We start from the raw sequence: 57,671 nt of genomic DNA on the forward strand, positions 1-57,671 counted from the left end.
AAATTCCCTGGAGGATTTTTACACCACCAGCAGTTGCTCTGGAAGGATAGTACTTCTGAGCGTTCCAGAAATTGGGAATAAAAAAGACGCAAAATTTCTCGGAAAATGGCACAGGGAAGTAAGATATGATGAGATAAAAAACGCAATTGGAGAGTATAGAGATGGATACTTATTTTTGCTTATGCAATCCCCAATAATCCATCTGGTTGCAAAAGATATGCAGAATGCAAAATATATTCTGAATGCAGCCCTTCAATGCGGTTTCAAGTACTCATCTATAAAGGGTATTGAGCAGGATATGATTTTACTGGAAATCCTGAGCACGGAGAATATGAGTGTGCCTGTGGGAGAGGGTGGAGAAATAAGGGTTGACGAGAAGGAACTCGAATTTTTCCTACAAATTGCAAATCAGCTGCTTAAAAGAGCAAAGGGAAAACTTGTTTGTTTTGAGAAAAAAATCAGCTACCTTCTTCTCTCATCTTCTTGATTTTCCAGTACCTTGTAACATACCCCGCAAGCATGTTTCTCAATCTCTTTGTCTGCACATCAGTGAGTTTGGAAACCATTATCTTGTTATTCTCAAAATCTCCATTGAACTTATCCGGATAATTATCCACCAACGCCCTAGCGACTCTCTTTATGTTTGAAGGCCTTATTGATCCCATAATAGCCGCAAATGGCATCTGGGATATATACTTTTCCATTAAATCAGCATCCTGCGACAAAATCTGCCATACCTCTGGCAATCAAGAATATTGCAAGATAGTCAGGCACGCATTTCTCCTCATTAAAAATGAATTTTCTTCGGTTCAAACTCAAATCAATTTTGATCCTCGGATTCACCTTTGAGTTCTCATTTTTGAAAGTTTCGGGTATGGCATCTATCAGTGGATCGAATTTTTTGAACTCTTTTATGCTAAGGGGCTTTACAATGAATCCCGTCTTTCCATGCAAGGATCCTGTCAATCTTATAAGTCTGTGGATATCCGTGGTGACGGGCTCATCAATCTCGCTCCTGATCCTTAACTTCTCTTTTATGTATTGAATGAACGCATCGCGAATTCCATCATCATTAAAAATCTGGAGTTTTTGTGACTCATCACTTCTTGCTAGATATTCAATTTTTGTAGTGTATTCCTTGCTCTCTTCCAAAAGCTCACGTACGATCTTCTTTGACAACTTTTTGTTTTTTATTATTTTATCTATTTCATTGACCAATTCTTCCTTTCCGGCGTTCTGGTATATCTCAAAGAGACGCCTGGATTCTTCGGTTATTCCTCTGTGTATCTTTGAGTACCAGCCCCCGTACTCGTAGGGATAGAGATAATAAAGTTCACGCATTTTCTTCCTCCCTATTTTTATTCTATCCTTCAGTATGAAACGGTTTATATCCACAGCCTCGCCAGTAATGTAATTCACAATTTCCCTGCGTTCATCGCTACTTAGCCGAAAAACCTTCTCGGTACGCACATAGACATGGTAACCCCTACCTCCAGAAAAACTCAAGAAAAGGTCCTGCTCGTTAAATCCCATGTCCCCCAGTAGAAAGCCGAATATCAATTTTTCAGTCTCCTTTTTAACTATGGCAAGCATCTCCTCGTAACTCTTTCCCTCCGTTTCGGGTATGTGATCCGCATCCAGATCAAAGATGAGATCCGCACCCAACCAGCCCTTCTCCTCCATATCCTGTTCTGAGGGATTTATGTAATATGCTGTGGAATAGTAGGCATGCTTTGGAACGTAATCCACCAAGAACCTTTTCAACTGCTTTTTGTTCTCAAATCTCTTATGCCTGAGAACGAATTTTTTATCAAAAAACATAAATCCATATTCCCTTCGGGTAAATCTCGGGGGAAGAATAACGTCGCTTTTCAGATAATACTCTCGAAATTTTGACTTTAGAAATGCCGTGTTAGCATCCACGATTTATTGCATGTTCTACAATATTAAATTCTTTTCATTGTAAAATTAATTTTAGAAAACTTAAAAAATTTTGAATCAATATCCCCTGCCATGGAAAGAAGGGTGAAGGGTGGGATTGTTACGGTTATTGGAGTTATAATAGTGCTCATAATTTTATTGCATCCCTATTTGCCCCACTCTTCCAGGGAAAATTTGGATAACCATGCAAAGATCATAATATCGGAGAATTTTGGGGAGAAGTGTGTGAAAACCATGGAAGTTAAACCTGGAGAGAGCGTTATAAAAACTCTTGAGGACAATTTCAACATCACAACGGCCTACGGTGGAAAATTCGTCACATCCATAGATGGAATAAAGCAAAATGCCACCCATTTCTGGTTTTACTATGTAAATGGAATCTTGGCAAATGTGGGCGCTGCAGATTATATAATCCATGCTGGAGACGTAATTCGCTGGGATTTTCATGTTTGGAAAAGAAATGAAGTAATATACGCGGAAATTGAGGATTTCCCAGAGCCCCTTCTTCATGGATACGGCGGACATGTGTACAATACAACCATTGTGTATTCAGCAGATTACGAAAAATACGCCATGGAGTTGAAGAATTATCTTACACAAATGGGTGTTAATGTAAGTGTGGGAAATAACGTAAATAAATATGAAAATGTGATAATTCTCGGGTACCCCAAGCAGGCAAACTGGATAAATGAAAAATACAGAAAATTTGGATGGATATATCATGTACAAGATTCTTTCATAATCGGTCCGAATGGGAGGTACTTGGGTGCATTTGCTCAGATTACCCAATCACCCTTCAATCCCAGAGGGCTAGGTGCTTCCGAGAATGTGATTATCTGGATTTATGCCACAGATGGACCCTATATGCAAAGGGCAATAAATGACCTTGAAAATGGGAAAATAGACAGTTTCTGGTACTTTACAGGTGAGGAGGATTGATCTGGCCCCTTTTTATTGTGATAATTCTTCCTTACCTCGCATCAAGGGTGCAGATATCTCACATTAAAATAAATGAATTTGTGTTTTTTGTGTACCTATCTACGATGCTCTACATAACTCTCGTTCTAACATCACCCTATTTTCTCACGGCCATACTTTTATCAATGCTCATCTTGAAAATTTTCATCAGGTCTGACATGTGGGGAACCTTGATGAAATATACGGTCTATGTGGCAATTTTTGTGTTTCTATTCAATATACTTCTCAACACAAACGGCTCAAATATTCTTTTTTCCTATGGATTTTTAACCATCACGGAGGAATCTGTTGCATTCTCAATTTCCATGCTTCTGAGACTTGAGATCATAATGGGAGCCTTTGCCCTGTTCAATAGCAATGTTGAGATGGAAGATTTGATAACAATCCTTGAAAAACTAAAACTTCCAAGCAAGGGTATACTTACCACCGCCATAGCCATGCGCTTCTTTCCAATAATGCTCAGAGAGGCAAATGAGATTTCTGAAATTTTCAAGATGAGGGGCGTTCCTGCACCGTCGGGCGGAATAAGGGACAGGGTGTTCTCAAGGTATCCAATAATGGGATCCATGTTGAACCTATCTCTGGAACGTGCCATAAACATAGGGGAGGCACTTGAGACAAGAGGATACCCTTCAAAGCACAGAAGGGTATGGAGAAAAATAAGGTTGAATACGTGGCAGAAACTGTCAACCGCAGTTTTACTTATCCTTGCCCTCCTATCAACCATTCACGTGCTTCTCTATGGTAATTTCACTTTCTATCCCACCCTCTCTTCCCTAAATGATGAGGAGATTGTTGTGAGTGGCCTGATGCTGATACTGCCACTTTCAGTCTTAATTGGGAGGGTGAGCGAAGATGATTGAATTTGAAGATTTCTCTTTCAGATACCCCTTATCCCACGATTGGGCTCTCAAGAATATAAACTTTAAAATCCATCGGGGCGAATTTGTCTTGGTGGTGGGACCCTCAGGCGGTGGAAAGACAACATTATTGAGGGCAATAAATGGCTTAATACCGCATTTTTACAGCGGTACGTTGCGCGGTACAGTGAGAGTTTGTGATAGAATAACCAAAGAAAGTAGTGTGAGTCAACTTGCGGAGCATGTCTCCACAGTATTCCAGAACATTGAAAATCAAATCATAATGAGTACCGTGGACAGAGAGATTGCGTTTCCCCTTGAAAATAGAGGATTTGAAGAGAGTCAAATCTCCAGAAGGGTGGAGGAGGCTCTGGAGGTAATCGGAATTGCCCATTTAAAGGGGAGAAAGATCTCCCACCTATCCGGTGGAGAGAAACAGAAAGTTGCCATAGCCGCAAGCATTGCCACCCGACCAGACTTCATTCTCCTAGACGAGCCCACAAGTCAGTTATCTCCAAACTCTGCCGAGGATATTTTAAGTTTACTGGAACGTCTAAATGATGAGTTTGGAATGGGAATAATTCTGGTTGAACACAGGCTTGAAAGGCTCATGCACAGGGTTGATAGGTTGATAGTGATTCACAATGGAAAGGTCCTTGATGATGGTGAGCCCCGAATTGTTGCTTCTCGAATTGATCTTGATGCCCTAGGGGTTGGCTACCCACAGGTTGCAAGGGTTGCCAGATATTTGGGAAAGCGGTTTTTACCGCTAACCGTTAAGGAGGGAAGAAAGACCCTTGAGGAGGATGTTAAGAGATTCAAGTTGAAGTCCAGAAATCCAAGTTTTGAGGATCCCATTTTAAAAATTTCAGATTTGTATTTCTCCTATGACAAGGGGTATGTTCTACGGGGAATAAATTTGAAATTGCGCAGGGGAGAGATTCTGGGCATAATCGGAAGGAATGGCTCTGGAAAAACCACACTTGCAAAGCTCATAACAGGCATACTGCAGCCTGAAAAGGGCATGATAATTATACCCAATGTAAAAGGTAAAAATGGAAAAGGGGTTGCTATGGTGTTTCAAAATCCAGACATGCATCTTTTTGGTGAGACAATATACGAGGACATCTCGCTGGGTGTAAAAGATGGAAAAAAAGTTGAAAATATTATGAAAACTTTGGGCATATGGGAACTCAAGAATAGAAATTCCCGCGATCTCTCCGGCGGAGAGCGAATGCTTGCAGCCATAGCCTCCGTTGCCGTACTTGAGCCTGAAATCCTAATACTTGATGAGCCTACAAGGGGATTGAGCTATTCCCTCAAATTAAAAATCTCAAAATTTTTAAGGTCCTATGCAAGATCAAAGGGGGCCATAATAATAAGCCATGATATGGAGATGATAGCAAGAACTGCAGATACTGTGGCCTTCATGGCCGATGGAAGGATAATAGCCCATGGGGATAAGAGGGATATTATGCCAAATTCCATTAATTATACAACCCAACTAAACAAAATAATGGTTTCTGTCAAGGGTGCAAACCCAGATATACTTGTGGAGGAGGATGTGGAGGGTTTGATATGAATTGGAGGCTGTGGACTTTTACAATGGTGGTTTTCATCTTCATACTCATAATCTTTTCCATAATTCATCCAATTTTTTCAGGCATTGTTTCAATACTCATAATAACCCTGAGTTTACTCTCCATTCTATTTCTTTACGAGAGGGATTCTCTCCGAGGCAAGGAAATAGCGGTTATTGCCATGATGGGGGTCTTCTCAGCAGCAGCCCGTGTGCCATTTGCTGCACTTCCAAACATACAGCCATGCACATTCATAATACTTGTCTCGGGATATGTATTCGGACCATTTGCAGGTTTTCTGATTGGGGCCGAAACCGCTGTGCTGTCAAACTTCTTTCTTGGACAGGGTCCGTGGACTCCATGGCAGATGCTTGCCTGGGGAATAATAGGAGTTATTGGATATTTATTTCGTTTTGCTTTCAAAGGGAGAAAATACGAGTTTGAAATGTTTCTTCTTGTGGGCTTTCTGAGCGGCTATATTTATGGTATGATAATGGATCTGTGGTACTGGCTTTCATTTGTGTATCCTCACACCTGGCAGAGCTTTTTGATGGTTGAGGCCACATCCATATGGTTTGACACGCTACATGCTGTGGGTAACGCCATATTCATAGACCTATTTGCTCTCAGATTCATAGGAACCCTTGAGCGCTATCGTATCAGATTTGGGCTATTCAGTAAAACTCCAGACTCTCCTGTTTCATAAACTCACGCATAAGGGATGTGGCATAAGACCCTCTGTAAAGGGTGAACCTGAATCTGCATTCATCCCGTTTGTAGTCAATTATTGGAGATAGTATATTCCTTCTTCTCCCTCTTGAACTCAACTCGTACAGTTCCTTTATTCTGAACATATCAGGAGATATGCCCTCATCCTCTATTATTTTTCTTTCTATCTCACCCTGTATTCCACCTGAAAAATCAGTATTGTAGCCAAAAAGAATTGTGGACACATAGGCTTTTCTCTCCAAAACCAGTTTCTTGATTTTGGGAAAATTGAAATTATTGACTTTTACAAAATCTTGAATGGGAACTCCATAAGAATCAATTTTCATAACTACATCTCCCACTTTCAAATCCGTGCCTATCATCAATCTTTCACTCAAAATCTTGTTAAAAAGATAACTCTGATATCCATGAACAAAAAGAAGCAGTAAATTCTTTGGTAGTTCCCTGAGTGCTCCCACATAGTCCCCAGGATTCTTTATCAAATAATTCAAGATTGCTCTTTCGTAACTGGCATTCTTGTCGAGCTCCTTGATTGCAGCAAGAGGATCCATATTCTCAAAGAATATCTTTCTGCCATCATCGTGCTCAAATGTTGAAGGAAATCCCACATAGTATCTGACGGCATCTCTGTAATTCCCCTGTATTATGAACTTCCCAACAAGGTGCGTTATGGGTCTTGATGCACCGAATCTCTGAACACCGAAGAAATTTGGAAAAAAGCCATTAAGTTCATCCTCTATTTTCTCCACCCTATCATCGCAGATGGTATCTTGAAGGAGTATGTCAAATCTGTTACCATAAAGATCTCCTATTTCCAGGCATTGATCACTTCTGAATATTTCCAATATTTCCACATCTTTGAGATGAATACTAAGATCTCCCTGATAATTCAATATGCAAAAGTATTGCACGGTTATGCCCCTTTTGTCCTTGTTACCTGCAAATTTTATCCTGCGCCTGCTCATGCCCAGGCTCTTGCTCAAGATCTTCACAAATCTGTTTGTCTCCCAGTTTCTCAATCTCACTTTCAAAAACAGATTTTTTCCGCAATCCTTTCTTTCAACAGGTAGGGGAATCTCCTCAACGTAAAAATCCTCAACCCCTTTCCTTAGTTTTCCGCCGATACCGGGAGAATGGGATAAAAAAGAAAAAATACCGATATCTTGTTCGGTGTACATTATATCCAGATCTCGTCCACAAGGCGATACTCTAAAATTTCTTCATCGCTGAAGAATATTGGTATTTCCCTTGCTGCTGACTCTTCAGAATCAGAGCCATGAACCAGATTGTTCTGAATGCTCATTGCAAAGTCCCCTCGTATTGTGCCTGGCTCTGCCTCCACGCCATTGGTCTTACCCATCATCCTGCGCACAACTTCAATTGCGCGCTCTCCCTCAAGCACCATGGCTATGATGGGTGCGGATGTTATGTAATCTATCAAACTCTCGTAAAAAGGCTTGCCTCTGTGTACCTCATAATGTTTCTCCGCCCTATCTCTGGTAAGCCATAGCATCTTCATTGCCACTATCTTGAGTCCCTTTCTCTCAAACCTGGATATGATCTCGCCCACAAGACGGCGATTCACAGCATCCGGTTTAAGCAGTACCAGCGTTTTCTGCCTCATTCTTTCTCCTCTCCAGCAAATGCAATCTCACCTTTTTCTCCTTTCTGTACGCTTCAGTCCACCTGATTCTGCGAGGCACTCTACCAAGATATATCATATTCTTCTGGCACTTACTGCTGCAGAAATACAGCACAGTTCCATTTTTCATGACGTACATCTTCCCTGTGCCGGGCTCAATTTCCCGTCCGCAAAATGCACAAACATGCTTTGTTGGCATATGAATCACCTTGCCTCCAGTTTGCGTGCCTCGCGGGCTGTTTCTCTAAGCATAAGTATGTCTCCAACTCGCACAGGACCCATAACGTTGCGGGTTAGAATCCTGCCCTTATCCCTTCCCTCAAGAACGCGAACCTTAACCTGAGTAACCTCGCCGGTCATACCTGTACGACCCATAATTTCAACGACTTCCGCGGGTGTCGCTTCATCTGCCATCTAAACCACCTTATTTTTTAATGGTGCTGATCTGATCGATTATTTCCTTAAAGGAATTGGCAGCCTTGCCAAAGTCAATTATGCTCACAGATGCAGCACTCTTTATGCCGACTCTCTTTCCCAGTTCTTCCTTGGTAGAGACGTATGCATAGGGTATTCCCTTCTCCTCGCAAAGCAGTGGAAGATGAGCCACTATCTCCGGAGGATTCACATCCTCCGCAATTACCACGAATTTTGCATCTCCACGCTCAACGGTCTTTGTAACCTCATTTGTTCCCTTGCGTACCTTTCCCGTCTCACGGGATATTTCAACGGCACTGAGTATTTTGTCCTGCAGTTCCTTAGGGGTCTCAAACCTCACATATATTGCAGCCATTTTCTTTACCTCCTTCATTTAGTCAATCATAGGCAAAGCACGAAAAGGATAATGGTATAAATAATTTGTGAAAAAATCAGTAAACCACGGAGATGAGGTCGTTTATTCCCCCGATTTCCTCCGTGAAGTACTTTGCCTCCTTCTTTGGCAGATAGGGTGTGTGCACTCCTGTGAGTATCGTGGTTATCTTCAATTTCTTGCTGTACCTGTCGTCTATCCTCGCTCCTATTTTGACCTCAGCGTCCTCCCTTATTCCTGAAGTTATCCCCTCCGTTATGTGGTAAACCGTCTGAAGGGACATCTCAGAGCCGCCTGTTATGTGTATTAGTGCTCCGTTTGCCCCCCGGTAATCTATATCCATAAGAGGATTGTTCAGAGTATCAACCACAGCATCCTGGGGAGTGTAGTAATTTCCCTCTCCGTAGAGTATCGTGGACGTACCGCCATTCCTCATTATTGATTCAAGATCGGAGAAATCTATGTTCATGAGAGACGGAATGGTTATCGCCTCTGAAAGGTTCTTTATCACATCACCGATTAGGTAGTCCATTATTGCGAAGGCCTTTGATATGGGCAAATTCTTTGCGAGTTTTATGAGATTGTTGTTGTCCAGCACTATAACGGTGTGCGACTTGTCTCTGAAACTCAGAAGGGACTCTTCTGCAAGGGCCCATCTTCTCTTTCCTTCCGCCTTGAATGGCATGGTGACCATGGATATCACAAGGGCACCGGCATCCCTGGCAATCTCGGAGATTACCGGACCTGCTCCTCCACCTGTGCCCCCTCCCAGTCCTGCAAGAACAAAAACGATATCGGCACCATCAAGAATCTTGTAAATATCGTTGTAGGCCATCTGGGCTGCCTGCTCACCAATCTGCATATTCCCCCCAGTTCCATGCCCGCGGGTTATTTTCTTTCCTATGAGGACCTTCTTTGAGGCATCCACAATTGAAAAATGAGCCTTGTCAGTATTCACCGCAATTAACTCCGCCTTTATCTGCTGGGAACTTAACCTTGTGATGCTGTTGCATCCACCGCCACCTACACCTACCACCTTTATGTTCACACCCGATTCATTTCTCTCTACAGGATCAAGAGAGAGAGCATCTCTAACCAAATATTCAAGACCCATTACCATCACCTTTCATATATTTGTCTGACAAATTATCTATATACGTCCGACATATTTAAGCCTTTTGGTAACATATGAGGCGATTGAAAATTAGCGCCATGGTTGTACGATCTACAAGGCAAAAGTTTATTTCCTCAGATTGCATTATAGTATTGGGCAGGAAATGTTATTGGGTTCTTGCCCGCGAGGTGATAGATATGGAACCAGAAAGCATAAAGGTTGAAGAGGTTATGACAAGGGATGTTATCTCAGTGAAAATAGGAGACACCATTGCCAAGGCCATAAGCAAGATGCAGGAGCATGGATTTCATGAACTTCCGGTGATAAACGATCGGGGCGAGCTCGTGGGATTCCTGAATTACCGCGTACTTATCAGGAGGAAGAGCCTATCCATATATTCAAGGGTGGAAAACGTTATGGTAAAGCCACCCACAGTGGATCCTGATGCGAGCATTGTGGACGTTGTTAAGTTGATGGTGGATGCCGGGTACAGGTCAATACCTGTGGTTAGGAAGAACAAACTTGTGGGTATAATTTCCAGAACCGATATACTCAGGCTTGTGCCCGAGATGAAGGAAGTAGCAGATTTACCTGTGGAGGACGTTATGACCTCTGAGCCTGATGTGGTGGAAGAGAACTCACCCATTGAGTATGCCATTGACATAATGAGAAAACTGGGTGAGATGAGCGTGCCCGTTGTTGATGAGAACAGAAAACTTGTGGGCATCGTGCATATGCGTGACGCTTCTCGTGCCATATGGAGGGACAAGGAGCGCGCCAGCATGGGTGAGGTTTCCGGAGAGAAGAAAAAGGTTCAGGTGCTGGCCAAGGAGATAATGAGCCCTCCCGTTTACGTTGAGGAGAGTGCCTGCCTGTGCGATGCCGTGGAAAACATGCTGAAATTTCACTCATCCATATGCGTTGTTGTGGACAAGAAGATGGCTCCAATTGGAGTTATTTCTCAGAGAGACGTGATTGAGGCTGTAATGCGTAAGGGAAAGCCTGAGGGAGTGTTTGTTCAGATAACTGGGCTGGATATTGAGGATACAGAGCCCTATCTGGCCATATACGATATGGTTGAGGATTTCTTGAAAAAGATAAACAGGTTCAAGGAGTTCAAGCCCCAGATGCTGACTTTCCACGTTGAGGAGCATCACATAAGCGGTAAGGAGATCAAGTACAGCGTTCGCGCAAGGCTCACCACAGACAGAAAACTGTTCTTTGCCAAGGATTATGACTGGAACCTGTACAGAGCATTTAGAGACGTGCTTGAGACCCTTGAAAGGAATGTGAAGAAGGAGCGTGACAAGTTACTGGAGTACCGCAGAGAGGTGCTGTGAGGCGATTTTATGGAGGATGTCATGAGAAGGGTACTGGATGGAATAGATGCGAGGTTCTCCGAGATAAGGTACATGAGAATTAGGAGCAATCGAATTGTGGTTAAAAATGGAGTTGTGAATTCCATATCTTCCAGCGAGGAGGGTGGATTTGCGGTTCGTGTTGTGAACTCTGGAATAGGGTTTGCAGCCACCAACGATATCGATAAACTCCAGTATGCAGCGGAAATTGCTGAAAGATTATCAAGAAAGAGAAGGAATGTGGTTGGGTTCTCTGAGGAAAAAAGTTATGAGGACTCATGGAGCGTTGAGGAAAGGAAGAAGATAGAGGATTTTGGCACGGAAGAAAAAATAGATTACCTTCTTGACGTGGATAAGGTCCTAAAGGCTGAGATGAAAATTCAGATGCTTCATGACAAGGTGATTGAAAAGATTTACATGAGTAGTGAGGGTTCCTTTATAAAGGCCCGCATTCCCAGGGTGGAGTACTTCTACATGATGGGTGTCATGGAATCAGGTAACTTTGAGCAGGCATACAGGCAGTACGGGATGAGTGGTGGATATGAGATCTTCGATAGGTGGAATATGCTTGATATACTTCCAGAGGAAGAGAGATCTCTGAGGGAAATCGCAAATGCAAAGAAATCGCCCGAGGGGACCTTTGATTTGATTGTCGGGCCCGAGGTGGCCGGTATAATAGCCCACGAATCCTGCGGGCATCCCAGCGAGGCGGATCGCATACTGGGCAGGGAGGCTGCTCAGGCTGGAGAGAGTTTCATAAAACCTGAAAAGGTTGGAAAAAGGATTGGCAGCGAGGTTGTAAATGTTGTAGATGATCCCACAGTGCCCAACAGTTTCGGGTATTACAAATACGATGATGAGGGTGTGCCTGCCAGAAGGAGATACCTTTACAAGAATGGAAAAATAAACGAGTTTCTGCACAACAGGGAGAGTGCTGGAAAACTTGGAGTGCATAGCAACGGAGCTGCACGGTCATCCTGGTGGGATCGGGAGCCAATAGTCAGGATGAGCACCACATTCTTCGAGCCTGGAGATTACAGAAAGGAGGAAATTTTTGAAGATGTGAAAGAGGGAATTTACATGAAGAGCTTCACTGAGTGGAACATAGATGATGTGCGTTACAATCAAAAGTATGTTGGTCGCGAGGCATATCTGATAAAGAATGGCGAGATCGTGGCACCCCTGCGCAGACCAGTTCTTGAGATCACGACTCCCGGTTTCTACAGCAGGGTTGACGCTGTCGCAAATGATCTTGAATTCTACGCGGGTACATGTGGAAAGGGTGATCCAATGCAAGGCGTTGATGTGTGGATGGGTGGCCCGCATCTCCGTCTCAGAAATGTGAGGTTGAGGTGATTTTATGGACCTTGAAAAATTGCTCAATAGGGCCTTGAACCAAGGTGTGGATGAGGCTGCACTTCTCCTAATTGAGAGGGAGAAAAGGCAGGTGAGATTCTCCAACAACGATATTGACGTATCAAAGATTTGGATAGAAAAGAGTCTGGAAGTTTTTCTTTCAAAGGGAAAGAGGATATTTATGACCACCATAAAGGATATGAAGCACGCGGAGGAGATGATTGAAAGATATGCGAAATTGCTTCCATCACTTCCCGAAAACAGGGATTTTTACGGCATAAATCCTGAAAAGCAGAGTTATGAGTCCAGCAAGATGGAGGAGGATATCCTGCACGTGGATCTGGAGAATCTGGCAATTGAGGTGATAGATGGCGCTGTGGAGAAGGGTGCAACCCGCGCTTCAGGCGTGATCTATCGGGATCATGTTAAAAGAGAGATCCTCACAACATACAACCATGCTGAGGAGGAAATAGCAAACATTGACGTTGTGGTTAGGGCTTTTAACGAGTATCGCAACGCTGGGCAGGAGGCTGTGACCACGGCAAGTGTCAAGGACCTTGAGAATTCAAGAGAGATCGGTGAGCGTGCAGGCTCCATTGCCTCCATGGGAGGTCAGCCAAAGGATGGCAGAGAGGGAAAATTCAAGGTTCTATTTCATCCACTCGCCTTTGGCTCGCTGGTATCTTACAGTATGCACATGGCTTCCGCATTCAGCGTGGATGCAGGGATGAGTTTCTTTGCAGGTAAGCTGGGTAAGAAGGTATTCTCTGAGAAACTCACGCTCTATGACGATCCCACGTTCTTTTCTACAGGACACAGGACATTTGATATGGAGGCCACTTCAACCCAGAGAACTCCTGTGATTGAGAATGGTGTGGTGAAAAATTATCTGCACAGTTACTCCACAGCTCAGAAATTTAAAACAAAGAGCACGGGAAATGCCGGGATAATAAATCCACAGGCATGGCAACCTGTTATGGAGAATGGCGTAAAGAGTTACAACGATCTTCTTGGAGAGATTGAAGAGGGACTTTACATTGTTAACCTGTGGTACACTCGATTTCAGGATTATAGAAATGGAGATTTCTCCACAATACCCAGGGATGGGATATTCTACGTTAAGGACGGGGAGATCGTGGAGTCCTGGAAGGGGATAAGGGTCACGGAGAACATGCCGCATCTTCTATCCTCAATCCTTGATGTGAGCAAAGAGAGGGAGAAGGTGAAGTGGTGGGATGAGGTTCTGCCCTCCTATCTACCCTACGTACTTGTGGACGGTGTGAACATTACCCGTTCCACCCTTTGATTTTTTTATATCAGCAGTACTGCTATTATTCCCGAAAGAAAAATTCCATCAAATGTGCCTGCACCGCCTATGCTGGCCACTGGCGCTCCAAGCTTTTCAATATCTTTCAGATGCAGCAGGTCCGCTCCTATCAGGGTCCCCATTGTTCCCGCGATATACGCAACAGGCACTGGATTTTCTGGAGAGATGAATATCGCGGTTATGGCTGCCACTATGGGTGGAAGAAACGCGGGCAACGCTATGCCCATGCCCTTGACAGGTCTGGCAAATAAATATGAAACAACGCTAACAATGGCTATTCCGATGAGACTTTTCAGCATTAATATGTAGAATGAATGAATGGCCATCGACCATAGGATTAGAATTGATAGGAAAACTGGGATTATCGCACCTCCGAGGTTTACAGCCAGAAGGGTTGTATTGTGGGGTGTATGCGGGATCCTATAGGATATACCCCAGAAATTCACTGAGCCCTTTTCCCTCATCGGTATCCGGCTCTCTATCCTTGATATGGGTATGTTAACGAAACTGCCAAGCAATGCGAGCCAGAAAAGTGTTATTGAGACCCTGGGAGGTATCCCTAGTTTAACAAAGGCTATGGGTATGCCGAATGCGAAGAAAATTGAGAACATAAAGAAGAACAAAATGTAGATGAAGAGAATAAGGTAGTGGAACGGGTAATAGAGGTAATGCTTCATTCTATCAGTTCCTCCACATTCACAAGATATTCCTCTCCATTTACCCAGATCTTGTACTTCCTTCCATCCCTGGGCGGCTCAATGGGCTCATTCAACAATCCCTTTCTTCGCATCAGGAACTTCCTTGCAACATCTGGGAAGAGGGCGTAGGAGAGCACATCCTCCTCGTTATCTGCAAGGTCTCCAATCTCTTTCTTAAGCTTTTCAAATTCGGGCTCCAGGAGATCGGCTGGCCTGGTGGTTATGGGCTTCTCATCTCCGAGAACCTTTTTCTTTATATCTGCACTGATCTCTCCCGGTGGCTTGCCATATAGGCCCTTTATGTAGTTCCTCATCTCCTTGGTGACCATCTTCCACCTCTCTCCAGATATGACGTTCATAACGGCCTGTGTACCTACAATCTGACTCAAGGGTGTAACAAGTGGGGGATAGCCGACCTCAGCACGAACCCTTGGGACTTCTGCAAGAACCTCTTCAATCTTATCCTCGGCCTTCATCTCCCTCAGTTGGTTGTAGAGATTCGAGAGCATTCCGCCTGGAACTTGGTAAATAAGTACCCTTGTGTCGGCCATTCTCATCTCCATCCTTGTGTACTTCCTCAATTTTTTCTCCACGCCTCTGAAATATTCTGCTATCTTCTCCAGTTTTTTCAGATCCATACCTGTATCGTATTCTGTGCCCTGGAGAGCGGCCACCATGCTCTCTGTGGCGGGCTGAGCCGTGCCGAAGCCGAATGGGGACATGGCTGTATCAATCACATCCACTCCAGCTTCAACAGCCTTCATATAAGTTACGGGAGCCCAACCGGCAGTGCTGTGGGTGTGCAAATCTATGGGCACGCTTATCTCCCTCTTGAGCATCTTTACCAGTTTGTAGGCCACGGTTGGACTCATGAGTCCGGCCATGTCCTTTATGCATATGGAATCCACGCCCAGCTCCTCCAGTTTCTTTGCCATATCCACATAACTTTCAAGGGTATGTATGGGACTTATCGTGTAGACCACCGAGCCCTGCGCGTGGGCACCCGCTCTTTTAACGGCTCTTATGGCAGTCTCCATATTCCTTATATCATTGAGGGCATCGAATATGCGAAATATATCAATTCCAGCCTTGTGGGCCTTGAAAACGAATTTTTCCACGATGTCATCCGGATAGTGCCTATAGCCAACAAGATTCTGACCTCTTAGGAGCATCTGCAATGGAGTATTTTTAATGTATTTTTTCAGAATTTTTGGCCTGTCCCATGGGTTCTCGTTGAGGAAGCGCATAGCGGAGTCAAATGTTGCACCTCCCCAGACTTCGAGGGAGAAAAAACCCATCTCGTCCATGGCCTCTGCAATGGGCACCATATCCTCCGTGCGCATCCTCGTGGCAAAAAGGCTCTGATGCCCGTCGCGAAGCGTGGTATCTGTTATCTTCACCATACTTTGTGGAATGCTTTACCGTTAAAAATATTTTGGTATAAACTTTTTGACAAAAAATAATTAAATAATTATTTAATCATATTTTCTAATTTCTTTTTTGCTTCTTCGTATTGCTGTAGGGTGATTTCCCCGACTAGGTATCTATCTTCTAATCTCTCTAATCTCTCTTTTATTCTTTCTTGTTTTTTATATTTTTCACCTATAGCTCTAATTTTAACCTCTATGTATTTAGGATCCGACACACCTTCAAACTTTATTTCATATCCTAAAGAACCAGCTGTATTTACAAGAACATCGCCATAATTAAGTAGTCTACCCCACACTCCTTGAGATATGGAAATATCTGTAATTTTATCAAATGTTGTTTCTGAAATTTTGCGGGATATCCATCCATGCCTACTATACACTCTCTTGTTTGTAATTGCATATTCAGTACTAATCCACTTAATTACTATTCTCAAAATTAAAAGTAGGCCTAGAAAGAAAAGAATCACTCCAAAGTAAGGAATTATAATTCCAAATATTATTCCAGATATAAAAAGAAGCAAAGTAATTATTATCCCACCTATGAAACTCTTAAAACTTCTTCTACCATACCATTCGACGATCTCACCGTCAACTAAACTAAGCCCAGTAGGGGTCGGATTGGAAGCATGATATCCTTCGTTAGGGATATAGTCCTCTTTTTGCTCTAGTGGTGGAGTAACAGATTCTTTATTTTTATCCCCAGATATACTGGTTCCCTCATTCAATTCTCCATTATCAATATTCTCAAATGAAAGTTTATTTCCACAATAAGGACACACCTTCCAACTGGGATCTATTTCCTTACCACAATAAGGGCAATACTTTGGGGCGTTATTATCTTCCATATTTAAGGGTATTTTAATTCGAGTATTTATTTTTTTTTATGAAGCATTTAAATATCCCAGAAAAACTTTATGTATTTATTCTCCTTTCACTCCTTGCATGGCCGGGATAGGGTAGGGGCTATCCTGTGGGACTGTGGATCCCACGACCCGGGTTCAAATCCCGGTCCCGGCCCTGTATGGATTTACGGACATTTGTGAAGTATCCTTTTCTTCCAGGGGCGATTGATCTTGTCAAAAATATAAAATTAGATGAACTTCTTTCATCGCCAGTTTACGAGGATGCGAGAGGGTTTGGAATATCCCGAGTTAGAAGCTGCTTTACGGGGGAAAGGGTGCCCTTTACAAGTGATGAGAACAGAATAATCGGGTTCTACGTTTCAAAACTCTTCCTTATGGCCCTAAACGATCCAATAATCACAAGGAGATTCGCAAATATGATGCGCGATGAAATTGAAAGATACCTGCTTGGAGACACTGACGAGAACGTTTACTCTGTTGCCAGCGCCCTGAAAGTATCCCACAGGGATGTGGATGAGCGGGCAAGAGAGTTGTATGAAAAGTATCCAAAACCCGGAACAGCAGGTGTGAAATTTAAAGTTTTCACGCAGATACACTTTCTTGATTTCATAAAATATGCGTCAAAATTGAGCGGGGAGACCTTTAAACTTGTGTATCAACCCCTAAAGGATGGATGGATACCTGTGGCAAGGGAAGAATTTGTAAAGATCATAAGAGAGGCTTTTGTTGAGGAATTTGTGGAAGAGATCGATGCTCAGGCTGAACAGGCAAAAACACTTAGAAAGTACTTTGAGAAGGAAATAATCGGGATGCGAAACTTGAAAGACAAGTACATCTCAAGATATACATCTAAGGAATTTGGAGATGTGACAGAAGATGCATTTCCTCCCTGCCTGAAATCCATAATTGTAAAATTGAAAAATGGAATAAATTTGCCCCATCAGGCAAGGTTCTTCCTCGTTACATTTCTCCACAAGATCGGAATGAAGAACGACGAAATAATGAAGATATTTGCCACCGCCCCCGATTTTAATGAAAGTATGACAAGGTACCAAGTGGAACACATAACCGGCGGTATATCCAAGAAGGAGTATGAGGTGCCTAAATGCTCGACTCTCCAGGCCTATGGGCTTTGCATAAAGGATGTTGCCAACGACAATCTTTGTAACAAGGAGTGGATGACCCATCCGCTGCTCTACTACAAGATCAAGAAGGAATGGCTTTCCAAGCGTGAAAAACGCGTTGAATCGCAGTGATGTGCCCGAGCACCGCAAAGAGAATGAGAATCCATGAGGATATGGAAAAATAATATCCCCACCAGAAGAATTGAATTATGGGCAAAATCATAAGTATGACCAGGCGATCGGCTCTGCCAAGAATGCCACCGTATATGCGCTTTAGTCCAACTGCCTGTGCCTGAGTACCCACGTAACTTGTCATGAAAACTCCGCTTAGAGCAAATAAACCTATTAGTGGGTTGGAATATGGACTCAGTGCCACACCGATTATTATCATCATATCTGCATACCTATCAACAAGGTGATCCAGAAAATCCCCCCTCTTTGAGGATATGCCCCTCCTACGGGCCACCTTACCATCAATGGCATCGAGAAGAGACGCTAAAATTATGAATAGAAATGAAAGAAGAAGATAATATGAGGAGATCCACGTGAGATAATATGATACTCCAGCCAAAAACGAGATGAGCACGGAGATCAACGTAATGGTGTTTGGATGCATCTTCATAAATGGTTTTGAGATCTTCGTAAGTAATCCATCAACTCTCGCTCTGTACCTGTTCAGTACCATTTAAGTATCTCCCCCATATAGTTTATTCGAGGTCTGAATTTTTCATCTTTCCTTTCAATTATGTTTCTCACATCCTCTGCTACATCCTTGGGCTCTCTGCCCGTTGTATCGACTTCAAATACTTTATCCTTTCCATAATAGTTTATGGCCTCCGAGGTTATGAGCCCCATGGCCTCTGCCTCCAAATTTTCTCTAATTTTTCTCTCAATATAGCCCCTTTTCTCCAACCTTTTTCTGAGTTCATCAGGATGACAACGAAGCACAATAACCAGATCCACAGGCATATCATGGGAATAATGCCCTTCCAGTATGACCTTTTCCTTATCCTTTAATTCTTTCACCTTGTCTTTTAGCATATCAATATCCACCACATAGGATTTGCGCTCTTCATCGTAATACATTCTGGCATCTTCAAAATCTTTGAGATAAATCACCCTGTATTCCCTTTCCAGAACCTTCGCCACAGAGGTTTTTCCAGTACCGGGTGTTCCTGTGAGTGCAATCAACATAAAAAAGGAAAGAAACAAAAGATTATAAAAATAGCGAAGAAATTAGTGATGCTCTTCCTCGACCTCATCTATCTTTTCCTGAGGATATAGGGTATGTGGCTCTTCTTCATTTTGGGGTGACTCGTTCTCCCGTGTTACATATTCAACCTTGGGTTTTCTTGCTGCAGCTGCGAATGCCACTATAAGGGCTATTATTGCAATGACAATGCCCGCATATCCTATCTGATCACTTGTATTTATGGCTTGAGATTGCTCATCATTTTTCGCCTTTATATTCGATATCTGCGTATTCAGATTATCTGCCTTGCCCTTCAGATCGTTTATCTGGTTCTGTAGATTCTGGATGTTAGAGTTTATCTTCTCCATAAGGGTGGTGTTCATATTCTCAATGGCCATGTTCAGAGCACTTATATTTTCCTGAAGAGCATTCTCAAGGTCATTGAGCTTTGCGTCAAGAGCGCTTATTTCATTCTCGATCTGGGACACATTACCCTTCAATGTGGATATTTCACTCTGCATTGTGCTTATCTGAGACTTTATGTTTCCTATCTCTGCATTTATATTGTTTATGGCCTTCCACAGTTCTGGTAACTGTGGCAAATACAGCACTGTAACAATCTCGGTGGCAGAATTACCCGCGCTATCCGTTGCTGTTACCTTGAATACATTCTCACCATCCTCAAGTGTAGCCTTGTATGTGAAAGTGCCATCAGAATTGACAGTTACCTGTTCTCCGTTTATTGTCACAGAGGCTCCCGGATCCGTAGTACCATTGATCCAGAACACGGAATTGTAGGTAAGAGGCACATTTGTCGGAGAGGTTATTTTCAGCTCTGGAGGAGTGGTATCTACTTCAAAGTTCCAGGACATGGAGGCAGTATTACCACCATTGTCTGTTAACTCCACACTCACTGTGTGCTTTCCATCGGAGAGTAGGAATGGAACATGAGCCACAATGGTGCCGTTGTTTCCATACGTGGTAAGGGTTGCCATTATAGATATGCCATCTATCTCCACAGAAACTTTTGAGAAACCGCTGTATATCTCATCATACCAGCAGAACTTCAAGGTTGGCGCTCGAGTATTCACAACCTTATCTGCAAGGGAGAAACTCTTCAATTCTGGAGCAATCGTATCGGTTAGGTTCAAGGTATAGTAAATCACATCGTTTGAAGCACCTCCCGTTGTCAAAGTTGCCACCTCTCCAGGAGTATTTGAAACTATCTTGAAGTAATGAATTCCTGCAAAAGTATTGCCAAGGGGTATTGACACGGCGGAATAGGATCCAGACGCGATTGAACCCACAGAGGATTTTCCAATAAAGCTTATGCCTGTGGCATAGGCATCTATGTAGAAGCCCGTGTAATTCACAGCCTCATCGGATCTAAGTTCCACATAAACCTTAGAACCGTTTATGAACGGAGTCCAGAGATTCTGATAGAAGCCGGTATACTCAACCTGAAGTGCTCCCGTTGAGTTGTATATATACACATAATCGTATCCTGGCTCCACATAGAGATAGTTGAAGTGAAGTGCTATTCTCGTGGCATTTTGAGCGCTTATCTCCCACGTATGATCATAGTTGTTTGGATACGGGTGAGGAGATTCAACATCTACCTGACTCACTCCCTTTATTTCGTAGAGCTCAACGGTTGTTCCCTTGGAACTCAATGGCCCATAATTGTAGAGTGTTATCTTTGCATTATCATTGTTCTGAGCCAGGCCTCTTGGAGTAACATCATAGCTCAGGACCTTGAAGGTTGTTATTCCATAATAGCCATTTGGATAATAAAATCCTACGTCATTGGCTGTGTTAATATCTCCCGGTGTATTGGCCATTACTATAATCTCATCTGTTCCTGCGTATTGTGGTGTCCAATGTACCGTTATAAACTTTGTTTCTCCGGGATTGAGAGTGACCGTTAGGTTTTTAATGTATCCATAGTCATCCATAACGCTCACATTGGATATTGCAGACTCAGATGTGCCTATATTGGATATTTCAAATGTTATGTAATTGGCCTCACCCATAACAGGATCATTCTTTATGAACACCTTTTGAACCCACACATCAACGGGTAGATGCACATGGAAGAGGCCCCATATTGCGTTGTTTGCAGAATTGGTATCATTGAGCACATCTGCACTGGCAACCACGTACTGCCATCTAGCAGATGAATTTGTTGGATCCAATCCAAGAGGTATGAGATTTACTGCTTTCCAGGGAATGGTTACATATGCCACTTCACCTGGAGCCAGAGAACTCACCGTCTTGTTTCCAAGCCAGATGAGTGGATGTGTTAGATTATGCTGTTGGAACACAAGCACGTAATTTTCCAAATAGAAATGCACGGTTATATCTGTGGCCATTTTAGTGCCCGCATTGTAAATCACAGCAGTCACATTTGTTATCTTTCCAAAGGCAACATCTCCGTAGTCGAGAAGAGTTATGACCTGGATATCAGGACCTGTGTTGTTTGAATTTCTCCAATTTTCCTCGCCACCTTTCACCTTGCTCTTGTGCATTTCCAAGGGCGGCATAGGAGAATTACATGACATGTAGAACCTTGTATTCTTCCCATCCTCGCTGTAAACGGAGAGTATATACGTGCCTTCTCTACCCGGTGTAAACGAGTATGTGAAATTATTGATTCCACCTACGGAAGAGGTTGGACTCAGCGTCTTCATATCAAGTATGAAATCATAATACGTATCTGCAGAGCCCCACATTCCAGAGCCATAGTCATGCTCAAGATAAAGGAGTTCAACCTTCACCCGCGGAGAGTCCGTCTGTATGTTAATATGTACCTCCTTGCCTCTGGTAATCATAGGCACATCATTGGAATTGTAAACAGCATTGGGTATTACAACCTTTGGCTGGTTATAGGATGGGTAACTAGCCCCACTTCCCGAAACTTTCAGAGCAGGATCACCTATAAGGGAGTATTCGAAATAGGACCTCTGCCATGGATTATCGTTGAGGCCTGTATCCCAGGGATCAATCATCCTCAGCTTGGGACCAAGCCACTGGTTATACAGGGAAAGTGCATAGTAATACATCATTCCGAGGGTAACATATCCGTATATATGTGTACCTATGTAATAACCAGCCACAGTTCCATCCTCTGTTATCAAATCTCCAAAATCGTTTGGAGCCACCAAGGTACCGTTATCGAACCAAGCAAGAGTGCTTCCATAGGCTTCCCTGTCTCCTCCGTAGTAAGCAATTATTCCATCTGGGGCATATAGCATCTTCTCAGCGATGGAAGTTCCTCCGTTAATCCCAGAAGCGAATTCAGATGGATACATCTCCTCATCCCAAGCACCATTTAGACAGGAACCTGAGATGTATATCGGCAAGCTTCCGTAGGTTGAGTTCATACTGAAATCCCAAGCACTTATTTCATCGTTGTGATGCCAGAATGAATATCCAGAGCCATGCGTTATCTCCACTATCATATCGCTGTTGTACATCATCTTCACAAAGTTGTTGTAGGTGAAGTTTCTCAATGTGTGGAAGTACTCGGTAACCTTCACACCATCAAGCCATCCATAGTTGAGAGGCTCTAATACGCCTGTCTCTCCCAGGAAATAGGGAGTTTCGAATACTTGGCCTCCAGAGAGAGTAACATTCTCTATACCACCACTCTTGTGTGTTGCATAGTATATGATTTTATTTACAACAATATCTGCAGTCAGGGGATTCACGGGAATTCTGCCAAAATAGAATCTGGGTTCGTAACTGAAATGGGTGGAGTTGTAATTTGGCTGCGCATAGAAAGCATCAGTTGGAATCCATGCATCGTACATATCACTGTATCCGAGGTATGCAAGCAAATACATGTACTGATCGGTCCAATAGTAACTTGGTGGCACCATTCTGGCATTTCCAAATATGGTTACATACTCCACATTGCTTCCATAACTCTCATTTTGAAGGAACGCTATTATCTTCTTTGCAAGGGTGTAATTGTACCCTATTATGGCACTTTTATCAAGAGGCAAGGTCGCGTTGTTGAAGTAGGCATAGGGATCAGTGGTTGAGTTTGCATAACCATTCACTGGAGGGTTCGGAGCAGGCTGGAAATTCTTGGCAATCCAGGTTGTGGTAACGACCCAGGAGGTCAAACCTGTGCTGTTATGGAAATTGGCCAATCTTTGTGCCTGTGCCTTTAGCTGCGGAGACGTAATTATTATGTTAGGGACATCTATGGGTGCACTCCCTGATTTTAACTTACCGAGCTCATAATTAACGCTCACCACAGCGTTTGTCAGAACTCTTATCTCATTGGTAACCGGATTGTACCTTACCGGATAGAGGTACACATTCACTTCCACTCCGTCCCTGCTTCTGCTCACGGTGTAAGAGTACACCTTATAGGGATAGAAACTGTTGCTCTTGTAAACCTTGACATTGTATTTTGGAGGAGAATATTTGGATGGAAAAGCCTTTCCAGAGTTCAGAAGCGGTGCAGGTGCGGGAGATATCTTGAGGGTTCCATAGTTCACCTCATGGGTGGCCTTCACATTCACATTAACATGCTCCACATTCTTGGGAAGTTTAAAACTCAAAATCTTTACAGGCACAACGGGCTGTCCTGGAATCTGGAGAACCCTTGCTCCATGCAGAATAAGATACTTCCCGCCATTCGGTCCTCTGACATATTTGAGGGCATTTAGATCTATGTGCACAATTTTGGTTATTTCATTGCTCGAAGATATTTTCTTCGCGCCCGTTGCAGTTGCATATGGCTGAAAACTGGTGAGCACTGCAAGTGCTGTTAGAACCATTAAAAGGACTACTAGTACACTACTCACCTTTTTATAACTACCACCTTTCATTGGGCATCACCCTATAGGCAAGGAAGATAGTTGGATAATTCTATATTAACTTTTCCCATGCGCCTTCAGGTACGATCCTATTGCATTTCTCAACCTCTCACTCACCACCCTTCCATCAACCCTGCCACGCAGCTCCTTCATCACGAGACCCATTAGGGGCTTGAATGCACCCATTCCTCTCTCCTCTATGAGTTGTTCCTTCTCCCTAACAATTTTCTCAATAATTGAATCCACATCAACTCTTGATGAGAAACTTTCTATGAGGGTCTGCAGATCCTCACCATTGCAGGCTCGCTCGACAATTTCATCAATCGCTTCCTTGGCAAATTTACCCTCAGCAAGGGCCGAAAATATGCAGGCATAATCCACATTATCACATCCATTTATGAGTGCACGGGCAACCACCGTAGGGTATCCAAATTTCTTAACTATGCTCTCAAATAGATCATCCCTATCCTCGTGTATTATCTGCCAAGCAAGTTCCTCATTTATTCCCAAAGTCTCAAGCTCTTTCACCCTCTCCTCAGGCATGGGAGGCAGTTCTTTTCTCAATTTCTCCACATAATCCTGCGAGATCCTTATTGAGGGTATATCAGTCTCCGGATACATTCTCGCACCGCCTGGAAGAGGACGGAGATAATGGGTTGAACCGTCGTCTCTTGGACCTCGAGTCTCATCGGGTACCCCCTTTAATGCAATTTTGGCCCTCTCAATAACCCTTTGAAGTCCCATATTTGCAAGATCCTTCTTTTCTGCTATTATAACGAAGGAATCTTCGGGACCGAGATTCAATAGTTTCCTGATCTCTTCCACCTCCTCTTCACTTATCCCGTAGGATGGAAGTTCATCTCCATGGAAGAGTCCCCGTATCCCAATAACACGTACCCTATCTGCAAGTTCCTTACCAAGTCTGTAATTTCCATTTTTAAGAACCCCTGCAAATCCAATCAATTTTAAGCCCAGAACCTTGCCCCCATTATTGAGAATTCTTGATATTATCTTTGAACTCGTGTTCTCAAAAATTTCTGTGAGATCATAAATTTTCTCCTCAACCCTCGCATTTCTTTTTTGAAGAATTGAAGCAATTTCCTTTAACATTTCCTGCCTCTCAATCTCCATATTCACCCACTGGGGTATCATATTGAGTTTTGATGCTCCCTTTATCTCAACCCTCCCCTGACCTGTGGATATGTTGATGTCCTGTCTTATTGTTCCCACACCCCTGCGTACCCTCTTGGTGGCTCTCAAAATGTACCCTATTTTCTGGGCAACCTCCTTGACCTGCTCACCACTCTTCATGTCAGGGGCTGTGGAAATCTCAATGAGGGGTATGCCGAGCCTGTCAAGGCGATAGACCACATAACCATCACCCTCCTCAATTTTTCTTGCGGCCTCCTCTTCCAGGCAGATTGTGGGTATTCTAACCCTTCCAAAGGAGGTATCAAGATATCCATCCATAGCCACAAGAGCGGTGCGTTGGAAGCCCGAGGTGTTGGAGCCGTCTATGACGATCTTGCGCATCACATGTATTTCATCCACTATCTTGGCATGGAGCATCAGGGCAACCTTGAGCGTTATCTCCAAAGCATCCCTATTAAGGTCATGTGGTGGTTCCTCGTCTGCCTCCACCAAGCATGAATTTTCTGTTGCTTCATATATGAATTTTCTATGCTTTATGCTCTCTTCCACAGCCGCTCTATCAACCTCGCCAAGCTCGCTCTGTGTGGGTCTTAGAACACGCTCAAATTTGAAAATAACATTGTCACTGAGGTACGAGTCACAATCGCAAAACAATTTTTTTGTGGCGAGCTGCTGATGGATCTCAAGTCCACATTTTACCATGTTATCATCCTCCTCGTGGAGATCTCACCCCGGAGATTTCTTGCAAGCAAATCTTTTGCCTCATCATGCTCGTAATTTCCAAGGAGCCACATGAGCTTTACATACGCCACCTCAGGAAGCATGTCTTCAAGAGGCACAACGCCCGCCTTCTTCAGCTCCCTTCCCGTGGAATACACATTCAGATTAACCCTGCCATGAATGCACTGGGAGGTCATGCCTATTACAATACCATCTTTCATGGCCCTTTTTATGGATGGCAGGAGATGGGTACCCACATGCCCCAAGCCGGTTCCCATTATAATTGCACCGTGCATGCCCTCAATCATCCTCTCAAAATGCTCAACACTCATTCCCGGATAATAGTAAATCAAGGCCACCTTCTCATCCATCCTATCCATTAACTCCGTCTCATCTTCCTTTTTCCTGTAATCACCGTAAAATTTCACATTGCCGTTCCTCACCTCTCCAAGTGGTCTGGAATTTACGCTCTTGAACGCATCTCTGCGGGATGTGTGCATCTTTCGGGCACGGACACCCCGATGCACATGGCAGAAATCATCGCTGGTGGTGGCATGCATAACAACTGCAACCTCACCCAGATCGCTCTTGGCCACTTTCACGGCGGAGAGCAGGTTCATGTAGGCATCGCTGCTGGGTCTATCACTGCTTCTCTGAGCTCCCACAAAAACCACAGGTCCAGATAATTTCGGAAACATGAATGATAGGGCTGCGGCTGAATAGCCCATGGTATCCGTGCCATGGGGTATCACAACCCCCTCCGAATATTTCAGTTCCTCCTTAACTTTCCTTGCCATTTTAATCCAGTATTCAGGGTGCATATCCTCGCTCAGAATGTTGAAAAGCACACTTGCCCGGATATCGCATTCTTCAACAATCTCAGGAACAGAGAATATTAAATCCTCAGCTGTGAGCGCTGGATGCACCGCACCGGTGCGATAATCCACATAACTGGCAATTGTGCCACCTGTGCCAATTATTGAAATCTTCGGAAGTGTCTTATCCGATTTTATTTCCCTTTTAATCTTTTTCTTTTTTCCACCCTTCTTTATTACTTTGATTTCTTTCGGGATTATGCCTATGTTGTAACCGTTATCAAGTTTGAGAATGATTATATCCTTATTGCCCAATTTGTTTCTTGGCATCAAAACTCCACGAAATGTACCTTTCTCACTTATGACTTCAACGTAATCTCCAGGCTCAGGATTCATAGAGGGGTATATGCAAATGGGTATTAACCTTTATCTCAAATCCCAGAACTGCTTGTTCTTTGCATATTTCAATTCCTCTCGCAAAACTCTCTTTGCAATCTCAAACTCGTCCTCATAGGGAATCTGAAGAATTCTGGCTGCCGTGCTCAGTCCTATTCCACGCCCTGCAAGGGCAAGAGCCGCAGCCCTCTTGTGGGTTCTGAGCAGATGAGATATAGCCATCATCCTGTTCAGATCCCTGCGCTCCTCAGCGGTGAATTTCTTCTTTCTCAAAATATTTATTTTTTCTTCCTCGTAGGGCTTTAAAAGTGCGACTCTCACGCTTCCACAGAAGGGGCATACTGGCTTTTGAAAATCCTTGACTTTTATGTGCATGCTCCCCCCGCAGGAGAGACAAACGAGGATCATCTCCTCCTCAAGAAGCCTTCTGTAAACCGCCTCAATTACAGGTCTCGTGGCCACAATAGGAGATACGAGGTCTCCATGCTCCTCCATCAGTTCCTTGCTCTCCTCCCTGAGTTCTCTTATCACGATTTCGATCTCTCCTTTCCTTATTTTTTCCAGTATTCTCTCAACGATCTCAATGTCCATATAGTCAAACATCAATTTATCAAGAACCTCGCGGTAAAGCGGCGTGCCCTTGTAAACATCCACTATCTTCTCAATTCTTATCTTTCTCAGGTCTGCGCCCTTCTTTATAACCCCCATCTTCTTTGCCACGTGCATAAATATGTAATTGAAAAGCCGGGAGTTTCTGGCAACTATTCTCAAAACCCCCTCAACGTTTCTGAGTTTGAAGAGCAGGTCCCGAAGATAATCGAGATTTATATGTGGATTGAAAAATGCTATGTGGTATGGAGATATGGAAAATTCCACACTCTCTCCAATCTTCTGGGAGATTATGGAAGAGAGTAAGAGGGCCATGGTGTAATTTGCCCTTGTACCTCCTCTTATGCCCATAAAAACAATGCCTTCTCCCTTTTCAAGTACTATTCTACTTGAATTCCAGTCCATGTTCCACCCTTCAAGAATATCCCTGGCAGCAGAGTTCAAATAACTTACATCGGGCTCTGCCGATGCAACTTCATAGGGGACTGGAATCTCCTCGCCAACCCAGGAGGGGGGCATTGCTATGTCCCGCAGGTATTCGACGATGATTTTATCCTCCTTCATGTCAACGATTCTCCAAGCCATGCCCCTAATAACGAAACTCTCCCCGTAATTCAGAGATGAAACAAAACTCTCATCCAGAGTGCCTATGAAATCTCCCTTCAGAGTTACCACCTTGTAGGTTTTTTCGTCCGGAATCATTGATATATTCTCGTAAAAGTACTCCCTTCCACCACGGGTTCTGCCAAAACTCAGCCCATCGTACCATATCTTTTTCAAATCCCTAAGAAATTCAAGAATTTCAACGAATTCTTCGTATTTCAGATCCTGAAATGGATACACTCCTTTGACCAGAGCATAGGCATCTCCCACATTTACCCTTCCTTCAGAATTTGCCATTGCAACTATTTGATTTGCAAGTACCATAAGGGGATTCCTGCGAATTCTAACCTTTTCAACTCTGCCATCGTGCAGGAGGGTGAGTATGGCTGCAGATTCCCATATTTCAACAGGTGTATGGGCAAATATTTTGCCCCTTGATACCTCATCTATCCTGTGGCCTGCCCTGCCAACACGCTGCAGGAGCTTTGTTACCTGCCTCGGCGAGTTAAACTGGGCAACAAAATCAACTATGCCAACATCTATGCCTAGTTCCAGAGAGGAGGTACATATCAGCGCTTTCAACTCACCCCTTTTGAATCGCTCCTCAGCCTCAACCCTGACCCTGCGACTCAGTGAGCCATGGTGAACCTCAATAGGAGGAGAGGAGAATAAAAGACGGTAACGCATGCCTATGTCCTCGGCTGTGCATCTCGTGTTTGTAAAAACGAGTGTGGCTCGGTGAGCCATAATATCTTCCCACATTTCCATTAAAAGGGATGCGTATTCCACGTCACTTCCCATTATCTCCGCTTCCCTCTTGTACCTCCTTTCGGGTGCATGAACCTGCACATCTATTTTCTTGTAGAGTTTCAGTTCCACAATCTCTATGGGTTCTCTTGGAGAGAGAAATTTTCCAATCTCCTGGGGATTGCCCACACTGGCAGATAATCCAATAATCTGGAAATCTGTGAATGTACGAAGTCTTTCAAGTGCCAGTGCTAGTTGGGCGCCACGCTCATCAGATGCCAGTTCGTGTACCTCATCCACCACAACAAATTTCACGCTTTTCAGGCTTTCCTTCAATCTCTTTCCCATAAACATTATCTGAAACGTTTCCGGCGTTGTTATGAGCACATCTGGTGGTTTGAGGGCAAGTTTTCTCCTCTCATTTGAGGGTGTATCTCCATGCCTCACCGCAACCTCCAGTCCCAGTTTCTGGCCGAAATCCCTTAGCCTCTTGAGCATATCCCTGTTTAAAGCGCGTAGGGGAGTGATGTAAAGGCATGCGATTTTTCCATGTTTTTCGCTCATAATTCTGTGAAATATTGGAAGCACAGCCGCCTCTGTCTTGCCACTTCCTGTGGGGGAGATGAGAAGTACGTTCTTGCCCTCAAGAATAAAGGGAATTACCTTCTTCTGCGGTTCTGTGGGCTCGAATATACCCTTCTCTCTTAGCACCCTTTGAATCTCCGGATGCAGTAGTTCAAACACCCTGGTTTGTAGGAAAAATCGTATAAAAATTTATTTGCACTTTTAGAAAAATTTATATAGAAGAAAAATTTTACAAAATCTGGTGGTGCATATGGAAATAACTGAAATGAAGGAGTGGGAGAGAATATCGGCGCACTCACACATTCTTGGACTTGGACTGGATGAGAATTACAGGGCGCTAAGAAAGGCGGATGGAATGATAGGTCAGGTGGAGGCAAGGGAAGCCGCCGGAATCATAGTTAGAATGATCAAGGAGGGAAAATTTGCAGGCAATGCCATTCTCATAGCAGGTCCTCCGGGAAGCGGAAAAACCGCACTTGCAATAGGCATAGCCAAGGAACTGGGTGAGGACGTGCCCTTCGTGCACATTGCAGGAAGTGAGATTTACAGCAGCGAGGTGAAGAAAACGGAGTTTTTAACCCAGACACTTCGGAAGGCAATAGGTGTGCGTATCCATGAGATGCGCAACATATACGAGGGCAAGGTTGAAAAGCTGAGCATGGACTACATGCAGCACCCCTACAATCCATACCAGAAGATACCTGCAAGCGCAACCATAACACTGAAAACAAAGAAGGAGAAGAAAAAACTCAAGATGGACCAGAGTTTTGCAATGCAGTTGCTCCAGCAGGGCATAGATGAGGGGGACATAATCCAGATAGATGCTGATAGTGGAAGAGTTGTAAAAATAGGGATATCCAAGGATGCGGTGGAGGAGAAGAGTTACGACCTGGCTTCTGAGAAGATCATGGACATACCGGATGGACCCGTGCTGCAGGAAAAGGAATTCGTCTATACCCTGACTCTCAACGATCTTGATATGATGCAATCCCGTTCAGGCATGGATATTGCCTCGCTTCTATTTGGATCCTCTGAGAGAAAGGAGATAGGAGATGAGGTGCGTAGAAGGGTTGATGAGCAGGTAAAGAGGCTTGTGGAGGATGGTCGTGCAGAGCTGATTCCCGGAGTGCTGTTTATTGACGAGTGCTCAATGCTGGATATTGAAACATATGCATTCCTGAACAAGGCAATGGAGCAGGAACTATCCCCAATACTGATATTTGCCACCAACCGCGGCATAACAACTGTGCGCGGTACCGATATAAAATCACCCTTCGGTATGCCCATAGACCTTCTTGACAGATTGCTCGTGATCACCACAAAGAAATACGAAAAGGAGGATATGCGCGATATAATTCTGACCAGGGCCAAGAAGGAGAAAATAAAAATCAATGAGGACGCACTTGACTATCTCGTGGATATAGGACAAAAAGCCTCTCTGAGGTACGCCATACAGCTGCTCGCTCCAGCCTGGGAACTTGCAGGAAAGAAGGAGATCGAAAGGGAACACATTGAAAGGGTGTACAGATTATTCGCAGATGTAAAGCGCTCGGTGGAGTACCTGCGCAGGATGGAAGAAGAAATGATTTACGATTGATCTCAATTTTTTATTTTTAAAAAAAGAAAAAGGGTTTAGTAAATGCCCTGATCGAGCATGGAGTCTGCCACTTTCACGAATCCACCAATGTTGGATCCGAGCAGCAGGTTGGTTGGCTTGTCGTACTTCTCTGCATACTTGACTCCGGTGTTGAATATGTTCACCATTATGTTGTGCAACTTGCGATCAACTTCCTCTGCTGTCCAGTAGGTGAACTGGGCGTTCTGGCTCATCTCAAGACCGCTCACAGCCACGCCTCCTGCATTGGCTGCCTTTGCAGGTCCGAAGAGCACATCGTTCTCAAAGTAGTGGTTGATTGCATCCAGCGTGCTTGGCATGTTGGCACCCTCAACCACAGCAATCAATCCGGCGTTGGTGAGTATCTTGGCATCCTCCAGATTGATTTCGTTCTGGGTAGCGCTTGGGAATGCTATGTGAACCTCTCCTGCTTCCTTGGCGGCAACTTCCCATGCCTTCTTGCCAGGGAACCAGGGCAGATCGAATTTCTCAGCCACTTCCTGCAGCCTGCCATGCTTTATGGCCTTGGTCTCGTAAACAGCATTCCATATATCATCGTTTATACCATCGGGCAGATACATCGTACCCTTTGAATCTGAGAGTGTCACGACCTTACCACCATACTCGGTGACCTTCTTTGAGGCAAACTGGGCCACATTACCGCTGCCGGATATGGCCACATTGTAACCCTTAAGGTCCTTCTTGCCCTTGAACTTCTTGAGCATCTCAATGAGGTAATACGTGGCTCCATAACCTGTAGCCTCAGGCCTTATGAGTGATCCACCCCAGTTGAGACCCTTACCTGTCAGCACGCCTTCCCAGCGATTCACAATCTTCCTGTAGGCACCAAAGAGATAACCAATCTCTCGACCACCAACACCGATATCTCCGGCAGGAACATCGGTATTCGGGCCAATATGCCTGTAGAGCTCCATCATGAAATTCTCGCAGAAGCGGCGCACCTCAGCATCGCTCTTGCCATGGGGGTCAAAATCACTACCGCCCTTGGCACCGCCCATGGGTATGCCAGTAAGGGCATTCTTGAATATCTGCTCAAATCCGAGGAACTTGAGCACACCAAGGGTCACGGTTGGGTGGAACCTCAAACCGCCCTTGTACGGGCCAATTGCTCCATTGAACTCAATTCTGTAACCGCGATTCACGTGCAGCTCGCCATTGTCATCCTCCCAGGTAACACGAAACATAACTACGCGCTCTGGCTCGGTTATTCTCTCAAGAATCTTGTGCTTCATGTACTTGGGATTCTTCTCTATCACAGGTATCAGTGTGTGCAGAACCTCGGTTACAGCCTGATGAAATTCGGGCTGTGCTGGATTCTTTGCCTTGACGTTCTCTATAACATTTTCCACATATTCCTTTGCATTCATTTCTATCACCTTTTTTAGGCATGGGGAAATTGCAGCAATAGATATAAAGATTTCTTGTACCGAAAATGAATTTTTCAAAATTCGTAAAATGAATAACGATAACTGTAAATAAATAGCAGCCCCGGGAGGATTCGAACCTCCGTCAGGGGATCCAGAGTCCCCGATGCTTGACCACTACACCACGGGGCTACGCGCTGCTCGCTCCGGGGCTAGTTCGCACCTTCCGGTGCTCACTACACCGCGGGGCTAGGCGATTGGTAAATGGGAAATGGGTATTAAAATCTTACGTTCCCCCTCCCGTACTCCCGGCCAGAGGTGGGAATAATTAAATCATAGATTACGAACACAAAGGCAAGAAGAGAAACATGAAAAATGATCCACTCATCTTGACTCCACCTTCACAATGTATAAATGATCTTCCGCAAAACTTTGAACAATATTTAAATCCGATACTCAATTTTACCATTGAAAATGAGAGTTAGAAATTTAACTTTGTTCCTTATTCCGGTAATTCTCGCCATAATATTCTCTCTCATAGTGGGGGTGAGAAACCCTGCAATCATACTCGCCTTCTTCATAATATTTGACGCGGTGAGTTCGGTAATCTCCTCGTTCATATTCATAACCTACTGGCATAAGAGCAAGAAATACAAGGAGCTATTGGTATCTTACTTGAAACCAAGGGGAGGAGTTGAGGGAAAGATAGCCATAGTGATACCTGTCTACAACGAGGATCCCTGGACGGTTGTGCAAACAGCTGTGGCTGCAAAGATGGCTGCGGAGGGATACGGGGATGTTTACGTTCTTGATGATTCCACAGATGATGAAATAAGAAAAAAACTTGATGAGTATGCTAAGGAATACGAGTTCATCGTTTTCAGGAGAGGAAGCCGGAAGGGATACAAGGCAGGAGCTGTGAATTCCTGGTTGAGAAAGCACGGGGAGAGTTACGATTTCATGATGATTCTTGATGCTGACCAGAGGCCCATGCCAGGGTTTGCAAAGCACATACTTAGCATGTTTGACGATCCAGATGTGGCCTTCGTTCAGGTACCCCAGTACTATTCAAGATTGGATACCACCATAGCCCTGGCTGCACATTTGCAGCTAATACCATTTCTGAGGGTTGTGATGAGGGCAAGGCATATAAATCACAGTGCATTCAGCCTGGGAAGTGGCACGGTATTTAGAATCAAGCCCCTGATGGAAGTTGGCGGATTATACGAGAAGACGGTAACGGAGGATATTTACACATCCATTCTTCTTCACGAGAAGGGATACAAGAGCAAGTACCTTGACATACCCCTGGTTTGGTATGGAGAGGCGCCCCTGGACCTCAAGGCCTACTGGATACAGCAGAACAGATGGTCTGCGGGTGGTTTTCAGCTCATACCCAAACTACTGGATGCAAAGCTCTCAACTCGCCAGCTTGTGGATTATATGAACGGTGTGTTTTACTGGCTTCACGTGGGTCTGCTAACGATGATAGACATAATAGCTCCCGTGCTGTTTCTCATCTTTGGAATATACTTTATGAGTGTTGAGCCACTCTACTACCTCGTATTCTATGGGTCAATTTTTGCCTTCACGTTCATATTTTACATACTATCAATGAGGGATTACAAGTACGGATTGAGAGAGTATATGTATCACCAGGGAATACAGTTCGTAGCATCTCTTCCCGTGACCATCGCGCTGTTTCAGTGGCTTACCGGTCGCAAAAAATCGTTTAGGGTAACTCCAAAGAAAAAGAAGATGGGGGATGTTGTAAGGTATCACATATACTTCATGACTGTCATAGTGATGCTCTCCCTGTCAATAGTATTCGGGGTTCTGAAACTCATTTACGGACAATGGCACATGCTCTATGCATACCTGATCAACATGTTCTGGGCCGTATGGTGGCTGTGGCTCTCAATAAGTGCCTTCTATGTTTCCCTCTCCAGGCCCGTGCCAAAAAGGGTGAGGGAGAGAGCCAGGCAGACCTACGAGGGCCTAGAAATAACAGTCGTGGATATGCTTGCCTGCGGTATAGAGTTTGAAAAACTTATTGGAAGGTATTACGTGACCCTTGCGAATATGTATCCTAAGTATGAGAAGGTTCTAATTGATATAGCCAAGGACTCATTCAGACACGCGAGAATCTACGAGAAGATTTTGAATCTGGCCAAGGAAAGGTGGGGCAAGAGTATGGAGGAACAGTGCAGCGGTATAAGTTCTTACTTGAAGAATATAGAGGATATGGAAAAAAGATGTGGGAGAATCCCATTCAAGGAATGCCTCCTTCCGCAGGAGGAGATTTCCATGTACGTGTATGCCCATCTGGTTCTGGAAAGCTGCAGGTTCATACCAAAAAAGCTCATGGACGAGGTTGAAGGCATAGCCAGGGAGGAACTTGATCACAACAGGAGGATAAGAGAACTTGCCACAGGAGAATAGGAAATTTACTATGTATATCATGATCGCCAAAAACCTCTATTATGGTTCGTTAATGTTTGGGGTTATGTTTTCCATTATTGAGGGTAGATCTTTCAACAGTGACGATTCTACGGGCTCTCAGAGGGTGATTTTGACGCTTCTAATATTTAGGTGAAACATGGAAACTTGTTTCAGGCATATTAATAAAAGTAAAATAAAAATAGTCACATTTCAATCACTTTCAGGATACGTTATTTGGTGAGGTATCCAGCAATTCTGCAATATTCAGTAGATTTCGATAAAACTGGAAGATGAAATTCATATAACGTTCTGGGGATATGTGAAGTTTCGCCATAAGGCGAAATTTGGGCGAAGTGAGACGAAGCTGTATGTCCGCTGTTAGGTGACGAACCCATAAATTTTCAACCTCTTATTTTAATTTCGGGTAAAGTATCATTGAACTCATTATCAATTAGACTTATTTGCTTCTTAATGATTTTTCTCATTTCTATCGCTGGTTTTAAACAAAATGTTTCAAACTCTTTTTTATAAATATCTTCAACTTTGTGTATATGCGGGAAAAGCAGTTTTAAATAACCTGTGCTTATTTTCACTATCGCTCTTGTATCTCTCGTGTCAGCGTTTTTAGGTATATCTAACAAAGAATCTACTACTTTAGCAAAATCAGGTATTGTTCTTAATTTGTGTAATATTTCGGAGAAATATTCTACATTCAATGCATATCCTCTCAACTTTAAATCTTCTCGCATTCTAGGTAATCTCCATCCTTCAATGAAACCATGAAATCTATCTAATAGTGCAGAATCTTGAAAGAATTTTGGTAAATTAACGAAATATTTGTTATGTAGGGGTTTTCTATCTTTTTTTAATGGGATGTTTCCCAATAACATAAATCCAGCAGAAGAAACTCCTCTATAGTCTGCTACAGAAAAATTTCCTGATTCTAAATAATTTTTTAAAGCCCCTTGTAATTCACTTGGGTCCGTAAATTTTATAGTTTCGATTTCATCCAAGACTACAAAATCATAGCGGGTTATTATGCCAGGAGTTGAACGGGCAACATCGTAAAGCAACTTTGCCCTTGAAACAACACCACCACTTATAACCCAACCGTATTTACTTAGATTATTAAATGTATAAGATTTGCCAGTTCCTTTGGGAGCAAGTTCTATCATATTCAAGTTTGGTTCAACAAAAACGAGAAGCCGAGCCAAAAATAATAACTTTTGAGAAAGCGATTCAAACCCATCGGGATTGTATTCCATAGAACGTATCATAAGGTCTATCCATTCTTCTAAAGTAAATTCTTTTCGCTTCTCCCTGAAATATTTCACATCCACATCATAAGGTTTAAATGGTTTGTAATCCACTATTTCTATTGCTCCTCTTTGTTTTCCTTCAGGCGGAATATAAACTAATTTAACGACACCCCAGACTTCCCCTCCTTTTAATTCTGGGAACTTTTTAGCAATATACTGAGGAATCCGACCCTCATTGGGTTTTATACCTATATCTGGTATAGAAAATCTCAGTATTCCTGACTTTATATCTGGGTCTACTACAATTCTCGCAAGCAATGTGACCTCTTTTAAATCGTTTAAAAGAGTTCCTTTTATTTTGCTCTCTTTATGTGCAATATGGGCATTCAAAAAAAGCTTTAGAGCATCAACATCCAAATTTCCATACTCATCTGTAAACTTCCTTAATATCCAATCCTTGACAAAAGATGGAAGATTATATCCAGAAAATATCCTATATTCTTTTGGACTTTTAAACACGGATTCCTCTGGAAATATTCTCTTTATTTTATCATCTAACTCATTCATAGTAGATCCCTCTCCTTAAATCCTCCTATAATAGTTACCTTTATTTGGTAGTCCTTATCTCCTATTTTCAATACTATCGTGTGTTCTCCAACTTTTAAGCCTCTTAGATCTATCTTATAGATATCATCCTCTTTCTCGTAAGACACATTCAATGATCGCTCATTGAGAAAAGCTTCAGGAATATACAAAGGCTGTGGGTATATTTTAAATTGAACTACAGGATTAGTTATCCAGACCTCAGAATTAATAAGTTCAATTTCATATTCAGTTTTGTCTTTTTCAGTTTCTATTACAATATAAGGTACTAAAACTTCTTCAGGAGTGGCCCCTCCATGAACCTCTCTATAAGGAGTATTATTTAATGAAACATGTTTCAATGCAACAAGGACCTTTCTACCCCGGCAATTCCCCTCATCAATGTTCCACACAATAAAATATTCGTCCTCTTTGTAATTTACCTCGTCGATCCACATACATCTTCCCTCATGTTCAGTGTTTGGCAAATCGAGTCTTTTAAAATTACCAAAATCCTTCAAACACAAAAAACTGAATCCGTGATCTGAAAGGATGCCAATTTTTTCATATTGCATCTCAATAATTTCTTTTATTATTTTTTCTACGAGTTCAAATTCTTTGATTAGATCATCTGGATATTTATATGGATTTTGATTATGGATGTGCTTATCTAAATTTCCAACTTTTTCAAATTCGTATCTATTGCATTCTGTAATGCTTGGCAAATTTACCCGCGTAAGTAACTTATTTTTTACGATTTTTCCTTTTTCTTTTCCATATTTATTGAGCAGATGAACTACTAATGAAAACCATTCCGCTCCTAACCCATCTATCCACACATATTTAATCTCCTCTTCTATTTTTGCTTTAGGCAAAGAATAATACCAATCTGAAAAAGTAGACTTATTTCTGTTTTTGTTATTAATTAGTTCTTCTATTTTTAGAGATTTACTATGCCTTATTTTTGAATAATTGTACTCTTTAAAATATTCAAGTATCCAATTATCCACTTCGTTATCGGGCTTTATTAACTCCCAATCTAAATAGTAAGCCAATTCTGGATAAACATCTTTTAAGTTAGGAAGAAGTCTTTGAATTTCTTGGATATCAACATTTTTTAGTTCAGAAATTAGGTATTTCCTCTCAGTAAATGTTATGTTGGTTAAATATTCGAGCTTTTTCTTCAACGGGTAGCTTTTTATATTATCAAGTTCATTATAAAGTTTCTCTTCTACAAATCGAGCTGAGAAGTTGAGATTCTTATGTATGTAGTTTAAAAATTCCTTTCTCTCGGAAAAAACATCCTTAGTTGGTGTTTCAGAAGGTAGCTGAAATATCTCCAACCATAGTTTTTCTATTAAATCCTCCTCTTTTAATTCTTCCAGTCTTTCGAAACATTTGTGTAAATAGGAAGACTTAAACTTATCTAAAGCTAAGAAGAGGTTTCTGATTAACCATCTTTCATAATAATCATTAGTTTTCAAATAGCAATCGAGAAATTCTTTAGGTGTTAATTTTTCTATACTTCTAAAATTAAAATGTCTTAAAAATATACCTTCTATGGTTAATCCTTTTCTATTGTATCTGCCTACCTCCTTTATGAGTTCGTTCCAAAACTCTATTTCGTCATCTTTAAACTTTACCGGAACTTTGATTTCAAAAATCTCTTCAAGAAATTCTTTTTGATTTGAAATCCCCTTTAACTCGAATGCTTGATCTGGGAGAAAATTTTTATAAAAATATGACAAGGATTGGGACAGGGATAGGATACCTTTCACATTCTCTCTTTTCCAAACACTTAACCATTCTTCAGTAGTAGATACTAATACAAAGTTTTCTAAGAGAAGATTCTTATAATCTAAATCAAAATTTATTTGATATATAATTGTTTTTTGAGAAGATGTTTCTAACTTCCAAACTGATGCCCATTCTTCCTTTCTGTAAAAGTTAGTCCAGAACTCTTGTTCAAATCTCTCCCACAAACCAACTAAGGGTATATAGATTCTTATATTGTTTTGCTTTTCAATTTCAGTTAGGCTTTTTAAAGTTATATAAAAATCTTCTTTACTTTGAAATCTCAGAAATTCTGATAGTGGAACCACAACAGCATTGTTAGATATTTCCCTTATCCAATTTACTATTTCATCTGTTGTTAGCCATCTATTTTTATCAGATAGGAGTTCCGTTATTTCTCTACTTTCAACATTACAATTTTTAACTAGAAATCTAATAATTTCTCGTAATTCTTCGAAAGAATTAAGGAAGATTAACCTTACCGGAAATCTTCTGTCAGAGGGCATTTTAGAATTCTTATCCTGCTTTATTCGAGCATACAATTCTTTAAGAGAATGAAAATCTTCTACTCCCATCAGGATCCCTCCAGATATTTTTCAATTGTCTCTATAATCTCAGGATGTTCATCTATCAGTTTAATTAAAATTTCTTTGAGCCTCTCTGCAGAATAGCTCTCTATTTGTTGTTTAATATTTTTCACCTTTTCTTCAGATATGGGATGCGAATGGAATTTATAGTGTTGAGAAGTGGTTATCCCATCGTCCCGCTTAGAGTATTCCAATTCATCAATCTGTTTTTTAAGCTTCTCTCTATCCCAATCTTTAACTTTCTCTCTAACTTTATCTTCTGTCCAAGAAGCAACTTCTTCCTGCATATTTCTTTTAATGTAGCCTATAACCTCTCCTATATCCTCAGATGAAATTTCAACTCCTTCAATACATTTCAACCACTTTTTAAACAACTCCCCCGGATTTTCTCGGTCTATTAAAATGTCAAGATCATACTTTACGTCCTCTATAGTATTTAGGTAATCCTTTATCTTTTCATACGTAAGATCTCTATCAATTGATTGAACGAGTTCAAAAATAGTATCTATAGCTTTCTTAGTATTTTCATTTATATTCTCTGCGAATTTGAATACCCATATAGGAAATCCTTGTTTTTTAACCCATTCTCTTATTTTCCATCTTGCATCATTCAAACTTCTAACGTCTTTAAGTTTAAATAAATCTTTCAAAATCTCAATAAGTTCTTCTTCATCTTCTGTCCCAAAACGAACCTCCAACTTCTCTCCATGCGTTCCTTTTTCCCAGTAATCAAACAAAGTCAATATTTTATCTCTCATTACCTCTTTTTGAATTGGTATTCCTGTTCCTTCCTCAAAAAGTTTACCAATATATTCTCTCATTAAAAAGCCAATTGCTGCCATATTAATCATATTGGGGTATAATCCATATGGTGGTTTGGTGAGGAATCTTAGAGCATCTCCTAGATTAAATACTCCGCTATCTCTTTCTTTTTCAAAGACTTTTCGTATTTCTAAATACATCTTTTTTAGAGGGTGATTTTCAAAAACATCATCTTTTATTTTTAGATTTATATCTACGATGTATTCCCCATTGTTGTCTTTAATGATCTCCCGTAAATATCTTTCCGGACCTTTAGATGTCTTTTCTTCTATATCCTTTCTGTTATTAGCGAATAAAAATATTTCAGCAGAAGTTTTAGATCGTTTGTATGTCCAAATGTTTCTGTTCTTTTGAGTCCCATCTATATTTTCTAAACCATAGGAAAATATCTTTCTGGATAATTCTTCGTTTATCTTTCTGCTAAACTGACTCATTAATTCTTTACCGCTTTCATTCTGCAAGAACCACTCAATATATCCAGATTTTACTTGATTCATCCAGTTATCAATAATCTTTCTTGCATATTCCTCGTTTATATTTCTCTCTTCTGGATAATTATGTTTGTCTGCAACTATTGCCCTTGCTTTGTATTCTATGAATCTATTAAATGTTTTGTCGTCTAAGGTTGCTTCAGATACAACAAAAATTATATTTCTGAGATCATCATTAGAGATCTCCTTCAATATGTTTTTTATTTGTTGTAATTCTTGTTCACTTTTTCCTAAAAACAAACATAAGTGAATTGTATAATCTTTTTGGAAGGCTTTTTCTATTTTTCTTCTTATTAAATGTTCATTTAAACTAGCATCCATTATCATGAACTCGACAACTCTATTTACGGAAGCGCTAATAGTATCTTGTAGTTCTTTTTCTTGCTTCCTATTGAGTATTCTATCAATTGTATTATATTCACTTTTTATCTTATTCTTTTCGGTTTCAACTTCTCTTGAAGGTAACCCTGAACTTGTAATTAAGTATAAGTTATCTGGTGTTTTATTGATTATTTGCTTGTCATCAATGAATGATAGAATGCTGGTTAAATACTTCCGGTCAATAGCGCCAGCAAAAAGATTTATTATATTCTTCTCCGAAGGAACTACAAGAGAAGATTCTCCAACTTCTACAAATCTGTAAAGAAAGTTTAGAAGAAGTGCACCTTTAAACACAGACAAATATTCATCACCTTTCTCCTCCAAAATGCTCTTATGAAGTTTAAATTTTTCCAACACAGAATAAACTTTTTCACTTCCCATCCTTTCAAATTCTTCATAGAAAAAGTCCCAAAGATAATCCACTGTTAAAAATATCCTTCCTTTCTCTCCTGGATTTTCCTTTATGAATTTCTTGAAACCACTTCTTTCATCATACAAAAAATTGAAAATGCTCCTTTCTGTAGAACCTATATTTCTTGCTATAAAAGTTGCTAAATATGCAGTATAAGGATGGATTGGGAAAAGACTCTCTAAGGATTTTTGAACTTGTGTTCCTTCACTTCCGGTAATTTCCTCTATTAAAGATTTGACTGAATCCATATATTTATCTTTAATCTCTGTAAATTTGTCCATATCTTTTTTCTTAATAGCAGCGTTGATAATGTGGTAAGTGGTTATAGGCTCCATTGAATAATCCAATACTTTAAATCTTCCAAGAACTTTCTCTACATCATCTCTTGAAATATTTGTCTGGTAGGGTTTTCTATGGGCGACAACAAACAAATAAACACCTTTATTGATAGATAGTTCTGCTATATTCTGCAATTCTGTCAATAATAGACCAGATTTAGGCAGTTCCAAAATTCCAGTGAATTCATCCCAATAAATTACTAAATAATCCGCAATTTCTTTATTTTTTAGTTCATTTTGTACTTCTACCAACCAGTTTGCAATATTTTCAGTAGAGAAGTGAATACCCTTTTGTGAAAGTATGTTCTCTATTTTTCTTAATATGGTTATATCTCCCTGTTGAAGCTTAGAAATTATATCCTCTTTGGTCCCATAAATCTCTAACTCTGTTCCTTTAAAAATTTTTTCCCAATTTATCTCATCACTTTTTAATTTTTTAATCATTTTATCAAAATCAGTTTTTGTATTGAGTTCAATACCTTCTTTCTTTAAGGCATTCTTTACTGCTTTTTCAAGTACCAATGCAAAGGTTCTATTATCAATAATAGAGGATGTCCCTTTTAAAACAACTGGAAAAGCCCTCTTATTTTTACGGAAATTTTTTATTTTAAACTTTATTTGTTCTTCCAGATTTTCAATGAAATCGTTTATCTCATCAAGATCATCAAAAAGAATGTGCTTTACTACAGCGGTTGCGTGGCTTTTTCCGGTGCCATAAGCTCCCTGAAGCCATATTGATTTTCTTTCTTCAGGTTTGCTACTTTCAAGCGAGTTTATTGTTTCTGATAGCACTTTATAAAATTTTTCGTTAGGGATAAATTGCTTCCAGTATGTTCCAATTTCATTTTCTAAATCATAAACAGGTTGAAAGTAATCATTTAACCCTATAATTTCCTCATACCTCATTTTAATCTCACCTCCGCAATTTTTACTATATCCAAAGATGTAAGGTCTTCTCTTAGGTAAATGTTATCCAAGTCAGCTACTAAGTCAACTCTTAAAATCTCTTCTTTATCTTCTTGAAGTCCTCTTAAAATTCTTTCTAATTTGTCTTTTGAAATTCCAAATAATTTATATGGTCCGCCTTTGAATTCTTTCGTATATAATTCAGATACTGTAAAATCTCTCCTTCCAATATGTTCTGCTGCTTTATAAAGGCTGTACGCAACTGCCAATGGATGAACATCATCTGTGCCAATTTTTTTAATAGATTTTACAACTCTCCCCTTTTTATCTAAGAGGCCAATTTTTAGTTCCAATCCCAAGGGAGAATTGTCAAACATATTAACCATAGCATCTATTGGATTACTTAGTGTACCTCTGCTTAGGTTGGGATAAGCCAAACTAATTTTTTCTTTCAAATCTTTTTTAGTAATTATTGATCCCCAACTAATTTGTTCATTATACCATCTAATTACTTGGGAGTTGTAATACATATTGTTCCAAATTATTTCCCATACAAACAAACTATCTTTAGTATATATTTTTCTCAGATACTTGCTTAGGGGTGTGGTTCTTTTGCTTTTAGGATATATTAACTCTGCATCAATAAGCCAATGAAGCACTGCGGGTATTTGTTTGGGACCTAAGTTATTTTCTTCTAACCATTCTTCCCCAAAATTAAAAAATGCATTTAACCACTCTTCTCTAAGACCAAAGGTAGAATATTTATCTATTCCCCCTGTTCTTTTTTTCATAGACACACCTCCAATATTTTCATGTACAGATTTGGCCACCAAGCATCCTTTTTCAACAAAATTAATACAGTTTCCACAATGAGTACATAAACCACTATTTATTTTAACTTTTGGTATCACATTCAAAGCACCTGTGGGGCATTCTATTTCACAAGCGCCACAATGGATGCAAAAGGCAGTTTTATATGAGACTTTCTTAACCTTACTAATTAAATCAATATTTGATCCCACATCATAAAAAGTTATTGATGTTTTATTCTTTTTTATATTTAATTCAAAGGGAATCACGGAATTTTTAATCTTCAATTCTCCATAAATATTTCCTGCTGGACCCTTCTTGTACATTACTTCTCCTATAGTTTTACTCCACTCCAAAAAATCTTCCTTTGGATTCAACATAATGGATTTAATAGAACTATGATCGGTAATAAATCTTACATCTGAGTCTTTGTTGAGTCCCCTCCCTCCAGATCTCTTTTTCCACTCACCATTAGAAATATACCTGTTTATTTGTCCTTCTTCTTTTAACCCCATGGATTCAGCATATTTCTTTAATAAACTAAAATATCCCCCGATATCTTCTTCCAACTTACCCAAGACAAATTCCGTCCATTCAGATGAAAAGGGACATACTGAACATCCTACTCTGGATAAACCCGTTCGATATCCTCGATTCAATAAAAGATTTCTGAAAAAAAGATATAGGAATATCTCTGATGTATTCCAATAGAGTACGGGCCTTGCATTTACTGTCATAAGGTGTTTGACATTTTTTGCTATCCTGCTATAGTGTGATCTTTTCTCACTCTCTTCGGTTCTCACCCCTTCAAAAACTATGATTTTGAATTTATCATTTTTAGTATTTATAAACTCATCTTTTATAAGTTTGTGGAACGGTGCCGTCTTGATTACTGTGCAACACCACCTGTGAATTCTGCTTGGTGGACCAAAATCACTCCAAAACTCTATCGCTGGTTTAGGTGGTTTTGCAGTATAAAATTTCAATCCAGGATATCGTTTTTCGTATTCTTTTTTAGTTTTTTCTACATTCTCATAGGTATATGAAATTTCCATAGTAGTATCTGAAAATATAACTACTAAATCATCTGGAGGTATAATTCTTGTTACAAGGTCTAACACCACCTGTGAATCTTTTCCTCCACTATAAGCTACAGCAAATAAGAATCTTTTCCTTTTATAGACTTTATATGTATGCTCTATAAAATCCAAAGCTTCATTCTCTAGAACAAATAAAGATTCTTTATTTTTTTCAATCACCTTAGTAACATCTATTGGTTCCAACTTGAAATTTTGTCCTTTTTCGGTGAGTACTATTTCAGGAGGTTCAAATATGTTGCCTCCTTTAGCCTCGGCTACAAGCACTCCTTTATAGTAATATCTTCTTCCAATCGCCCAGAGCAGAGGCTCTTGAACTTTAGGATAGTCCCAAAATTTATTAAAACCTAATAGATCCAACTCTTCAAAGAATACTGGACGAGGGGGAGTTATTGTCTGATCTCTCCTATTACTGTTTGTTAATATGATTCCATTATTAGTTGAATCCCATATTACCTTATACATTTATTCTGCACCTCAAGTAATTTTTGATCCGAGTGAGAGTTTGTCGCCTAACGTTCTGCGGCTAAGCGAAGTTGCACGATAGGGCAATTTGGGAGGACGTTTAGCCACGGAAACTCCAAATATACGAAATTCATAGAACCTCACCACACCAGAGTTATTCAGAAGTTTTATCGCACTACAACGCATTAATGAAGATATTAACCTATAAGATAAAAACCTTGCTCCGAAGAATCCATTAATGATATTCACACTTCGAACTCGACCTCATCCCTGGAAATTTCCCTTATTTCCCTGCTATCTATTACCTCAAAATATCTTACCGGCTTGTTTAACGACTCTGCAAGTTCTATTTCTCTCTGCACTCCATCGCTTATGGGTCCAAATACCCAGAGCTCATCACACCTCTTCACAAGATTGTTGTTGGCGTTTCTCACCATGTCCCTATCCACGGTATCAAGCAGGAAATAATCAAAGAGCATGAAGGGATTTAAAGGCACGCAGTTGTGCTCAAGCACAAACCTAGAAATGTGTTGCCTGAAATAAAATGTGTGCTTTGACATGGCCGTGAATACAAGTTTCATATCCTCTGTTTCCATATTACTGGTAGTCTTTGGAATTTTAAATAGTTATTTCCCTCCACTATAATTTTTCGGAAACTTTGTTTATCAAATAAATATATAAAGTAATAATAAAACTCCGCACTCCTAGAAAAACCTGAAAAATACTGAATTTTTGATCAATTTACAGCTGATCGAAAATTATATAAATCTAGGCTTTCACTTATCCATTTCGGAAGGAGATGATCAAAATGCTGTTTGTAGAATGCCCGTACTGTCATAGAGATATGTGTTTCAATTGGGATGACATAGAGGAATACTGTCAGGATGGTACCCTCGCCACGTATATATTCACCGAGAAGGAAGTAACATTGATATGCCCCCATTGCGGAGGGGAGATCAGGTTCATAGGCAAAGGAAGGGATGTTCTACTGGATAAGGAGGCGGAAGCCATTGCCCTAGAAAGGTTTATGAGGTTTGAAATACGGGGAGCTTACGCCTTACAGGTTGAGAATAGAGATGGAGAGATCACAGCATTCCCTACAGAGGATATGGTGGCCATAAGCTTTGTGTATGGGGAATTTGGTAACTTGGATGATTTGCCTGCTGAGTGGTTAGACGAAGTACAAAAAAATGGAGCAAACATCATAGTTATTAATCACGGGGACAGAAATCTTACATTATACTATATGTAAAAGTTATTTAGAGATACTTAATGTTTGAAGTTTGGAAGTTTAGAAAAAGTTGAGAAAATTTGAAATGACCCGGAAATTTTTCACGCTACTTCTTGGGTAGTGTCATCATGAGAAAACGGGGGTTTTCTCATGTATATATACATGAGAATGCACGTGTTTTTCCTATAGGAAATCATGGAAATATGGGAGTAATATGTGGTTTAGACCTAAACTTTTTCTAAACTTTTCTAAACCATCTCAAAAACCTGTAAAATACTACTTCCAACCAATTTCTAAACTTTTTCTAAACCTTTCTAAACTTTCCTAAACTTTTCTAAACCGCTCTAAACTTTCGTGTAATACTACTTCCAACCGCTCTCAACCCGCTGATTTTTGAGGGAATTTTTATATATTATCCAGCCACGATAAAATTCCATGTTTCTCTGAGTTTTACCCATGTTTTGGAAAAAACTGGAAATAAAAACAATGCATTGAAAAATAAGTAAAATACACAAAATATTTTAACTTCAAAGCAATTTCAAATTCTCGGTTATTTCATAACTCAGAATTCGAGAAATACAGAAAAAATAAGGCATTTTTGGAAAATCTTCCAAAACCTTTTCCAATTTTGGAAAAATTTAAAAATAAAAAAGAAAAAGTTTAATTTTCAGCATACTCTCCCAGAATATAGTATTTAAAGTCCTTCTCTGGAGTCTTCCTGAGGGTAGAATACATTATTATATAGAAAATCAAACCCATCACTAGGAATATTATGAATATAGCACATTCATATGGCCATACTAAGTATCCCGGAGACATGGGTAACAATAGTGCCAAGAGGAAAATTATAGGTGTAATTACTGCAGTGATAATAGTGGTTGCAGCCATCGCAGGTGTTTGGATGATAGCACAGCCCAGCAAAGAGAAACCCGGTCAGCCGGGTGGAGGTGAAGGTGGTGGAGGTCCTCCAGTAACACCTGAGGCGCTATATGTTGCAGGTACCTGGTAGCTCAGAACCTTTGTATCTGCAATGCGCATCTCCATTCTTGTATATTTTCCAAGCTTTTACTCAACCTTTCTGAAGTATTGTGAAATTTTTTCCAGCTGGGCAATCACCTTGATTTATGGCATGTTTTTAGGTATTTTTAGAACAAACACACTTCCACGTGGTTCGTTGTTTTTTATCTCCACACTTCCACCATGGAGCTCCATTATCATCCTTACTATGGACAGACCCAAACCTGAACCTTCGCCCGAATGAAGTCTTTTAAATGGTTCAAATATAAGTTCCTTCTTACTGTCCGGTATGCCTGGGCCATCATCTGCAAAATGGATAAGAACGTAATTTTCATTCTCCGCAGTATAAATTTTAACCTCGCTAGCCCCATATTTGAAGGCATTGTCAAGTATGTTAACAAATGCCTCTTTCAGCAGGGTGAATCCTTTCATATTCAGATATCCAACTTTGTTGATTATTTTTGCATCTGGATACTTCTTCCTTATCAAGGCTATGCTTTTATCCAGCATCTCAGAGATATTTGCACTATCTTTTTTCAGGTCCGTTCCATTTATGCCCAGTTTTGAGAACAGTCGGGCCTTGTTTATTATGCCATTTGCCTCTTCAAGGGCATCCGCCATGGTGTCAAGGAACTCATGTGAGGACTCCTCTTTGATAAGTTCCAGGTATCCCTGAATAACGGCCAGAGGATTTTTCAGATCATGGCTAACAATGTGGATAAGGAGTTCCTGGAACTCTTTGGCTCTTTCAAGGTTTCTCTGGTATTCCAGACTTGCGAGTGAAACACCAAGGTGTGAGGCAATTAGATCTATTAACTTCCGGTCATCCTCAGATATGCCATCAACTTTATCACTTTCCACGTTTAAAACCCCAAAAATTCTGTTTTCATACATTATTGGTGTTGCATACTCACTCTTTGTATGTGGATTTGCATTGAAGTACCACGGATCCCTTGAGACGTCCGGCGCATAGTATGGTTTTTTATTTCTTACCACCCATCCAACAATGCCACGATTCACTATTTTTATACCCTCAAGGTCCACTGCTCCCCCCATGCCACCATACCTGCGAATCACAGCACCATCGCCCTGCATCTCCGTGATAACCACATCTTTAATTCCCAGCACATTTGTGATGGCATCAATAACCATGGTGAAAAGTTCATCCTCTTTTCTGGCCATTTTCATACTCTCAAACATGCTGACCATTGCCAGAAGTTTATCCTCCATTTCTTTAAGGGCCGTGATATCCTGAGCACTCATCATGTCAACCTTCTTTCCTTCCCACTCCACTATGGTCCCTCTAACCATACACCATTTCGGATTTCCCTTGGAATCTATGAGTTTTGCCACATAAGTATCTGGAATATTCTCTCCCGCCATACGTCTATTGTAATTACTCCATAGAATATCACGCATATCTGGATGCACTATTTTTAGAAAGTTCTTGTTCAAAAGATCCTCCTCTGAGTAACCGAGCATATCCTTCATCGTTTTATTTACAAATATGATCTTGCCATCATGAAGAATTGCTATGCCCACCAGCACGTTCTCCAATGCAGTTCTGTACTTTTCCCACTCTTCCCGGAGTTTGTTCATCAATTTATTTCTCTCAGTGATATCTATTGCCACCCCTATCGCACCCTTCACATTACCTTTCCCATCTCTGAGAGGTGATGCATTTACCAAGATATCCACGGTTGCTCCATCTTTTCTGATTATGCGTGCTTCATAAACCTCGCTAAGTCCACGCTTTATATTTTTGTGTTTCTCAATAAAAACATCTCTGCTATCTTCGGATAGAAAATCAAATACCTGTCTCCCGAGCATCTCTTCAGGTTCATAACCGGCCATTCTGGCAAGTCTGCTATTGACAAATGTTAGCCTGTAATCCTCATCAGTTATACCTACTCCAGCAAGGGATGTGTTTATCAATGTCTCGTATCTCTCCTTTGTCTCTTTTATATTTTTGAAAAGATTTGCGTTTTCAATGAATATGGCGAGGAAGTTGGCAATTATCTCCATGTACTTCAAATCCTCCTCGGTGTAAATGTTGGGTGCAGGTGTAGATACTACGAGCAGTCCCAGAACCCTGTCCCGATAAATTATCGGAACGAACATTGCGGATTTTTCCATCTCTTTGGATCCAACAACCATGTACTCCTCAGGAGAGAACTCCTTGGATAAATCCCTTATAAGCAGTGGCTTCTTTGTGTATATAACACGTCCTGCAAGAGAGTGCTCAGGATCAAATTTGATACTTATCTCTGTCATATCCTCAGTATCTGAGCGTCCATAGGGATAGTAAATCTCACCCATCTCCTCCTTGTATATGCCAAAGAGAAAAGATTTGAAATTCATTACCTTTTTAAGTTCCTCGTATATGCACTCTCCCATGTACCTCAAATCTGGAAAACCACCCATTTTAAGAGATATGTTGTAAAGAGCTGATAGAAGATTGCTTCTGCGCATCAGTTCCTGCTCATGCACTTTTTTATCAGTGATATCGTATTTCAAGGAAACCATGTATTCAACCTCACCGCTTTCGCCTGTAACGGGTACTATGGTCATTTCCTCAGTGTACAGTTCTCCATTCTTCTTCCTGTTCACAATCACCCCGTGCCAGATGTTTCCCTGCGCCACTCTCTCACATATATCCCTATAAAACTTTTTGTCATAGAGTCCGCTGTTCAAAAATTCAGGGGTTCTTCCAATAACCTCCTCAGGCCTGTATCCAGTTATTCGGGTAAACGCGGGATTCACATAAAGTATTCTCCCGCTTTTATCCGTAACCATGACCATTTCAAGTATATTACCTATAGAACTTGATAGTAGTTTCAGAGCAACTTCCATTCTCTTTTGAGACTCATCCCAGATATGAAGTACTATGTTATCCTCAACCGCAAGCGCCTCCACAGTGCAACCCCTGGCATTTTTCGAGAGGTTAAGGTTTACGCTTAAGAGGCCATTGCTATCTGAAAGAGAGGATATCCTATCTCTAAGAATCTTCCGGGAACGTTCATCAAGATAGTCCAGAAAATTCTCCTTTGTAGGGTCATAATTCAATATGTTCCTGGCATTTGAATCTGCATTTATGATTTTAAATTCTTTATCAACAACGACCACGCCCGGAGGAGAGTACTTGAAACTGAATATATCACCCATACCTATTTGAGGAATATGAGTAAAGTTTTTATTTTTTATGGGTGTGATTATCCAATTTGATAATAGCAATCAAAGATTCGTGAAAATTTTAAAATACTGCCGTTCAGTCTCATCTTGTATGGAACTGAAAATCTACGATGGTGCAGATGAGATAGGTGGATCAAAAATCTACGTTAGGGAAGGTAAGCATGGTTTATTTCTTGATTTCGGGCTCAACTTCAATGTGAACAACCTATATTTCAAAGAGTTCCTTTCAACGCGCCCCACAAGGGGGCTCAACGATCCACTGGAGATGGGACTCTTACCAAGAATAAAGGCTTACAGGGAGGATCTGATACCCTCAGATGTATCCATTGAAAATTTTGAAAACATACCTGTGGAGGCAGTACTTTTAAGCCATGCACATATGGACCACTACGGCATGATTGGGTACCTTAATTTTTCCATACCTCTGGTTGCATCCCCTGAAACTTTGGCCATAATAAAGGCCTATCAGGATGCGGGTAGATCAGAAATTGGCACATCGGTTATATACTCCCACATAAGGGAACAGAAGAATGATGGGCCAATGCCCATGCTGGAAAATAGGGCAAAGAGCACGAGAAATACGAAAGACAGGAGCAAAATGAAGGAGAAGTTAAAGAAATACATGAAACTGAGGCCCATAATCCCAACAGATCAACTCTCAAAGGATGAAAAGGAATTTCTGTATCTGCAGAAATTTGGGGAGGGGGGAAGGGAATACTTTGAGGAGGAGATGAAAATAGAAAATCTGGATTCACTGCATTTCAATGTTAAGGCGTATCCTGTGGACCACTCTATATATGGTTCTACGGGCTATATCGTTGAGATTGACTCAAAAAAGATCGTGTACACTGGCGACCTAAGGTTGCATGGTGAGCGTGGAAATCTCACAATGGAGTTTGCACATAAGGCAAAGGGAAGTGATGTTCTCATAATAGAGGGAACCCGGGTATCCGATGATAGAGAGCACAACTTCACAACAGAAAAGGATGTGTACGAGAATTGCCTCAACGCAATGTCTCAGGAGAGAGGCCTGATCATTGCTGATTTTTCAGCCAGGAACTTTGAAAGACTCAACAGTTTTGCCCGCATGGCCGGAGAGATTGGAAGGAAACTCGTGGTTACGGACAAGGATGCGTATGCCATAAGTGCTCTAGCATCTGTGGGCACGAGAATTGCAACTGAAAATCTGCTTATATACGATAAGCCCAAGGAGCGCATCAACTGGACAGAGGGTATCTTAAAGGAGGAATTTGGCTGGGAAGACAGGTACGTTGGTCCATTGGATATAAGGAAGAATCCAGAGCTGTATGTACTTGCGTTCTCTCTTTACGATTTTACCAATCTGATGGATATAAAACCCGATGGAGGCCTGTATTTGTACTCTTCCACAGAGGCGTTCACCGAGGAGATGGAACTTGATTTTTACACTCTTGGACACTGGCTCAAGAGGTACAATATGAGGAGTGTGGGATTTAGAATTGAAGAAAACAGGGTAAAATTTGAACGGGGTTATCATGCCTCGGGTCATGCCAGTGGGGAGGAACTGAGAAAGATAATATGGATTGTGGATCCAGATGTTGTTGTGCCTGTACACACCACAAATCCGTCATGGTTCGTCAGAGAATTCGGAGATATAACGAAAATTTTGAAGGATGGGCAATCAATGAATCTCTAATCTCTCTAGCAGGTCCGCTAGGGTTCTACCCTTCTTTGTGAGATGAAGGGTATCACCACGCATCTCAATATGCCCGCATTTTTTGAAGTAAGTTATTATTTTATCCGGATTCTCTGCATCTTTTTTTATTCTTCTCTCAAACTCTTCCAGGGAGAGGCCATTTTTAAGAGTTATCAGATAACTTTCCCATGAGCGACGCTCTACACTTTCAAAATGCATCACCGGCAGTTTTTCTATGTTTCTCTCCGCATGGTACACATCAACGAATAAAGAATTTGAATTTCGTGAACTCAGGTATCTGTAGAGTTCTTTGCTGTGCACCACAGACATCAATGAGAGATAGAGTGCCAGAGAACCAAGTTTGTGACCACAACTAACATTTACCTTCAACTCCACGGACTCTTTCTTCACATGGGATTTCAAGAGATCATAGAGCACATCGTACATCGTGGAATAGGAGTTCTGATAATCGTTTAGGTTCACCTTTAAGAATTTGAAATCTTCTATTTTTGAAAGCAAATCTCTGTAAATCTCACTCTCCTCAGGGGTGAGCAGGGCTGCTCTGGTTTCAAGTTCATCACGATGGTAATCGGAGAACACGATTCCTCTATCATACTCCCCTGCAAAGTTCATAGCTTCAGTGAATTTTCTAACCTCTTCCATATTTAGCTTCACCCGAATATCCTCACCATAGTCGTACATTGTCAAGGTGGATATAAATACCCTCATTGAGCATTACCCCCCCAAGAAGAGGTATGCAGCATTGTTCGCAATTATAATTTTCTCCCGACCATTTTTGCTCTCATTTATGAGATTTGCCTTTATCAGTTTGTTCTTTGCATCTGAAAGTGTGGAATACCGGGATCCAAGGGCTCTTTTTATATCCTTCATAGAGGCTTTTCCACCGTACTTCTCAACCAGTGTTGTAAGAAATTTCATGGTTGTGGAATCCTTATCATGGATACGGATAAGACTATTTGAATCAGTTATCAAATTAATTGGCAAACGCAGGATCTTGGTTTCTCCGTTTTCAGTTGCCATATAAACCACAGGCACTCCGAGAACGGCCGCTCTTAACGCTAGCGAAAAAGCCATAATCTTCGTACCACCAGTTATATTGGCCACAGAATCCTCCGTAAGGTATCTGTCAACGGCCTGAATACACTCATAAAAATTCATTGGATCTCTGACATGTACTTCAATCACATTATCCAACTCCTCTCTTACCTTGTCCAGTGCCTTTTTAATCTCCATTTCCTCATTCTCATCCACATAACCATAAATAACCACGTTTTCATCAGGTTTGAGAACCTTGGCAGTCTCTATCACCACCTTTGCGGTCCATCCAAGTGTTGAAATTAATCTCATTTTCATCTCCAAAGGTAAAGAACACTCAAATGATAAATTATTTTCTCCGAAGTTTTATGGTAAAAATAAAAAAAAGAAAATTAAAAGCCATATTGAACGCTTATGATATCCACATGGCTATCATCGTAGATCTCCTGGGGCGCAACACCCCACAGGTACTTCCAGCTGAAACCGGGGTGCTCATCAATGTCTATTCCCGCAACGTAGTATCCTGCCCAGGCAAGCTCAGAACAATAGTACTTGCCATTATCTATCTCCTTGTGCCACCAAGCATAGTCGTAGGGGTCTCCCAATTTGGATAGCATAAATGCAAGGGCTTCCTCCTTCACCTTCTCTGTGGTCATAACTCTCCCTATGGCAATTTCAGGATATCTGTGATCTATCACACTCAGAGGGCGCAGATGGACTCCATCTGCATAGGCTTCTATGAACCACCCAGTGCCATTACTGTCCCAGCCAACAAAAATCATCACATGCGTCCAGTGTCCAGGGATTATCCATGCCACAGAGGGGGAGTATCCGAAAATTATATCTCCCGGCTCTAACATAGAAAAATCATAATGTTCGTTGTACGTGTTTCCTCCAAGGGATGATGCAAATGCTGTACCCTGTATGGAAACCATGGTAATCAGCACAAACAGGGATACAAACTTTCCTATTTTCATATTACCACTCACTAAGCAATACTTCATTCTGATATTTAAATTTATCCACCCTCCAAATTTTGGGGCAAGTATTTAAACTCCAAAGGAGGTTATAAAAACGCAAAATGAGGAAAATAAAGGGTTTGAGAATGGTGGAAAGGGTGCGAATCCTTCCACCCGCGCTACCACACCAGCGCCGCCGGCAGGATTCGAACCTGCGACCTGCCGGTTTCTGCGGCCCTTTTGGGGTAAAGCCCTTTTTTAAAGGGCTTCTTAACAGCCGGCCGCTCCAGCCTACTAAGCTACGGCGGCACAATCCAGTGTAATAGAAAGGAATATTTAAACTTTAACCTCACTTAAAATAGGGCTCCCTGCGGAGTATGGCCTCTTTGAATATTTCCAATAATTCATCATCCGAAGCTCCATTTCTCAACGGACCAAGTATATCCACCAGGTTATCGTTCCTCAGGAGACAGGGCTTGAGTTTTCCATCACTGGTTAATCTTATCCTCGTGCAGTACATGCAAAATGTGCTGTTGTGCATGGGCCTCACAATTTCAACCTCTGCCATCCTGGATCCGAATTTGAACCTGAATCTCTTTCTCCGATGCAACTCGTTGTAGTTTATCTCATCCGCTACCTTTTCAAGGTGCTCCTCTATAAATTTGGGATTAACATGGTATTTCTTAAAAAATTGGGTGTTCTCCCTCTCCACCGGCGTTTCAAGCTCAATGATCTGGAGTATTGCACCCGTTTCCGCAGAGAACTCTATCATTCTCTCTATCTCATCCTCATTTATTCCTCTCAGGAGAACCATGTTCAGCTTCACGGGATTCAATCCCGCATCTATGGCAGCATGCACCCCATCCATGGCATCCTTCAGATCTCCATTTCTCGTTATCTTTCTGTACTTCTCAGGGTCAAGCGTGTCCAGGCTTATGTTAACCCTCATCAACCCAGCATCTTTAAGATCCTGAGCGTACTTGGAAAGAAGGGTCCCGTTGGTGGTCAGAGACACATCCCTATCCATGAGTGGCGCGGCCCTTGCAACAATATCCACAATATCCTCCCTCATCAGTGGCTCTCCTCCAGTGAACTTAACCTTCCTTATATCAAGAGCCCTTGCTATCTTTAAAATCCTTTCAACTTCCTCAGGAGCCATCTCATTCCTGTGCCTGTGCCATTCCCCCTCCCTGTGACAGTAAAAACAGTTAAGATTGCACCTCTCCGTAAGTGATACCCTTATGCTTTTCACCGGCCTTCCAAATCTATCCTTCACGATGTACCTAATAGAGCATAACGATAAAAAAGTTTTGAAAAATAAAAAGAGAGATCATTCCTTCTTCAGATGGACATCCACCTGTGGGAACGGTATCTCTATGCCCTCTTTTCCATAGGCCTCGTATATTGCCTTGGTTATCTCTCCCTTGACCGTCCAATAGTTTTCTGTCTTGGCCCATGGCCTCAACTGCAGGTTTATGGATGAATCTGCCAGTTCCGTAATGGCAACCGATGGTTCTGGATTCTTTAATACGAGTTCGTGGTTCTTCATAATATCCATGGCAATCTTGACAGCCTTATCCAGATCCGTACCGTATGCTACGCCCACATTCACATCCACACGTCTTATGTCCATTTTTGTGTAATTCACCATTGGACTTCCCCAGACACTCTTGTTAGGGATTGTTATAACAGTGTTGTCAGGCGCGAGCATGGTGGTTGACATTATACCTATGTGTTTTACGCTTCCCGTGAATCCCTGGACGGATACAACATCGTTCTTATCAAATGGCCTTGTAAGTGCGATCCAGAACCCGCTAGCCATGTTCGTTATGGTATCCTGCAATCCAAAGCCCAACATCAAGCCCAAGATGGCTGATAGACCCAGAACGATGGCATTCATGTCGTATCCAAGCGCTGTCACTGCAAGCAAGAACACCAGTATATAGAGAACTATGGCCGTCACTCTCACGAGAAATTCAGCCAGAATCTCTGGGAGCGGTGTTCTCTTGAAACTCTTTTTAAGAGCCCAGATAACTATCTTTACGACAATAAAGCCCACAATAAGTACAACGAAGAACCATATTATTTGCATCACTGAAAATCCAATGTAGGGCAGTGGTTTTTCTAAATCAAATCCTCCTGTAGCCATTTTTGGTCACCCTTTATATATGCGATTTCCCATATTTAATGCTTTCTTGATGCTTTCAGCAACTTATTTAATTATCCTGCATATTCTCGCCCATGGGCTACATACATGTTTACACAGGCAATGGTAAGGGCAAAACCACCGCTGCCTTCGGTCTGGCCATGCGTGCTGCCGGACGCGGTAAAAGAGTATGCATAATACAGTTCATGAAGCCCGATAAAGGTTACGGTGAGCAGGTTTCTGCCAGAAAACTAGGGATTGAGGTTTATCCCTTTGGAACCAACAGGTTTGTAAACAAGAAAAATCCCGCAAAGGAGGATGTGGAGAGGGCACAGAATGCCCTGGAGTTTGCCAGAAAGAAGATGAAAGAAGGTTATGATGTCCTTATTTTAGATGAGATCAACGTGGCCATAGACTTCAACCTGATATCCATGAAAGACGTTATGGAGATGCTCCAAGAAGTGCCAGAGAGAACAGAGGTTGTGCTCACTGGAAGATACGCAAGGGAAGAAATAATAGAGAGGGCAGATCTCGTTACGGAGATGAGAGAAGTAAAACATTATTATAGGATTGGCGTCATGGCTAGGGAAGGAATAGAGTATTGAGGTGATAAATATGAAGGACATACTTCAAGAGTTGGTTAACAAATTCAATTCCAAGGAGGATCCCAGAAAGGATAAAATTAGGGATCTGGAAAGAAGCATAGTGATAAGATTCAAGGATAACGGAGTGTACCATATGTACCTTAAAGACGCGAAACTCTCCGATGTGGAAGAGGGCGATATTGATGCAGATATAGTCGTTGAAACCGATGCAAAGACGTTTCAGGACATACTTGATAAGAAGGAGGATGCCCTTACGGCATACATAACGAAGAAAATAAAGATAAAGGCAAAGTTGATGGACAAACTCCTCCTATCAGACCTCCTAAAATAGCCAGTTGTCATACATCAGGTCCAAGAATGGATAATATTGGAGACTTTTGTCATAAAAAGTCATACATTTATTTTGATTTTTCTGAAAAGATGGGTGAAATTCAAATTTTCTAAAAACATTTTGTCATAAAAATATTAAAATTTTATGCAATAATGAAAAACTTTATATATTCTTTTGTACATATCTTCCATACCAACAAGGGCAAAGGGTGTATGAATGAATGGAACAAGGTTAACAATAAGGCTCTCGGACGTGGAATTGGATGAAATTGATGATTTTATGGCAAGGCACCCCGAATACAGGAGCAGATCAGAGTTCATAAGAACTGCGCTTATGGAGTACATAAAGATGGCTGACAGAGGCCTCCTCAAGGACAAGGGCATGAAGGTTGAGATGGAGGACAGAATACTTGATGTACTTGAGGAGTACGTGGATTACAAGTACTTCAGGGATATGGGGGATCTCATAACCTATGTGTTGAGAATTCTGGTATCCAATGGGGAACTTGCCAACATACTGAAATCATACACCCGGGGCATATCCTCTTTACGATTACAGGAGGAAGAGAAGAACCCTTTGCCCCCTAGGTGATTTGCCAGAAGGTGATGGGAATG

47 protein-coding genes and 3 tRNA genes (2 of these 50 only partly in view) are annotated in these 57,671 nt (G+C 41.4%); 19 read left to right on the forward strand and 31 right to left on the reverse strand.

All coding sequences use genetic code 11. The features are described 5' to 3' along the window. Positions 1-487, forward strand: partial view of a hypothetical protein gene (locus ACIM339_RS06420; RefSeq protein WP_015283805.1) — the 3' portion only. It extends 92 nt beyond the left edge of the window; 487 of the gene's 579 nt are visible here — the last part of the coding sequence; the start codon falls outside the window, past its left edge; its stop codon occupies positions 485-487. On the opposite strand, the gene ACIM339_RS06425 is transcribed toward ACIM339_RS06420, so the two are convergent. Then, positions 459-665 (reverse strand): 30S ribosomal protein S17e, encoded by a 207-nt coding sequence (locus tag ACIM339_RS06425; protein ID WP_048104117.1) that lies wholly within the window; start codon positions 663-665, stop codon positions 459-461. The genes ACIM339_RS06420 and ACIM339_RS06425 overlap by 29 nt on opposite strands. A gap of 43 nt (positions 666-708) precedes the next feature. Beyond that, the gene (priS, locus tag ACIM339_RS06430; protein ID WP_015283807.1) at positions 709-1,923 is read right to left on the reverse strand and encodes a DNA primase catalytic subunit PriS; all 1,215 of its coding nucleotides are present in this window, start codon (positions 1,921-1,923) and stop codon (positions 709-711) included. Positions 1,924-2,013: 90 nt separating this feature from the next. Here priS and ACIM339_RS06435 point away from each other — a divergent pair, with 90 nt between their 5' ends. The 4 genes from ACIM339_RS06435 to ACIM339_RS06450 are packed head-to-tail and all read left to right on the forward strand — an operon-like array spanning position 2,014 to position 6,065. Then, on the forward strand, positions 2,014-2,880 hold the full coding sequence (locus ACIM339_RS06435) for a DUF4430 domain-containing protein (RefSeq protein WP_015283808.1): 867 nt from the start codon (positions 2,014-2,016) through the stop codon (positions 2,878-2,880). Beyond that, positions 2,877-3,782, forward strand: a complete 906-nt coding sequence (locus ACIM339_RS06440) for a CbiQ family ECF transporter T component (protein WP_048103856.1) — start codon at positions 2,877-2,879, stop codon at positions 3,780-3,782. The genes ACIM339_RS06435 and ACIM339_RS06440 overlap by 4 nt, the downstream gene beginning before the upstream one ends. Further along, positions 3,775-5,361, forward strand: coding sequence for an ABC transporter ATP-binding protein (locus ACIM339_RS06445; RefSeq protein WP_015283810.1), 1,587 nt, complete (start codon positions 3,775-3,777; stop codon positions 5,359-5,361). The genes ACIM339_RS06440 and ACIM339_RS06445 overlap by 8 nt, the downstream gene beginning before the upstream one ends. Next, positions 5,358-6,065: an ECF transporter S component gene (locus tag ACIM339_RS06450; protein ID WP_015283811.1), complete on the forward strand. Its 708-nt coding sequence runs from the start codon at positions 5,358-5,360 to the stop codon at positions 6,063-6,065. Before ACIM339_RS06445 ends, ACIM339_RS06450 begins: the two co-directional genes overlap by 4 nt. On the opposite strand, the gene truD is transcribed toward ACIM339_RS06450, so the two are convergent. The 6 genes from truD to ftsZ all read right to left on the reverse strand — a co-directional run bounded on the left by truD (position 6,034) and on the right by ftsZ (position 9,652). After that, positions 6,034-7,266, reverse strand: coding sequence for a tRNA pseudouridine(13) synthase TruD (gene truD / locus ACIM339_RS06455; protein ID WP_015283812.1), 1,233 nt, complete (start codon positions 7,264-7,266; stop codon positions 6,034-6,036). The two genes, ACIM339_RS06450 and truD, sit on opposite strands and share 32 nt — an antisense overlap. Continuing rightward, entirely contained in the window at positions 7,266-7,712 is a 447-nt protein-coding gene (ndk, locus tag ACIM339_RS06460; RefSeq protein ID WP_015283813.1) for a nucleoside-diphosphate kinase, read from the reverse strand. The genes truD and ndk overlap by 1 nt, the downstream gene beginning before the upstream one ends. Beyond that, positions 7,684-7,929, reverse strand: a complete 246-nt coding sequence (locus tag ACIM339_RS06465) for a 50S ribosomal protein L24e (RefSeq protein ID WP_015283814.1) — start codon at positions 7,927-7,929, stop codon at positions 7,684-7,686. Before ACIM339_RS06465 ends, ndk begins: the two co-directional genes overlap by 29 nt. A gap of 5 nt (positions 7,930-7,934) precedes the next feature. Beyond that, a complete protein-coding gene (locus tag ACIM339_RS06470; RefSeq protein ID WP_008082961.1) occupies positions 7,935-8,144 on the reverse strand; it encodes a 30S ribosomal protein S28e in 210 nt (69 codons plus the stop codon). Positions 8,145-8,154: 10 nt separating this feature from the next. After that, positions 8,155-8,520 (reverse strand): 50S ribosomal protein L7Ae, encoded by a 366-nt coding sequence (gene rpl7ae / locus ACIM339_RS06475; RefSeq protein ID WP_015283815.1) that lies wholly within the window; start codon positions 8,518-8,520, stop codon positions 8,155-8,157. A 76-nt stretch (positions 8,521-8,596) separates the two neighbouring features. Continuing rightward, positions 8,597-9,652, reverse strand: a complete 1,056-nt coding sequence (ftsZ, locus tag ACIM339_RS06480; RefSeq protein WP_015283816.1) for a cell division protein FtsZ — start codon at positions 9,650-9,652, stop codon at positions 8,597-8,599. Between the two features lie 197 nt (positions 9,653-9,849). Here ftsZ and ACIM339_RS06485 point away from each other — a divergent pair, with 197 nt between their 5' ends. The 3 genes from ACIM339_RS06485 to ACIM339_RS06495 are packed head-to-tail and all read left to right on the forward strand — an operon-like array spanning position 9,850 to position 13,672. Continuing rightward, complete coding sequence (locus tag ACIM339_RS06485) at positions 9,850-10,992, forward strand: CBS domain-containing protein (RefSeq protein WP_048103857.1); 1,143 nt, start codon at positions 9,850-9,852, stop codon at positions 10,990-10,992. A 9-nt stretch (positions 10,993-11,001) separates the two neighbouring features. After that, positions 11,002-12,366: a TldD/PmbA family protein gene (locus ACIM339_RS06490; protein ID WP_048103858.1), complete on the forward strand. Its 1,365-nt coding sequence runs from the start codon at positions 11,002-11,004 to the stop codon at positions 12,364-12,366. A 4-nt stretch (positions 12,367-12,370) separates the two neighbouring features. Next, the gene (locus tag ACIM339_RS06495; RefSeq protein WP_015283819.1) at positions 12,371-13,672 is read left to right on the forward strand and encodes a TldD/PmbA family protein; all 1,302 of its coding nucleotides are present in this window, start codon (positions 12,371-12,373) and stop codon (positions 13,670-13,672) included. Positions 13,673-13,677: 5 nt separating this feature from the next. Here ACIM339_RS06495 and ACIM339_RS06500 read toward each other — a convergent pair whose 3' ends face one another. From ACIM339_RS06500 to ACIM339_RS07770, 3 genes are all read right to left on the reverse strand, one after another. Further along, positions 13,678-14,370 carry a DUF1614 domain-containing protein gene (locus ACIM339_RS06500; protein WP_015283820.1) on the reverse strand — a complete coding sequence of 231 codons (693 nt, stop codon included), beginning with the start codon at positions 14,368-14,370 and terminating at the stop codon, positions 13,678-13,680. Next, positions 14,367-15,794: an oxaloacetate decarboxylase subunit alpha gene (locus ACIM339_RS06505; RefSeq protein ID WP_015283821.1), complete on the reverse strand. Its 1,428-nt coding sequence runs from the start codon at positions 15,792-15,794 to the stop codon at positions 14,367-14,369. Before ACIM339_RS06505 ends, ACIM339_RS06500 begins: the two co-directional genes overlap by 4 nt. Positions 15,795-15,862: 68 nt before the next feature. Next, positions 15,863-16,666: a PH domain-containing protein gene (locus ACIM339_RS07770; protein ID WP_015283822.1), complete on the reverse strand. Its 804-nt coding sequence runs from the start codon at positions 16,664-16,666 to the stop codon at positions 15,863-15,865. 100 nt (positions 16,667-16,766) lie between these two features. Between ACIM339_RS07770 and ACIM339_RS06515 the strand changes: the two genes are divergently transcribed. Then, positions 16,767-16,838: transfer RNA gene (locus ACIM339_RS06515), tRNA-His, on the forward strand. 22 nt (positions 16,839-16,860) lie between these two features. After that, on the forward strand, positions 16,861-17,940 hold the full coding sequence (locus tag ACIM339_RS06520; protein WP_337954316.1) for a DNA primase large subunit PriL: 1,080 nt from the start codon (positions 16,861-16,863) through the stop codon (positions 17,938-17,940). Here ACIM339_RS06520 and ACIM339_RS06525 read toward each other — a convergent pair. From ACIM339_RS06525 to ACIM339_RS06550, 6 genes are all read right to left on the reverse strand, one after another. Continuing rightward, positions 17,891-18,493 carry a CDP-alcohol phosphatidyltransferase family protein gene (locus ACIM339_RS06525; RefSeq protein WP_015283824.1) on the reverse strand — a complete coding sequence of 201 codons (603 nt, stop codon included), beginning with the start codon at positions 18,491-18,493 and terminating at the stop codon, positions 17,891-17,893. The genes ACIM339_RS06520 and ACIM339_RS06525 overlap by 50 nt on opposite strands. Next, on the reverse strand, positions 18,484-19,002 hold the full coding sequence (locus tag ACIM339_RS06530) for an adenylate kinase family protein (protein WP_015283825.1): 519 nt from the start codon (positions 19,000-19,002) through the stop codon (positions 18,484-18,486). The genes ACIM339_RS06525 and ACIM339_RS06530 overlap by 10 nt, the downstream gene beginning before the upstream one ends. Positions 19,003-19,044: 42 nt before the next feature. Continuing rightward, a complete protein-coding gene (locus ACIM339_RS06535) occupies positions 19,045-23,820 on the reverse strand; it encodes a C25 family cysteine peptidase (protein WP_337954317.1) in 4,776 nt (1,591 codons plus the stop codon). Positions 23,821-23,889: 69 nt separating this feature from the next. Continuing rightward, positions 23,890-25,686 (reverse strand): Glu-tRNA(Gln) amidotransferase subunit GatE, encoded by a 1,797-nt coding sequence (gene gatE / locus ACIM339_RS06540; RefSeq protein WP_015283827.1) that lies wholly within the window; start codon positions 25,684-25,686, stop codon positions 23,890-23,892. Further along, the gene (gene gatD / locus ACIM339_RS06545; RefSeq protein WP_015283828.1) at positions 25,680-26,915 is read right to left on the reverse strand and encodes a Glu-tRNA(Gln) amidotransferase subunit GatD; all 1,236 of its coding nucleotides are present in this window, start codon (positions 26,913-26,915) and stop codon (positions 25,680-25,682) included. The genes gatE and gatD overlap by 7 nt, the downstream gene beginning before the upstream one ends. 30 nt (positions 26,916-26,945) lie before the next feature. Next, positions 26,946-29,618 carry a DEAD/DEAH box helicase gene (locus tag ACIM339_RS06550; protein WP_015283829.1) on the reverse strand — a complete coding sequence of 891 codons (2,673 nt, stop codon included), beginning with the start codon at positions 29,616-29,618 and terminating at the stop codon, positions 26,946-26,948. Positions 29,619-29,709: 91 nt separating this feature from the next. Between ACIM339_RS06550 and ACIM339_RS06555 the strand changes: the two genes are divergently transcribed. Further along, the gene (locus ACIM339_RS06555; RefSeq protein WP_015283830.1) at positions 29,710-31,056 is read left to right on the forward strand and encodes a RuvB-like domain-containing protein; all 1,347 of its coding nucleotides are present in this window, start codon (positions 29,710-29,712) and stop codon (positions 31,054-31,056) included. 35 nt (positions 31,057-31,091) lie between these two features. Here ACIM339_RS06555 and gdhA read toward each other — a convergent pair whose 3' ends face one another. Both gdhA and ACIM339_RS06565 read right to left on the reverse strand, forming a co-directional pair. Beyond that, positions 31,092-32,462: an NADP-specific glutamate dehydrogenase gene (gene gdhA, locus ACIM339_RS06560; RefSeq protein ID WP_015283831.1), complete on the reverse strand. Its 1,371-nt coding sequence runs from the start codon at positions 32,460-32,462 to the stop codon at positions 31,092-31,094. Positions 32,463-32,578: 116 nt separating this feature from the next. Continuing rightward, positions 32,579-32,651, reverse strand: a tRNA-Gln gene (locus tag ACIM339_RS06565). A 282-nt stretch (positions 32,652-32,933) separates the two neighbouring features. Between ACIM339_RS06565 and ACIM339_RS06570 the strand changes: the two genes are divergently transcribed. Continuing rightward, entirely contained in the window at positions 32,934-34,901 is a 1,968-nt protein-coding gene (locus ACIM339_RS06570) for a glycosyltransferase family 2 protein (RefSeq protein ID WP_015283832.1), read from the forward strand. Positions 34,902-35,302: 401 nt separating this feature from the next. Here the strand turns inward: ACIM339_RS06570 and brxL are convergent, their stop codons facing one another. The 5 genes from brxL to ACIM339_RS06595 form a co-directional block, all read right to left on the reverse strand. Beyond that, entirely contained in the window at positions 35,303-36,727 is a 1,425-nt protein-coding gene (gene brxL, locus ACIM339_RS06575; RefSeq protein ID WP_015283833.1) for a BREX system Lon protease-like protein BrxL, read from the reverse strand. After that, entirely contained in the window at positions 36,724-39,111 is a 2,388-nt protein-coding gene (gene pglZ, locus ACIM339_RS06580) for a BREX-4 system phosphatase PglZ (protein ID WP_015283834.1), read from the reverse strand. The genes brxL and pglZ overlap by 4 nt, the downstream gene beginning before the upstream one ends. Beyond that, positions 39,111-42,473, reverse strand: coding sequence for a hypothetical protein (locus tag ACIM339_RS06585; RefSeq protein ID WP_015283835.1), 3,363 nt, complete (start codon positions 42,471-42,473; stop codon positions 39,111-39,113). Before ACIM339_RS06585 ends, pglZ begins: the two co-directional genes overlap by 1 nt. Next, the gene (locus ACIM339_RS06590) at positions 42,470-44,845 is read right to left on the reverse strand and encodes a phosphoadenosine phosphosulfate reductase family protein (protein WP_015283836.1); all 2,376 of its coding nucleotides are present in this window, start codon (positions 44,843-44,845) and stop codon (positions 42,470-42,472) included. The genes ACIM339_RS06585 and ACIM339_RS06590 overlap by 4 nt, the downstream gene beginning before the upstream one ends. A gap of 245 nt (positions 44,846-45,090) precedes the next feature. Then, positions 45,091-45,441, reverse strand: a complete 351-nt coding sequence (locus ACIM339_RS06595) for a DUF4406 domain-containing protein (RefSeq protein WP_048103860.1) — start codon at positions 45,439-45,441, stop codon at positions 45,091-45,093. A 212-nt stretch (positions 45,442-45,653) separates the two neighbouring features. On the opposite strand from ACIM339_RS06595, the gene ACIM339_RS06600 reads away from it, so the two are divergent. Both ACIM339_RS06600 and ACIM339_RS06605 read left to right on the forward strand, forming a co-directional pair. Beyond that, entirely contained in the window at positions 45,654-46,097 is a 444-nt protein-coding gene (locus ACIM339_RS06600) for a hypothetical protein (protein ID WP_015283838.1), read from the forward strand. Between the two features lie 751 nt (positions 46,098-46,848). Further along, positions 46,849-47,085, forward strand: coding sequence for a hypothetical protein (locus ACIM339_RS06605; protein ID WP_048103861.1), 237 nt, complete (start codon positions 46,849-46,851; stop codon positions 47,083-47,085). A gap of 113 nt (positions 47,086-47,198) precedes the next feature. Here the strand turns inward: ACIM339_RS06605 and ACIM339_RS06610 are convergent, their stop codons facing one another. Then, positions 47,199-50,258, reverse strand: a complete 3,060-nt coding sequence (locus ACIM339_RS06610; RefSeq protein ID WP_015283839.1) for a PAS domain S-box protein — start codon at positions 50,256-50,258, stop codon at positions 47,199-47,201. A 118-nt stretch (positions 50,259-50,376) separates the two neighbouring features. Here ACIM339_RS06610 and ACIM339_RS06615 point away from each other — a divergent pair, with 118 nt between their 5' ends. Beyond that, the gene (locus ACIM339_RS06615; RefSeq protein WP_015283840.1) at positions 50,377-51,960 is read left to right on the forward strand and encodes an MBL fold hydrolase; all 1,584 of its coding nucleotides are present in this window, start codon (positions 50,377-50,379) and stop codon (positions 51,958-51,960) included. Here ACIM339_RS06615 and ACIM339_RS06620 read toward each other — a convergent pair. From ACIM339_RS06620 to ACIM339_RS06645, 6 genes are all read right to left on the reverse strand, one after another. Next, positions 51,946-52,689: a hypothetical protein gene (locus ACIM339_RS06620; RefSeq protein WP_015283841.1), complete on the reverse strand. Its 744-nt coding sequence runs from the start codon at positions 52,687-52,689 to the stop codon at positions 51,946-51,948. The two genes, ACIM339_RS06615 and ACIM339_RS06620, sit on opposite strands and share 15 nt — an antisense overlap. Positions 52,690-52,695: 6 nt before the next feature. Then, on the reverse strand, positions 52,696-53,334 hold the full coding sequence (locus ACIM339_RS06625) for a holliday junction resolvasome, helicase subunit (RefSeq protein WP_337954318.1): 639 nt from the start codon (positions 53,332-53,334) through the stop codon (positions 52,696-52,698). Positions 53,335-53,408: 74 nt separating this feature from the next. Next, a complete protein-coding gene (locus ACIM339_RS06630; RefSeq protein WP_015283843.1) occupies positions 53,409-53,993 on the reverse strand; it encodes a YiiX/YebB-like N1pC/P60 family cysteine hydrolase in 585 nt (194 codons plus the stop codon). A gap of 173 nt (positions 53,994-54,166) precedes the next feature. Beyond that, a tRNA-Asn gene (locus ACIM339_RS06635) sits at positions 54,167-54,284 on the reverse strand. Between the two features lie 40 nt (positions 54,285-54,324). Continuing rightward, complete coding sequence (gene moaA, locus ACIM339_RS06640; RefSeq protein WP_048103863.1) at positions 54,325-55,254, reverse strand: GTP 3',8-cyclase MoaA; 930 nt, start codon at positions 55,252-55,254, stop codon at positions 54,325-54,327. 51 nt (positions 55,255-55,305) lie between these two features. Beyond that, positions 55,306-56,124 carry a mechanosensitive ion channel family protein gene (locus tag ACIM339_RS06645; protein WP_015283845.1) on the reverse strand — a complete coding sequence of 273 codons (819 nt, stop codon included), beginning with the start codon at positions 56,122-56,124 and terminating at the stop codon, positions 55,306-55,308. Positions 56,125-56,216: 92 nt separating this feature from the next. Here ACIM339_RS06645 and cobO point away from each other — a divergent pair, with 92 nt between their 5' ends. From cobO to ACIM339_RS06665, 4 genes are all read left to right on the forward strand, one after another. After that, on the forward strand, positions 56,217-56,726 hold the full coding sequence (gene cobO / locus ACIM339_RS06650; protein ID WP_015283846.1) for a cob(I)yrinic acid a,c-diamide adenosyltransferase: 510 nt from the start codon (positions 56,217-56,219) through the stop codon (positions 56,724-56,726). A 10-nt stretch (positions 56,727-56,736) separates the two neighbouring features. Continuing rightward, positions 56,737-57,057, forward strand: a complete 321-nt coding sequence (locus ACIM339_RS06655) for an SCP2 sterol-binding domain-containing protein (RefSeq protein ID WP_015283847.1) — start codon at positions 56,737-56,739, stop codon at positions 57,055-57,057. Positions 57,058-57,273: 216 nt separating this feature from the next. Continuing rightward, on the forward strand, positions 57,274-57,648 hold the full coding sequence (locus tag ACIM339_RS06660; RefSeq protein WP_015283848.1) for a ribbon-helix-helix domain-containing protein: 375 nt from the start codon (positions 57,274-57,276) through the stop codon (positions 57,646-57,648). A 20-nt stretch (positions 57,649-57,668) separates the two neighbouring features. Continuing rightward, a protein-coding gene (locus ACIM339_RS06665) for a cell division GTPase (RefSeq protein WP_015283849.1) crosses the window boundary here: on the forward strand, positions 57,669-57,671 show its beginning. Its footprint extends 726 nt past the window's final position; 3 of the gene's 729 nt are visible here — the first part of the coding sequence; its start codon is at positions 57,669-57,671; the stop codon falls past the right edge of the window.

Source organism: Aciduliprofundum sp. MAR08-339, from assembly GCF_000327505.1.
Lineage (GTDB): Archaea > Thermoplasmatota > Thermoplasmata > Thermoplasmatales > Aciduliprofundaceae > Aciduliprofundum.

Bases quoted from the DNA above. Each gene is read 5' to 3' on its own strand.
- ACIM339_RS06450 (WP_015283811.1), top strand. From the start codon at position 5,358: ATGAATTGGAGGCTGTGGACTTTTACAATGGTGGTTTTCATCTTCATA.
- ACIM339_RS06470 (WP_008082961.1), bottom strand. From the start codon at position 8,144: ATGGCAGATGAAGCGACACCCGCGGAAGTCGTTGAAATTATGGGTCGT.
- ACIM339_RS06645 (WP_015283845.1), bottom strand. From the start codon at position 56,124: ATGGCTACAGGAGGATTTGATTTAGAAAAACCACTGCCCTACATTGGA.
- ACIM339_RS06620 (WP_015283841.1), bottom strand. From the start codon at position 52,689: ATGAGGGTATTTATATCCACCTTGACAATGTACGACTATGGTGAGGAT.
- ftsZ (WP_015283816.1), bottom strand. From the start codon at position 9,652: ATGGGTCTTGAATATTTGGTTAGAGATGCTCTCTCTCTTGATCCTGTA.
- ACIM339_RS06485 (WP_048103857.1), top strand. From the start codon at position 9,850: ATGGAACCAGAAAGCATAAAGGTTGAAGAGGTTATGACAAGGGATGTT.
- ACIM339_RS07770 (WP_015283822.1), bottom strand. From the start codon at position 16,666: ATGGAAGATAATAACGCCCCAAAGTATTGCCCTTATTGTGGTAAGGAA.
- ACIM339_RS06610 (WP_015283839.1), bottom strand. From the start codon at position 50,258: ATGGGTGATATATTCAGTTTCAAGTACTCTCCTCCGGGCGTGGTCGTT.
- ACIM339_RS06630 (WP_015283843.1), bottom strand. From the start codon at position 53,993: ATGAAAATAGGAAAGTTTGTATCCCTGTTTGTGCTGATTACCATGGTT.
- ACIM339_RS06530 (WP_015283825.1), bottom strand. From the start codon at position 19,002: ATGTTGATTGCACTCACAGGAACACCCGGTACTGGAAAAACCTCTGTG.
- ACIM339_RS06500 (WP_015283820.1), bottom strand. From the start codon at position 14,370: ATGAAGCATTACCTCTATTACCCGTTCCACTACCTTATTCTCTTCATC.
- ACIM339_RS06445 (WP_015283810.1), top strand. From the start codon at position 3,775: ATGATTGAATTTGAAGATTTCTCTTTCAGATACCCCTTATCCCACGAT.
- gatD (WP_015283828.1), bottom strand. From the start codon at position 26,915: ATGAATCCTGAGCCTGGAGATTACGTTGAAGTCATAAGTGAGAAAGGT.
- ACIM339_RS06490 (WP_048103858.1), top strand. From the start codon at position 11,002: ATGGAGGATGTCATGAGAAGGGTACTGGATGGAATAGATGCGAGGTTC.
- gdhA (WP_015283831.1), bottom strand. From the start codon at position 32,462: ATGAATGCAAAGGAATATGTGGAAAATGTTATAGAGAACGTCAAGGCA.
- rpl7ae (WP_015283815.1), bottom strand. From the start codon at position 8,520: ATGGCTGCAATATATGTGAGGTTTGAGACCCCTAAGGAACTGCAGGAC.
- ACIM339_RS06570 (WP_015283832.1), top strand. From the start codon at position 32,934: ATGAGAGTTAGAAATTTAACTTTGTTCCTTATTCCGGTAATTCTCGCC.
- ACIM339_RS06590 (WP_015283836.1), bottom strand. From the start codon at position 44,845: ATGTATAAGGTAATATGGGATTCAACTAATAATGGAATCATATTAACA.
- ACIM339_RS06605 (WP_048103861.1), top strand. From the start codon at position 46,849: ATGAATATAGCACATTCATATGGCCATACTAAGTATCCCGGAGACATG.
- ndk (WP_015283813.1), bottom strand. From the start codon at position 7,712: ATGAGGCAGAAAACGCTGGTACTGCTTAAACCGGATGCTGTGAATCGC.
- ACIM339_RS06495 (WP_015283819.1), top strand. From the start codon at position 12,371: ATGGACCTTGAAAAATTGCTCAATAGGGCCTTGAACCAAGGTGTGGAT.
- brxL (WP_015283833.1), bottom strand. From the start codon at position 36,727: ATGAATGAGTTAGATGATAAAATAAAGAGAATATTTCCAGAGGAATCC.
- gatE (WP_015283827.1), bottom strand. From the start codon at position 25,686: ATGGTAAAATGTGGACTTGAGATCCATCAGCAGCTCGCCACAAAAAAA.
- pglZ (WP_015283834.1), bottom strand. From the start codon at position 39,111: ATGGGAGTAGAAGATTTTCATTCTCTTAAAGAATTGTATGCTCGAATA.
- ACIM339_RS06525 (WP_015283824.1), bottom strand. From the start codon at position 18,493: ATGGTACTGAACAGGTACAGAGCGAGAGTTGATGGATTACTTACGAAG.
- ACIM339_RS06595 (WP_048103860.1), bottom strand. From the start codon at position 45,441: ATGGAAACAGAGGATATGAAACTTGTATTCACGGCCATGTCAAAGCAC.
- ACIM339_RS06585 (WP_015283835.1), bottom strand. From the start codon at position 42,473: ATGAGGTATGAGGAAATTATAGGGTTAAATGATTACTTTCAACCTGTT.
- ACIM339_RS06465 (WP_015283814.1), bottom strand. From the start codon at position 7,929: ATGCCAACAAAGCATGTTTGTGCATTTTGCGGACGGGAAATTGAGCCC.
- cobO (WP_015283846.1), top strand. From the start codon at position 56,217: ATGGGCTACATACATGTTTACACAGGCAATGGTAAGGGCAAAACCACC.
- ACIM339_RS06660 (WP_015283848.1), top strand. From the start codon at position 57,274: ATGAATGGAACAAGGTTAACAATAAGGCTCTCGGACGTGGAATTGGAT.
- ACIM339_RS06435 (WP_015283808.1), top strand. From the start codon at position 2,014: ATGGAAAGAAGGGTGAAGGGTGGGATTGTTACGGTTATTGGAGTTATA.
- ACIM339_RS06505 (WP_015283821.1), bottom strand. From the start codon at position 15,794: ATGGTGAAGATAACAGATACCACGCTTCGCGACGGGCATCAGAGCCTT.
- ACIM339_RS06425 (WP_048104117.1), bottom strand. From the start codon at position 665: ATGGGATCAATAAGGCCTTCAAACATAAAGAGAGTCGCTAGGGCGTTG.
- truD (WP_015283812.1), bottom strand. From the start codon at position 7,266: ATGTACACCGAACAAGATATCGGTATTTTTTCTTTTTTATCCCATTCT.
- ACIM339_RS06555 (WP_015283830.1), top strand. From the start codon at position 29,710: ATGGAAATAACTGAAATGAAGGAGTGGGAGAGAATATCGGCGCACTCA.
- ACIM339_RS06655 (WP_015283847.1), top strand. From the start codon at position 56,737: ATGAAGGACATACTTCAAGAGTTGGTTAACAAATTCAATTCCAAGGAG.
- ACIM339_RS06615 (WP_015283840.1), top strand. From the start codon at position 50,377: ATGGAACTGAAAATCTACGATGGTGCAGATGAGATAGGTGGATCAAAA.
- ACIM339_RS06625 (WP_337954318.1), bottom strand. From the start codon at position 53,334: ATGAAAATGAGATTAATTTCAACACTTGGATGGACCGCAAAGGTGGTG.
- ACIM339_RS06600 (WP_015283838.1), top strand. From the start codon at position 45,654: ATGCTGTTTGTAGAATGCCCGTACTGTCATAGAGATATGTGTTTCAAT.